Annotated in this window: 43 protein-coding genes (1 of these 43 running past the window's edge); 26 read left to right on the top strand and 17 right to left on the bottom strand. The window is 57.4% G+C overall.

All coding sequences use genetic code 11. The features are described from left to right. Window positions 1-2,026 carry the 3' portion of an ATP-dependent chaperone ClpB gene (clpB, locus tag FEM03_RS11650; RefSeq protein ID WP_138086444.1) on the top strand. It extends 539 nt beyond the left edge of the window, so the window shows 2,026 of its 2,565 coding nt (coding positions 540-2,565); the start codon falls outside the window, past its left edge; its stop codon occupies window positions 2,024-2,026. A gap of 22 nt (window positions 2,027-2,048) precedes the next feature. Here the strand turns inward: clpB and FEM03_RS11645 are convergent, their stop codons facing one another. After that, window positions 2,049-2,408: a type II toxin-antitoxin system VapC family toxin gene (locus FEM03_RS11645; RefSeq protein ID WP_138086443.1), complete on the bottom strand. Its 360-nt coding sequence runs from the start codon at window positions 2,406-2,408 to the stop codon at window positions 2,049-2,051. 5 nt (window positions 2,409-2,413) lie between these two features. Then, window positions 2,414-2,620 (bottom strand): AbrB/MazE/SpoVT family DNA-binding domain-containing protein, encoded by a 207-nt coding sequence (locus FEM03_RS11640; RefSeq protein WP_138086442.1) that lies wholly within the window; start codon window positions 2,618-2,620, stop codon window positions 2,414-2,416. A gap of 378 nt (window positions 2,621-2,998) precedes the next feature. Between FEM03_RS11640 and aspS the strand changes: the two genes are divergently transcribed. Then, window positions 2,999-4,822 carry an aspartate--tRNA ligase gene (gene aspS, locus FEM03_RS11635; RefSeq protein WP_138086441.1) on the top strand — a complete coding sequence of 608 codons (1,824 nt, stop codon included), beginning with the start codon at window positions 2,999-3,001 and terminating at the stop codon, window positions 4,820-4,822. Window positions 4,823-4,965: 143 nt separating this feature from the next. Here the strand turns inward: aspS and hpf are convergent, their stop codons facing one another. Further along, window positions 4,966-5,316 carry a ribosome hibernation-promoting factor, HPF/YfiA family gene (hpf, locus tag FEM03_RS11630; RefSeq protein ID WP_138086440.1) on the bottom strand — a complete coding sequence of 117 codons (351 nt, stop codon included), beginning with the start codon at window positions 5,314-5,316 and terminating at the stop codon, window positions 4,966-4,968. A 311-nt stretch (window positions 5,317-5,627) separates the two neighbouring features. On the opposite strand from hpf, the gene FEM03_RS11625 reads away from it, so the two are divergent. Further along, window positions 5,628-7,085, top strand: a complete 1,458-nt coding sequence (locus tag FEM03_RS11625; RefSeq protein WP_138086439.1) for a Gfo/Idh/MocA family protein — start codon at window positions 5,628-5,630, stop codon at window positions 7,083-7,085. 74 nt (window positions 7,086-7,159) lie between these two features. Here the strand turns inward: FEM03_RS11625 and FEM03_RS11620 are convergent, their stop codons facing one another. Both FEM03_RS11620 and FEM03_RS11615 read right to left on the bottom strand, forming a co-directional pair. Further along, window positions 7,160-8,866, bottom strand: a complete 1,707-nt coding sequence (locus FEM03_RS11620) for a DUF4407 domain-containing protein (RefSeq protein ID WP_138086438.1) — start codon at window positions 8,864-8,866, stop codon at window positions 7,160-7,162. A gap of 116 nt (window positions 8,867-8,982) precedes the next feature. Next, window positions 8,983-10,143, bottom strand: a complete 1,161-nt coding sequence (locus tag FEM03_RS11615) for a serine hydrolase domain-containing protein (RefSeq protein ID WP_138086437.1) — start codon at window positions 10,141-10,143, stop codon at window positions 8,983-8,985. 157 nt (window positions 10,144-10,300) lie between these two features. Between FEM03_RS11615 and FEM03_RS11610 the strand changes: the two genes are divergently transcribed. The 6 genes from FEM03_RS11610 (at window position 10,301) to FEM03_RS11590 (ending at window position 15,954) form a co-directional block, all read left to right on the top strand. Further along, window positions 10,301-11,701: a hypothetical protein gene (locus FEM03_RS11610; RefSeq protein WP_138086436.1), complete on the top strand. Its 1,401-nt coding sequence runs from the start codon at window positions 10,301-10,303 to the stop codon at window positions 11,699-11,701. Beyond that, a complete protein-coding gene (locus FEM03_RS11605; RefSeq protein WP_166442802.1) occupies window positions 11,698-12,537 on the top strand; it encodes a sugar phosphate isomerase/epimerase family protein in 840 nt (279 codons plus the stop codon). Before FEM03_RS11610 ends, FEM03_RS11605 begins: the two co-directional genes overlap by 4 nt. 39 nt (window positions 12,538-12,576) lie before the next feature. Further along, window positions 12,577-13,146 (top strand): type 1 glutamine amidotransferase domain-containing protein, encoded by a 570-nt coding sequence (locus FEM03_RS11600; RefSeq protein ID WP_138086434.1) that lies wholly within the window; start codon window positions 12,577-12,579, stop codon window positions 13,144-13,146. An 18-nt stretch (window positions 13,147-13,164) separates the two neighbouring features. Further along, window positions 13,165-14,289, top strand: coding sequence for a DNA topoisomerase IB (locus FEM03_RS11595; RefSeq protein WP_138086433.1), 1,125 nt, complete (start codon window positions 13,165-13,167; stop codon window positions 14,287-14,289). Between the two features lie 20 nt (window positions 14,290-14,309). Next, complete coding sequence (locus FEM03_RS25580) at window positions 14,310-14,438, top strand: hypothetical protein (protein ID WP_276609654.1); 129 nt, start codon at window positions 14,310-14,312, stop codon at window positions 14,436-14,438. Between the two features lie 85 nt (window positions 14,439-14,523). Then, a complete protein-coding gene (locus tag FEM03_RS11590; protein ID WP_138086432.1) occupies window positions 14,524-15,954 on the top strand; it encodes a GntP family permease in 1,431 nt (476 codons plus the stop codon). An 11-nt stretch (window positions 15,955-15,965) separates the two neighbouring features. Here FEM03_RS11590 and FEM03_RS11585 read toward each other — a convergent pair whose 3' ends face one another. The 6 genes from FEM03_RS11585 to FEM03_RS11560 form a co-directional block, all read right to left on the bottom strand. Then, window positions 15,966-17,219: a DUF1552 domain-containing protein gene (locus FEM03_RS11585; RefSeq protein WP_166442801.1), complete on the bottom strand. Its 1,254-nt coding sequence runs from the start codon at window positions 17,217-17,219 to the stop codon at window positions 15,966-15,968. Window positions 17,220-17,238: 19 nt separating this feature from the next. Next, window positions 17,239-19,713 carry a DUF1592 domain-containing protein gene (locus FEM03_RS11580; RefSeq protein ID WP_138086430.1) on the bottom strand — a complete coding sequence of 825 codons (2,475 nt, stop codon included), beginning with the start codon at window positions 19,711-19,713 and terminating at the stop codon, window positions 17,239-17,241. Between the two features lie 18 nt (window positions 19,714-19,731). Beyond that, window positions 19,732-20,868 carry a sialidase family protein gene (locus tag FEM03_RS11575; RefSeq protein ID WP_138086429.1) on the bottom strand — a complete coding sequence of 379 codons (1,137 nt, stop codon included), beginning with the start codon at window positions 20,866-20,868 and terminating at the stop codon, window positions 19,732-19,734. Window positions 20,869-21,359: 491 nt separating this feature from the next. Then, on the bottom strand, window positions 21,360-22,031 hold the full coding sequence (locus tag FEM03_RS11570) for a PEP-CTERM sorting domain-containing protein (protein WP_138086428.1): 672 nt from the start codon (window positions 22,029-22,031) through the stop codon (window positions 21,360-21,362). Between the two features lie 461 nt (window positions 22,032-22,492). Next, entirely contained in the window at window positions 22,493-25,630 is a 3,138-nt protein-coding gene (locus tag FEM03_RS11565; protein WP_138086427.1) for an efflux RND transporter permease subunit, read from the bottom strand. Beyond that, complete coding sequence (locus tag FEM03_RS11560; RefSeq protein WP_240772751.1) at window positions 25,627-26,724, bottom strand: efflux RND transporter periplasmic adaptor subunit; 1,098 nt, start codon at window positions 26,722-26,724, stop codon at window positions 25,627-25,629. The genes FEM03_RS11565 and FEM03_RS11560 overlap by 4 nt, the downstream gene beginning before the upstream one ends. 236 nt (window positions 26,725-26,960) lie before the next feature. On the opposite strand from FEM03_RS11560, the gene FEM03_RS11555 reads away from it, so the two are divergent. From FEM03_RS11555 to FEM03_RS11540, 4 genes are all read left to right on the top strand, one after another. Then, entirely contained in the window at window positions 26,961-27,683 is a 723-nt protein-coding gene (locus FEM03_RS11555) for a response regulator (RefSeq protein ID WP_138086670.1), read from the top strand. Beyond that, window positions 27,680-29,050 (top strand): ATP-binding protein, encoded by a 1,371-nt coding sequence (locus tag FEM03_RS11550; protein ID WP_138086425.1) that lies wholly within the window; start codon window positions 27,680-27,682, stop codon window positions 29,048-29,050. The genes FEM03_RS11555 and FEM03_RS11550 overlap by 4 nt, the downstream gene beginning before the upstream one ends. A gap of 580 nt (window positions 29,051-29,630) precedes the next feature. Then, window positions 29,631-30,326 (top strand): adenylate kinase family protein, encoded by a 696-nt coding sequence (locus FEM03_RS11545; protein ID WP_166442800.1) that lies wholly within the window; start codon window positions 29,631-29,633, stop codon window positions 30,324-30,326. A 25-nt stretch (window positions 30,327-30,351) separates the two neighbouring features. After that, window positions 30,352-31,431 (top strand): NAD(P)H-dependent glycerol-3-phosphate dehydrogenase, encoded by a 1,080-nt coding sequence (locus FEM03_RS11540; RefSeq protein WP_138086423.1) that lies wholly within the window; start codon window positions 30,352-30,354, stop codon window positions 31,429-31,431. Between the two features lie 15 nt (window positions 31,432-31,446). On the opposite strand, the gene FEM03_RS11535 is transcribed toward FEM03_RS11540, so the two are convergent. Next, the gene (locus tag FEM03_RS11535; protein WP_138086422.1) at window positions 31,447-32,943 is read right to left on the bottom strand and encodes an SMP-30/gluconolactonase/LRE family protein; all 1,497 of its coding nucleotides are present in this window, start codon (window positions 32,941-32,943) and stop codon (window positions 31,447-31,449) included. 143 nt (window positions 32,944-33,086) lie between these two features. On the opposite strand from FEM03_RS11535, the gene FEM03_RS11530 reads away from it, so the two are divergent. From FEM03_RS11530 to FEM03_RS11495, 8 genes are all read left to right on the top strand, one after another. Continuing rightward, window positions 33,087-33,494, top strand: a complete 408-nt coding sequence (locus tag FEM03_RS11530) for a hypothetical protein (protein ID WP_138086421.1) — start codon at window positions 33,087-33,089, stop codon at window positions 33,492-33,494. Between the two features lie 149 nt (window positions 33,495-33,643). Next, the gene (locus tag FEM03_RS11525; protein ID WP_138086420.1) at window positions 33,644-35,770 is read left to right on the top strand and encodes a multicopper oxidase domain-containing protein; all 2,127 of its coding nucleotides are present in this window, start codon (window positions 33,644-33,646) and stop codon (window positions 35,768-35,770) included. A gap of 46 nt (window positions 35,771-35,816) precedes the next feature. After that, window positions 35,817-36,065: an eL24 family ribosomal protein gene (locus FEM03_RS11520; RefSeq protein WP_138086419.1), complete on the top strand. Its 249-nt coding sequence runs from the start codon at window positions 35,817-35,819 to the stop codon at window positions 36,063-36,065. A 227-nt stretch (window positions 36,066-36,292) separates the two neighbouring features. After that, window positions 36,293-36,547, top strand: coding sequence for a hypothetical protein (locus tag FEM03_RS11515; protein ID WP_138086418.1), 255 nt, complete (start codon window positions 36,293-36,295; stop codon window positions 36,545-36,547). Window positions 36,548-36,642: 95 nt separating this feature from the next. Then, window positions 36,643-38,997, top strand: a complete 2,355-nt coding sequence (locus tag FEM03_RS11510) for a copper-transporting P-type ATPase (protein ID WP_138086417.1) — start codon at window positions 36,643-36,645, stop codon at window positions 38,995-38,997. Between the two features lie 83 nt (window positions 38,998-39,080). Continuing rightward, window positions 39,081-39,974 (top strand): TIM barrel protein, encoded by an 894-nt coding sequence (locus FEM03_RS11505; RefSeq protein ID WP_138086416.1) that lies wholly within the window; start codon window positions 39,081-39,083, stop codon window positions 39,972-39,974. A 35-nt stretch (window positions 39,975-40,009) separates the two neighbouring features. Then, complete coding sequence (locus FEM03_RS11500) at window positions 40,010-41,197, top strand: PQQ-dependent sugar dehydrogenase (protein WP_138086415.1); 1,188 nt, start codon at window positions 40,010-40,012, stop codon at window positions 41,195-41,197. A 90-nt stretch (window positions 41,198-41,287) separates the two neighbouring features. Further along, entirely contained in the window at window positions 41,288-42,445 is a 1,158-nt protein-coding gene (locus FEM03_RS11495; protein WP_138086414.1) for a pyridoxal phosphate-dependent aminotransferase, read from the top strand. 4 nt (window positions 42,446-42,449) lie between these two features. Here the strand turns inward: FEM03_RS11495 and FEM03_RS11490 are convergent, their stop codons facing one another. Next, window positions 42,450-45,920, bottom strand: coding sequence for a tetratricopeptide repeat protein (locus FEM03_RS11490; protein WP_138086413.1), 3,471 nt, complete (start codon window positions 45,918-45,920; stop codon window positions 42,450-42,452). Window positions 45,921-46,074: 154 nt separating this feature from the next. Here FEM03_RS11490 and FEM03_RS11485 point away from each other — a divergent pair, with 154 nt between their 5' ends. Next, a complete protein-coding gene (locus tag FEM03_RS11485) occupies window positions 46,075-47,214 on the top strand; it encodes a trans-sulfuration enzyme family protein (RefSeq protein WP_138086412.1) in 1,140 nt (379 codons plus the stop codon). A gap of 65 nt (window positions 47,215-47,279) precedes the next feature. Here the strand turns inward: FEM03_RS11485 and FEM03_RS11480 are convergent, their stop codons facing one another. After that, window positions 47,280-49,097, bottom strand: a complete 1,818-nt coding sequence (locus FEM03_RS11480) for an SLC13 family permease (protein ID WP_138086411.1) — start codon at window positions 49,095-49,097, stop codon at window positions 47,280-47,282. 126 nt (window positions 49,098-49,223) lie between these two features. Between FEM03_RS11480 and gpmI the strand changes: the two genes are divergently transcribed. After that, window positions 49,224-50,774 carry a 2,3-bisphosphoglycerate-independent phosphoglycerate mutase gene (gene gpmI / locus FEM03_RS11475; RefSeq protein ID WP_138086410.1) on the top strand — a complete coding sequence of 517 codons (1,551 nt, stop codon included), beginning with the start codon at window positions 49,224-49,226 and terminating at the stop codon, window positions 50,772-50,774. Window positions 50,775-50,924: 150 nt separating this feature from the next. Here gpmI and FEM03_RS11470 read toward each other — a convergent pair whose 3' ends face one another. Both FEM03_RS11470 and FEM03_RS11465 read right to left on the bottom strand, forming a co-directional pair. After that, the gene (locus FEM03_RS11470) at window positions 50,925-51,461 is read right to left on the bottom strand and encodes a hypothetical protein (RefSeq protein WP_138086409.1); all 537 of its coding nucleotides are present in this window, start codon (window positions 51,459-51,461) and stop codon (window positions 50,925-50,927) included. 109 nt (window positions 51,462-51,570) lie between these two features. Next, complete coding sequence (locus FEM03_RS11465; RefSeq protein WP_138086408.1) at window positions 51,571-52,029, bottom strand: plastocyanin/azurin family copper-binding protein; 459 nt, start codon at window positions 52,027-52,029, stop codon at window positions 51,571-51,573. A 237-nt stretch (window positions 52,030-52,266) separates the two neighbouring features. On the opposite strand from FEM03_RS11465, the gene FEM03_RS11460 reads away from it, so the two are divergent. Both FEM03_RS11460 and FEM03_RS11455 read left to right on the top strand, forming a co-directional pair. After that, window positions 52,267-53,601 (top strand): DUF1552 domain-containing protein, encoded by a 1,335-nt coding sequence (locus FEM03_RS11460; protein ID WP_138086407.1) that lies wholly within the window; start codon window positions 52,267-52,269, stop codon window positions 53,599-53,601. A 274-nt stretch (window positions 53,602-53,875) separates the two neighbouring features. Continuing rightward, window positions 53,876-55,768 carry a hypothetical protein gene (locus FEM03_RS11455; protein ID WP_138086406.1) on the top strand — a complete coding sequence of 631 codons (1,893 nt, stop codon included), beginning with the start codon at window positions 53,876-53,878 and terminating at the stop codon, window positions 55,766-55,768. Between the two features lie 34 nt (window positions 55,769-55,802). Here the strand turns inward: FEM03_RS11455 and FEM03_RS11450 are convergent, their stop codons facing one another. Next, on the bottom strand, window positions 55,803-56,468 hold the full coding sequence (locus FEM03_RS11450) for a response regulator (RefSeq protein WP_206170978.1): 666 nt from the start codon (window positions 56,466-56,468) through the stop codon (window positions 55,803-55,805). A 773-nt stretch (window positions 56,469-57,241) separates the two neighbouring features. Here FEM03_RS11450 and FEM03_RS11445 point away from each other — a divergent pair. Continuing rightward, a complete protein-coding gene (locus tag FEM03_RS11445) occupies window positions 57,242-57,517 on the top strand; it encodes a hypothetical protein (protein ID WP_138086405.1) in 276 nt (91 codons plus the stop codon). Window positions 57,518-57,671: the final 154 nt, after the last annotated feature.

Raw genomic sequence — 57,671 nt, 5'->3', positions numbered from 1 at the left:
GATTGGTCGCGATGAGGAGATTCGTCGCGTGATGCAGGTGCTGAGTCGACGGAGCAAAAACAATCCGGTGTTGATCGGGGAGCCTGGAGTGGGCAAGACGGCGATTGTCGAAGGTCTCGCGCGCCGAATTGTGGCGGGGGGTGTGCCGGGTTCTTTTAAGAACAAGCGGGGGGTGAGCATGGACCTGGGCGGGATGCTGGCGGGGGCGAAGTTCCGTGGGGAGTTTGAGGAGCGACTGAAGGCGTTTTTGAAGGAGGTGACTTCGAGTGAGGGGGAGATCATTTTGTTTATTGATGAGCTGCACACGATTGTGGGGGCGGGGGCGAGCGAGGGGGCGGTGGATGCGAGCAATTTGCTGAAACCGCAGTTGGCGCGGGGGGAGCTGCGTTGTGTAGGGGCGACGACGTTGGATGAATATCGGAAGTATATTGAGAAGGATGCGGCGTTGGAGCGTCGGTTTCAGCCGGTGACGGTGGATGAGCCAAGTGTGGAGGATACGGTCGCCATTTTGCGGGGGCTGAAGGAGCGGTATGAAGTGCATCATGGCGTGCGCATTCAGGATTCGGCGATTGTGGCGGCGGCGACGTTGAGTCATCGGTATATCAGCGACCGGTTTCTGCCGGACAAGGCGGTGGATTTGATGGATGAAGCGGCGAGCCGGCTCAAGATTGAGTTGGATTCGATGCCGACGGAGATTGATGTGATTGAGCGTCAGGTGATGCAGAACGAGATGGAGCGTCAGGTGCTCAAGAAGGAAAAGGATGCGGCGAGTTTGGCGCGGTTGGAGCGGCTCGAGAAGGAGATCGCGGATTTGCGTGAGAAGGGCGATGGGTTGAAGGCGCAGTGGTTGAAGGAGAAGGAGAGTGTGGCGGCGAGTCGCAAGGTGAAGGAGGACATTGATCGTCTGCGCACGGAGCAGGAGCAGGCGCAACGGCGTGGGGATTTTGGTCGGGCGGGGGAGATTCAGTATGGGTTGATTCCGGAATTGGAGAAGCAGTTGGCGGAGCAGTCGGCGAGTTTGACGTCGTCGCAGTTGCTGCGTGAGGAGGTGACGGAGGATGACATTGCGAAGGTGGTGGCGACCTGGACGGGGATTCCGGTGTCGAGGTTGAAGGAGGGGGAGCGGTCGAAGCTGACGCAGATGGAGGATCGTTTGGCGAACCGGGTGATCGGGCAGAAGAGTGCGATCCGTGCGGTGTCGAATGCGGTGAGGCGTGCCCGGGCGGGCTTGCAGGATGAAAACCGGCCGATTGGGAGCTTTTTGTTTCTTGGTCCGACGGGCGTTGGCAAGACGGAGCTGAGCAAGGCGCTGGCGGAGTTTTTGTTTGATGATGAGAATGCGATGACGCGCATCGACATGAGCGAATACATGGAGAAACATGCGGTGGCGCGGCTTTTGGGAGCGCCTCCGGGGTATGTGGGGTATGAGGAGGGCGGGCAGTTGACGGAGGCGGTGCGTCGCAAGCCGTATAGTGTGGTGTTGTTTGACGAGGTGGAGAAGGCGCATCCGGATGTGTTCAACACGCTCTTGCAGGTGTTGGATGATGGTCGGATCACGGATGGTCAGGGGCGGACGGTGGATTTCCGCAATACGGTGATCATCATGACGAGCAACATTGGCAGTCAGTTCATCATGGGTGAGGAGAATGCGGAACAGCGTGAGGCGTTGGTGCGGGAGTCGCTGAAGCAGTTTTTCCGGCCGGAGTTTTTGAACCGGATTGATGAGGTGATCATCTTTGACCGGCTGGATGCGAGCAATCTGGATGAGATTGTGAAGATCCAGATTGAGCGGGTGGTCGAGCGGCTGAGGAAGCTGAATGTGACCTTGAACTTCTCGGATGAGGCGGTGCGCAAGATTGCGGATGAGGGGTATGATCCGGTGTATGGGGCGCGTCCGTTGAAGCGGGCGATTCAGAAGCTGGTGCTGGATCCTTTGTCGCTGGACTTGCTGGATGGCAAGTTCGTCGACGGGGATGTGGTGGAGGCGAAGCTGGTGGAGGGACGGGTGGTTTTTGAGAAGGGGTGATGCGGGTAGGGGTCGAAGCAGCTCAAGCGGGGAAATAGTTCACTTCTGGAAGATGCTGGAAATGGGCATCTTGGGTCCAAAGAGTTGCTTTGTAACGCAAGGTTGTCGCGTAGATGATGCTTTCTGCGAAGGGGAGTTGATGTTTGGCAGCTTCGAGAGCGAGTAAGCTATCCAGATCTACGATCATCGAGTCTTGCATGATGGCTGCCACCTGTAGGGCCTCATTTTCTCCTCGTATGCGCAGGACTTTCTTGAACACTTTGTAAAGCACGACGACTGGCACAATGAGTGAATCCGTGTCCTCAATCGCAGGTGCGAATAAAGAAGCTTTCTCGGAGTCGATGAAGTATTCAAGCCATGCGGAGGAATCGACGACGTTCATAGAAGTCACAGACGATCTTCTTCGCGTTCAATGTGAGTGTCCATGCCGCGTAGAAACCCTCTCATCTCCTTAATGGGTCGCAAAGGAATGAACTCAATGCGGTTCTGGAAGCTTAATACTCGCATTTTTTCGCCTGCGGTAATATGTAATGCTTCTCGTATCGCTTGTGGGATGACGACTTGGAATTTTGGAGATACGGTAACGGTGCTCATATCGATGGGTGAATCGTAATACGGGCGGGTTGAAATTCAAGTGGTGTTTGAGTGTGAGAAGGGGCTGATTCTCAGGTGGGGAAGGAGATGTGAGGACGGAGCGTGGATTCCTCAAGTTGAGTGTGAGAGGGGCTGGGGTTTGAGCTGACATTAGGTCGACAGTGAGGAGGCTCGGGTTGGTCTGAAATGCGGAAGTGGGGATGTTCGGGATGATTTTCCGGGGGCAGGGAAGGTAGTAGGCTCGTCCCGAGCCTTGGCTGATGGAACAGCAAGGGCCGGGACGGCCCTTCTACTTTGCTCGGGCATTGCCATAATGGCACTTGCGCAAGAGCCAGTTCTGGGGCATCTCACCGCCCGCTTTTTTCGCCCTCCTTTGTCATGATCGCCAACGTCTACCGCACCCACCATTGCAACGAACTTCGCCCGGATCATATCGGGGAAACCGTCACGCTCACGGGCTGGATCAACACGGTGCGTGACCAGGGTGGGGTGATTTTTGTGGATTTGCGTGACCGTGAAGGGATTACGCAGGTGGTGTTCCGTTCGGAGGAGAGTCCTGAGGCGGCGGCGTTGAGCCACAAGCTGCGGGATGAAGATGTGTTGCGCGTTTCGGGCAAAGTGGTGCAGCGGCTTGAGGGCACGGCGAATGAAAAGCTGGCGACGGGCGCGATCGAGATCGTGGCGCAGGTAGCCGAGGTGCTGAACAAGGCGGCGGTGCTGCCATTTCAGTTGGACACGGAGCTGAGCAACGAGGATTTGCGCTTGAAGTATCGCTATCTGGATTTGCGTCGTCCGCGCATGAACAAGAACCTGCGCACGCGGCATCGCATTGTGAAGGCCACGCGGGATTATCTGGACGAGGCGGGGTTTGTGGAGGTGGAGACGCCGATTTTGTCGAAGTCGACGCCTGAGGGCGCGCGGGACTTTTTGGTGCCGGCGCGGTTGAACCCGGGGAAATTTTACGCGTTGCCGCAGGCGCCGCAGCAATACAAGCAGCTGTTGATGGTGGCCGGTTTGGAGAAGTATTTTCAAATTGCGCGTTGTTTCCGCGATGAAGATTTGCGGGCGGATCGTCAGCCGGAGTTTACGCAGGTGGACATCGAAGCTTCGTTTGTGACGGAGGAGGACATTTATGCGCTGGTCGAGGGATTGGTGGCGTCGATGTTCAAGGCGGGTCGCGGGGTGGACATCCCCACGCCGTTTTTGCGCATGACTTGGAAAGAGGCGATGGATCGGTTTGGCAGCGACAAGCCGGACACGCGTTTTGGGAATGAAATCGTGGATTTGGGCGATGTGTTCGCGAAGACAGAGTTCAAGATTTTCCGTGGCACTTTTGACAAGGGCGGCGTGGTGCGTGCGATCAACGCGAAGGGGTTTGCGTGTCTGACGACCGGACAGATGAACCGCTTGAACGAGATTGCCATTCAGGCCGGGTTGCCGGTGAAGACGCTGGCGTTCATCAAGTGCGAGAACGGCGAATACAAGTCGCCGTTGTGGAAGTTCTTCACCGAGGAAGAGAAGGCGGGTTTGGTGGCGAAGATGGCGATCGAGGAAGGTGACATCGTGTTTTTTGTGGCCGGTGAGTGGGAGAGCACGTCGACGATTTTGGGTCGGGTGCGCCTTGAGATTGCGGACATGCAGGGGATCACGAAAGACACGGAGAAGTTGAACTTCTTGTGGGTGATTGATTTTCCGTTGCTGGGTTACAGTGAAGAAGACGGCAAGTGGAACGCGGTGCATCATCCGTTCACGCGTCCGAAGGCGGAAGATATTCCGCTGCTTGAGGCTGGGGAGTATGCGAAGGTGCGGGCGGTGGCGTATGACGTGGTGTTGAACGGCACTGAGCTGGGTGGGGGGTCATTGCGAATTCACGAGAGTGATTTGCAGGCGAAAATGTTTGAGGTGCTGGGGGTGACGGGTGAGGAGCAGCACGAAATGTTTGGCCACATTTTGGAAGCGTTTCAATATGGCGCGCCGCCGCATGGTGGACTGGCGCTCGGGTTGGATCGGATCATCATGCTGGCGGCTGGCGAGGACAGCATCCGTGAGGTGATTGCGTTTCCGAAGAACAACCGGGGTCAGGAGTTGATGACGATGAGTCCGGGGTCGGTGGACTTCAAGCAGTTGAGGGATTTGTATGTGCAGAGCACGTTCAAGCCGAAGGAGAAGGTGGCTGAGACGGGTGTCGAAGGGGTGAAGTGATCGAGTGATGACTCGAGATCGACGGAACGTCGGTGGTCCGATGGGATTTCTTAGCCGATGACACATCGGCGCTCCATGGGCAATAAAAAACCCGGGCAAGGGTGGCTTGCACGGGGTGGTGTTTGAGTCTTGATTCGGAAGTATTATGCGCCGAGACGTTTTTCTTGTTCGACGGTGCGCTGCACTTTTTGGCGGCGTTTGTCGATCAGTGCGGTATGGCGTTTGCGCAGCTGGCGGGCCAGCTGGCTGCTGACTTTGTTGAGGGTGCTGTAGACATCTCCGCCGGTTTGTTTGGCGTGAATGTCGGGACCCGGAACGGCGAGGTGGGCTTTGATGGTGTATTGCTTTTCCGGATTCTCGGACGGGTTGTGGGAGAGCACCACGTGGGCGGCTAAAATGTCGGCGAGATCGCCGAGAGACTCCATTTTCTGCGAGACATACTGGCGGATGGGAGTGGTAAACCGGAAGTTCCTTGGGTCTAAATGAATTTGCATGGTTCTTCAGTTGGTTGGTTGTGTTTTCTGTCTGCACCGTTGGTTCCAAAACAGAGGTCTGATTTGGTTGGCGCTTAGTGATTTAGACAACAGATGGGTGACCTTGTTGGAAAATTTGAACCCCCGATACAGGTTTCAGGCACGAATTTTATGACGGTGAAGATGAGGCCGGGGAATTTTGCGTGCGAAATAAGAAATTTTCCCGAACCACCCGTAAAAAGAGATCGCCATGCACGTTTGAATCACCTAGCCTTTTAGCCCACGCTGGGCTTTGCGCCGCACGTTTTCCAATTCACAATACCAACTCAAATATGGCCAAAACATCCTTTAATCGCCGTCGTTTCCTCACCTCTTCCGCTGCGGTCGCGGGGGGTGCATTCAGTTTCCCCAACCTCCTGCTGCACGGTCAAAATACGGCCGGCAAAAAGCTCAATCTGGCCATTATCGGTGCGTTTGGCAAAGGACAGTCGGATACCCAGGCCATTGCGCTGGATCACAATGTGGTGGCGCTTTGCGACGTGGACAAGGGTCGGCTCGAACAGGCTGCCGCACGTCATGCGAAGACTTTTGTGGATGCTGGTCTGACCGCTCCTGCGACGGCTCCGAAGCTGTATCAGGACTTCCGCAAGATGCTGGATGAGAATCACAAGGAAATTGATGGCGTGATCATCAGCACTCCTGACCACACCCATTTCCCTGCAGCGATGTGGGCTCTCGGTTACGGCAAACATATCTGTGTGCAGAAGCCGCTTTGTAACTACATCTGGGAAGTGCGCGAATTGCACAAGGCCGCGAAAGCAGCTGGTGTGGTTACGCAGATGGGCAACCAGGGGCGGACGATGGAAGGTCAGCGTCTTGCCAAGGAATGGATCGAGCAGGGTGCGATTGGCACGTTGAAGTCGATCAATTTGTGGACCAACCGTCCCATCTGGCCACAAGGGCCGCTGAAAAAGTTGGCGGCTGAAGTGCCGTCGGAATTGGATTGGGATTTGTGGCTGGCGCAGGAGGCAATGGAGCCTTATTTCGAGTTCGAAATTCCTGAGGGTCAGAGCACCAAGTGGGGCAACAAGGTTCATCCGTTCAACTGGCGTGGTTGGTGGCAGTTCGGTTCCGGTGCGTTGGGCGACATGGGTTGCCACATCATGGATGCGACGTTCAGCATTCTTGGTCAGGCGATTCCCACGAAAATTGAAGTGGTGTCCGGTGAGACGACGGATCTTTGCGCGCCTACCTGGGCATCGTTGAAGTATCACTTTGCGGTGGGTCCGAACAATCCAGAGCCTTTGGTGGTGAGCTGGCAGGATGGTTCGAAAGATGGCAAACCGAACAAGCCTGAAAAGCCTGAGATGATGTCGGCCATGACCGATGAAGGCTGGGCGAAGGCGTCGAGCGGGATGATTTTCCAAGGCACGGATGCTTTGGTTTATGAAGGCGAAGCGTATTGCGCAAGCCCGGCGGTTTATCCTGACGCGAAGTTTACGGAAACGAAAATCGCGATGCGCGATGGCAAGATCAAAAAAACCGAGGCTCGCAGTCCGAAGCCGAACAACCCGCAGGGTGAGTGGGCGCATTGCATCGTCAATGGTGGCACGCCGAGCTCGAACTTCGATTACAGCTGCCCGCTGACCGAGTTCGTGTTGCTGGGCAACCTGGCGATCCGTTCCGGTGAGACGATTGTTTGGGACAAGGACGCTGGCAAGGTGACCAATGTGGAGTCGGCCAACAAGTTCATCAAACGCGCGGCTTATCGCGAGGGTTGGATGAAGTAAGTGAGTGGTCTTGATTGATTTGGAAACCTCTCCTGGCTTTGGTCGGGAGAGGTTTTTTAGTGGGGGGATCTGCGCTACGCGCGGAAGTCGGCGGAGCGGTGGTTTTGGGAGAAGAACTGGGTCATGCGAAGTTGCATGTCATCATAAAACTGCTTTTTGATGGCTTCGAGGATGGCCTGTTTTTCGGGGGCGGCTTCTTGGGCGGCGAGTTCTTCGAGGCGGAGTTTTTCGTGGAAGGATTTTTCGAGTTCGATGATGGAATCAAGGAATTCGCGGGCGGCGCGGGTGTGTTCGACACCGTCGACGAGGGCGTGTTCGAGGGGTTTGTTGCGGGTCACGGCGACAAGGTTGCCGGCGGTGAGCTGGTCCATGTAGCGGGCGTTGCTTTTGAGGAAGGATTGGTGTTCGGAGGAGAAGCGGACTTCGTCGCGGTCGAGAAGCGTGTCATACGGGCCTGGGCGGCAGAAGAATTTGACGATGAGGGGGATGGTGTCGACCAGCATGAAAAGCAGGGTGAGAATGAGGTAGGTGTAGAAGGCGAACTGGCCACCTTCGCTGCCAGCACCAAAAAGGCCGTGGAGGGCAAGGGTTTGGGTGAGGATGTCGCGGCGGGGTTCGGCTTTGAGGGCGGCGAGGCGTTCGGCTTCTTCGTTGGCGACGCTGGCGAGTTCGCCTTGCATACGCTCGAGTTCGGTGAGGCGGGCGTCGATTTGTTGTTTGATGGTGCCGCGAAGCTGGGACTGCTGATCGGCGAACTGGGAGGCCTGGTCGGATTCGACTTTTTGGCGAAGGGCGGTCACGCGGGCTTCTTCGGCCTGCTGTTTGGCAGCGAGGCTGGCGAGCTTGCCTTCAAAGGTGGCAATGGCAGCCTGTTCGGCCTGACGGCTTTGGGTTTCGAGACTGCTTTTTTCACTGCTGAGGTGTTCGAGGAGAGCGCCGAGGCGGCGGGTTTCTTCGCGACGCCAGGCGAGCTGGTCTTCCTGGATGGACTTGGCGCGCGGGCCGAGTCCGACGATGCCGGAGCGCTGACCGTTGACTTCGCGTTCAAATTCGGCCTGCCAGCTGGCGAGTTCACCCTGGATTTTGGTATAAGCGGGGGTGAGTTCGGCGGCTTGATTGGCGTTGGCAGTGAGGCGGGCGCGAACGGGGGCGGTGGATTCCTCGATGGCGGCTTTGAGCTCGGTGTTTTGCTCAGGGGTCAGGCCAGCAATGGGGGCGTCGTCTGTGACTTCCTGTTTGACGACGAATTCGGCCTGGAAGGTTTTGTCCCAGAGTTCGCGCTGGCCGGCGATGCCTTGTTCGATGGAGGCGAGTTCGGTGCGGGCTTTGGTTTTTTCGACGTCAAATCGGGAGCGAACCTCGGCCATTTCGACTTCCCGCTCTTTTTCAATGACGGTGTGGATCGTGTCACTGAAGAGAAGAAGGACGAGCGGGTGGGCGATGGTGAGGCCCATGAGCATGGCGACGACGAAGCGCAGGGTGAACTGGCTCATTTTGCGGAAGAAACCGAGGTAGGGTCGGTAGGAGGCGAGCAGGGCGCGGTCGATGGTGAGAATGATGAAGGCCCAGACGGCGGCGACGGGGTAGATGACGCCGGGGTTTTCGGTGAGGGTGGAGAGGGCGTAGGCGCAGGCGATGAAGGCGAAAACGGAGGGGACGAGGACGGTGGCTCCAAAGGCGACGTATTTGCGTTGTTCCCAGTCGGGGCACTGGTCGAGGGTCTCGGTGCCTGCGGAGGAGAGCCAGAAGAACAGGCGTTTGATGGGATTGGAGGAGCTCATGAGGAGAGTCGGGGTGGCTGGGAAAGAGTCGCCGTCACCGCAGAGATACTGTGGAACGGGAGGTTTCCATACAGGAAAACTCTGGCGTGGGTGATTTGGCGGGGGAAATCGGCGGACTACGGTCGCAAGGGGCCGTAGAGATTGAGGGCGGTGCTGATGAAAGCGCCTCCGGCGGTTTTGCCCTGGCCCGGAAAGCCTTCATGCTGGACGAGGTAGATGGAGATGAAGTTCATGGAGGGGATGATGGTCATGTTGGTCGAGAGGGCACCGCCATGGCCGACGCCGTGGTCGCTGACGGTGAAGCCATAACCGTAGCTTTCCTTGAGGGTTTCGGGGGTTTGGCGGGTGATCATCTGGCTGACGCTTTCTTCGCTGAGGAGCCGCTGGCCTCGGAAAGTGCCGTTGTTGAGGATCATTTGGCAGAAGTGCGCGACATCTTCGGCGGTGGAGAAGAGGCCGCCGCCAGGCATGGGCTGGCGGGCGGGATCGCTGAGCGGAAACCGCAGATAACCGGTGCGGGTTTCTTCGAGCGCGGATTTGCTGCCGGGTTTGGGTTTGTAGGTTTTGACGAGGCGTTTGAGTTGTTCTTCGCTGGGGAAGAAGGTGGTGTCTTTCATGGAAAGGGGCTCGAGCAGGCGTTTCTGCATGAACTCTTGATAGGACATGCCGGAGATGATCTCGATGATGCGGCCGAGGGTGTTGATGCCTTCGTTGCTGTAGAGGTAGGTGGTGCCGGGTTCGCTGAGCAGCGGGGCGGCGGCGTAGCTGCGCACGGCGGTTTCGAGGCGCAGCATGTCGAGGGTGGGAATTTCCAGGGCAGAGGTGAAGGGGAGACCGCTGGTGTGATTGAGGAGATGGCGGATGAGGATGGGTTGTTTGGGTTTTTTGAGCAAGATTTGATCGTCGTCTTTTTTCGCGATAACCATTTGTTCACGAAACTCTGGAAGGTGTTTGGTGACACGATCGCCCAGCTTTACCTTACCTTCGTCGACGAGCATCATGAACGCGGCGGCGGTCATGGGTTTGGTCATGGAGGCGATCCAGAACAAGTCGTCTTTCGCCATGGGCCGGTCGGCGGCAATGTCTGCCCTGCCGACGGTTTCGATGGTGATGATCCTGCTCTTGTTGGCGACCAGCATGACCGCGCCCGCGAGTTCGTTCTTGTCGACAAACGGTAGCAGGGCGGAGGTGAGCGAAACGGGCTTTTTGGTTTCCGCTTGAAGCAGGGAGCCAGTGAGCAGGACGAGCAGGAGAAACAATCGCGCGGAGGATTTCATGGGGGTTAAGGGGTAAATTTGGTGCAACCTACCTTGAATCGGTTCGGAGGCAAATGGCGGCGACGCACAACCATGAAGTTTGGCTGAAGCGAATTACTGGGGATGCCGCCGATGATGGAATGACACCGAATGCAACCATGATCTCCCGAATAATTTGATGGACCATTTTTATGCTGATGCTGCCGTGCGAGAACGGTTGATGGAATTTTTGGGAGGCGACTCGCTTGAGAAGGCGAGTGCGATCTACATCACGAAAGCGGACGGGCAGTCCTTTGATCCGCGGGCGTTGCATTTGCCGACGGAATTGAACCGGTTGTTGGATCAGCAGACGGATGTGTCGAGGTCGCTGGCGGATGAGGAGTCGCTGTTGCTGCATCTCGATTTGGAGTATGTGAATTTTGATTCGCCGTTGGAGGCTTATCGGGATCCGTTGTGGGCGTTTGAACTGCAGGAGCCGGTGGTGCGGGTGATTGAGGCGTTGTTGTTGAAGTGGGGGATTCGTCCATTGCATGTGATCACGGGTCAGGGGCATCATTTTGTGTGGCGTGTGCGGCGGGAGGGGGAGGTGGCGGAATCGATCCGAAAATTGGGACCTGCGCCGGAGCTGGCGGAGTTGTGTCAGCTGCGGGTGCCGGCGATGTTTCAGAGCAGGATTGATCTGGCGATGCAGGAGGCTTTTGGTGGACTGGGGCTGTTGCTGGAGCATGTGGCGCAGGAGGTGAAGGTAGCGGCTTCGAAGGTTTGCGCGGTGCCGGTGGAAATCACGGCGGTGCATGTGGGGCCGGGGGCGACGGGGGCGAGGGAGATGATCTCGATCGACATTTCGGAATACGGTGATCCGCTGCACACGCGCATGGTGAGGATGCCATTTACGAATTACCTGAAGCCGGGGTTGAGCGGCATGGAAAAGCATCTGGGGCTGGAGGGGAACTCGCCGGCGTTGCGGGCGATTCCGTTGCACGAGATGGATTATCGGGGTGCCCTGGAGGTGAGGAAGGTGGAGGACAGCGTGCATGAGCTGGCGCGCCGGGCTTGTGTGCGCATTCCGGAACAGAGCGAGGGCACGAGGCGTTTGCTGGATGACTATCTGGCTTCGCGGTTGAGGCGTTTTCATGAGCATTTTTATTCGACGCGGCATGATCCGCCGGAGAGGTGGTCGCAGACTTATGGGCAGCTTCCGATGGCAATGTTGCCGCCGTGTGTGCGGAGGGTGCTGGAGGATCCTAATGACCGGTTGTTGAAGCCTGCGGGAATGCAACTGGTGACGCGCACCTTGATGGCGCAGGGCTGGCATCCGCGTCATGTGGCGGGGTATATCCGTTCGATCTTTGAGAATTCCGCGTATGGCTGGCCGTTGGGATGGGCGGATTATGAGGCGGGGACGCGGGCGGATTTTTATGTGCGGGCGTTTGCCGGATTGTATGCGACCGGGGTGGATCGGTTGGTGGATTTTAATTGTGTTTCCACTTTTGAAAAAGGGTTTTGCGGAAAACCTGAGGATGCGGGTGCGTGCCTGGATCCATTGAGAGAGCAACTTCTAAAGGATCAATGTTTATGAAAACGTGGCCGATTGGTTTGTCGACAGGATGTTTTTATCAGCGCGGTTTTGTGGACGTGCTGGAGCAGATCAGGAACAGCGGATTTCGGGTGATTGAGATCTGTTCGTTTCCGAAACATCTGGATTATCACCGGGAGGATGAGGTGGAGCGGGCGGCGATGAAAATTCGCGAATTGGACATGCTGCCGTTTTCGTTTCATGCGCCGTTTGCGGATCACATTGATATCACTTCGTTCGACTCGGGAGTGAGGGAGGCGGCGGTGCAGGAGTTGTTGACGGCGTGTCGGGCGGCGGCGGTGCTGGGGGTGCGACATGTGGTGTTGCATCCGGGGCCGGAGCGGTCAGGGCGGCCGCCTTCGCATGAGTTTCTTGAGCACATGAAACATGCGGCGGTGTCGCTGGATCGGGTGGCGCGGGTGTGTTGTGATTTGGGGATTGAGTTACTTTTGGAGAACATGCTGCCGCATCTGTTGTTTGGGCATGTGAGCGACATGATGTATCTGCTGGGTGAGATCCGTGAGTGCAATGTGGGGGCTTGTCTGGACACGGGGCACGCGAATCTGGCGGGGGAATTGGGCACGACGATTCACACGCTTTCCGGGCATTTGAAGATGCTGCATGTGAATGACAATCGGCGCGATACGGACGCGCATTTGCCGCCGGGCGAAGGGCTGATTGACTGGCCGTGGCTGGTGGGGGAATTGGACAAGTATCATTTTGCGGGTTCGCTGATTTTGGAACTGTCGGGTGGGGCGAATGAACCGGTTGAGGTGGTCCTGGAGAGGGCGACGAGGGCGCGGAGTTATCTGGAGGGGTTGACCCTGAGTCTGGCATAGGAGTCCATCCGGAATGACTTGCTGGTTCGATCCGCCTTTATGAACACATCGTTGAAGAACAAAAGGGTGGCCATTCTCGCGGCAGACGGATTTGAGCAGATCGAACTGACTTCGCCGTTGGAAGCTTTGAGAAATGAAGGGGCAGAGGTGAGCATTGTGTCGCTGAAAACGGGGCGTATTCAGGGCATGAATCATTTGGACAAGGGTGACGAATTTGAGGTGGATCTGGCGCTGAGCGAGGCTTCGGCGGATGACTTTGATGCGCTGGTGATTCCGGGTGGTTTGGTGAATCCAGATACTTTGAGGGCGGATCAAGACGCCATCGATTTTGTGCGGGAGTTCGCGGAAGAGGGGAAACCCATTGCGGCAATTTGTCATGGGCCGTGGGTGTTGATCGAAGCGGGTTTGGTCGAAGGGCGAAGGATGACCTCATGGCCAGCGATTCAATCAGACATTCGAAACGCGGGCGGGGTATGGGTGGATGAGGAGGTGGTGGTGGATGAGGGACTGGTGACGAGTCGCAAGCCGGACGATTTGAAGGCGTTCAACGCGAAATTGATTGAGGAGGTTGGCGAAGGGTATCACGCGGGAATGGCACGCTCGGTGTGAGTGAGGAGAAGGGTTTGTATGTCAACCACGACGTCCAGGTCTGAGGTGGGCAAGGATGTCGCTGAAGAAGCGCGGGCGGCGGGGTTGAGATATATAAATGATGAGCGCCCGGGGATAAGTCGGTTGGGGGAGGTTGGAAAGTTCCGGTATGTGGATGCGAAGGGGAAAGTGGTGAAGGACGCGGAGACGCTGGGGCGGATCAGAGGTCTGGTGATTCCGCCAGCGTGGAAGGATGTGTGGATTTCGCCGGTGGCGAATGGGCATATTCAGGCGACGGGCAGGGACGCGCGGGGGAGGAAACAATATCGCTATCATCCCGATTGGCGGTCCCGTCGTGACGAGGCGAAGTTTCAGCACATGCTGGCGTTTGCGCGGGCGTTGCCGAAGATTCGGCGGCGGGTGAAGCGGGATTTAAGGAAGGACAATGCGCCGCGTTTAAAGGTCCTGGCAACAGTCGTTCGGTTGTTGGAGGTGACCTTGATCAGGGTGGGCAATGATGAGTATGCGAAGAAGAATGGCTCTTATGGATTGACGACGATGCGGAAGAAGCACGTGAAGGTGAAGGGGATGCGCGTGTCGTTTTCATTTCGTGGCAAGAGTGGCAAACGTCATGAGATTGGGCTGGAGGACAAACAAATGGCGAAGATGGTGAAGCGGTGTCAGGATTTGCCGGGCCAGGAGTTGTTTGGATATGTGGATGAGAATGGGGCGATGCGGGACATAGGCTCGCAGGATGTGAATGCCTATCTGCGTGAGATTGCTGGAGCTGATTTTACGGCGAAGGACTTTCGCACTTGGTCGGGGACGGTGTTGGCGGCGATGGCGTTGAAGGAATTTGAGCAGGTGACCTCGCAGAATGAGGCGCGAAAAAACATTGTGGCGGCGATTGAGGCAGTGGCCAAGATGTTGGGCAATACGCCAACGGTCTGTCGGAAATGTTATGTGCATCCAGAGATTTTGAATTCGTATCTGGAAGGGGCGACGACGGAGATGATTCAGCAGCGCATCTCGCCGAAGATGCCGCACTTGCGTCAGCTGAAGCCGGATGAGGCGGCGGTGTTTGTGCTCCTGCAACGGCGGCTCAAGGATGGGGATCGGAAAAGTCGGGTGAAGGTGGGTCGGAAGGTCCGACCGAACAGATGATGGAGAACGATTTCAACATTATGAAAACGCACGTTCAAAACCTACGTCGGAAGCTGGAGAGCGGCAAAATTGGGTGGATCTTTTTGTGGTTGATCGGAATTCCGATTCCGGTGTTGCTGATTCTCTTTTTGCTGCGCGGTTGCACCTAGAATGACGTGGTTGGGGAGTGGCATTCTTTGAGGGGCAATCATTTCGCAGTTGTGCTTTTGAGCGGGATTGCCCAGAGTGGCGGACATGTTGAATTTTCCATTGATGGCGTTGATCGAGGTGTCGCAGATGCGGCTGGTGGGGGTGTTGGTGGCGGCGGTTTTACTGATCTTGCTGTTGGTGATGAAGCTGCGGGTGCAGGCGTTTGTGGCGCTGTTGCTGGCGAGTGTGTTTGTGGGGGTGGCATCGGGGACGATGGGGATCACGGAAGTGGGAGAGGCGATGGTGCGTGGGGCGGGCAAGGAGATTGGGTTTATTGCGTTGATCATTGGGTTGGGGTCGATTTTTGGGGCGTTCATTGAGCACAGTGGTGGGGCGCAGAGTTTGGCGAACGGGTTGCTGGCGCGGTTTGGGGAGAAGCGGGCGACCTGGGCGATGATGTTGACGGGGTTCTTGATTTCAATCCCGGTGTTTCTGGATGTGGCGATTGTGATCTTGGCGCCGATCGTTTACACGCTCGCGCGCAGGAGCGGGAAGTCGCTGCTGTATTATGGATTGCCGCTGGGGGCGGGGTTGGCGGTGACGCATGCCTTTGTGCCTCCGACTCCAGGTCCGACTTGGGTGGCGTATGCGCTAAATGTGCCGCTTTCGCAGGCGATTTTGTATGGGCTGCTCGTTGGGTTGCCGGTGGCGGTGCTGACGGGGCCGTTGTTTTCGGTGTGGCTCGCCAAGCGGGTTTATGTGGCGCCTCCGCCATTGGTGGCGGGTGAGGAGAAGGGCCAGTTGCCGCCTTTTGGATTGATCGCGTGTGTGTTGTTGTTGCCAGTGGTGATGATCTTTGCGGGAGCGTTGGTGGAGCAGTCGGTGGCGGGATCTTTGCCAGCGGGAATGGAGCGTGCGGAGCTGACGGCAGCAAAGGCGGAGCTGTTGGCGGTGGCACCCTGGTGGCAGCAGACCGTTTCATTTTTAGGGCATCCGGTGGTGGCGCTGTTGGTGTGCGCGATGGTGGCGATGTATGTGTTGGGGACGATGCGCGGGGTCGGTCGGGATGATTTGATGGACATTGCGACGAAGTCGTTGAGTCCGGCAGGGGTGATCATTTTGATCACGGGTGCGGGCGGGGTTTTTAAGCAGATGTTGATTGAAACGCGGGTGGGGGAGGCGCTGGCGGAGACGTTGGTGAGTTTGGGGGCGGCACCATTGTTCATGGCGTGGTTGTTCAGCACGATCATTCGCGTGGCGCAGGGATCGGCGACCGTGGCGATGGTGGCATCGGCGGCGTTGATGGGGCCGATCTTGGCGTTAACGGAAATTTCGACCGGCCAGACGGCGTTGATCGTGGTGGCGATTGCGGCGGGAGCGACGGGGTTTTCGCACGTGAACGACAGTGGGTTTTGGGTGGTGGGTCGTTATTTTTGCATGACCGAGAAACAGACGCTGCAGACGTGGTTCTGGGTTGGGACAAGCATTTCGGTGCTGTCGCTGGTGTTCTGCGGGTTGTTGTGGTTTTTGGTGTAAGAGTTTATTGATCAGATGAGTTTGAGTCCGGTGAGGGTGCCGGTGCTGGTGCCGAAGGTTTTGTCATTGAGACCAAGCTGATGGAGGACGCTGAGGTAGAGGTTGCTGAGCGGCACGGTGCCGGGCTGGATGGCGAGGTGCTGGCCGTGTTGGTAGCGACCGCCGGCGAGGATGACGGGGAGGTCTTTGTTGCTGTGACTGGAACCGTTGCCGAGGTTGGAGGTGATCAGGATGGTGGTGCGGTCGAGCAGGTTGGAGTTGCCTTCTTTGGCGTTTTTGAGATTGGAAAGGAGGGCTTTGAGTTCGTCGAAGAAGGCGCGCTCGACGCGCTTGAGCTGGGCGATGTTTCCTTCGTCCTGGCCGTGGTGGGAGAGGTTGTGATAGCCGACATTAACTCCGGGAACTGCGACGGTGTCCTGGCGGAAGTAGCCGAAGGTGATGACGCGGGTGGAGTCGGTCTTGAAGGCGAGGTAGGTGAGGTCGCAGACGTTGCGCATGTTGGTGACGAGTTCATCCGGCGCGAAGGGTTCGGGGGCTTTGCCGGCGACCTTGGGTTTGGGGGTGTGCATCCATTCCTCGGATTTGACGAGGCGTTTCTCGGTGGCGCGGACGGATTCGAAATATTCTTCCAGCTTCTCCTGGTCCCGTTTGGAGAGGCGGGGTTGGAGGTCGTGGGCTTCGTCGAGCACGAAGTCGAGGATGCTTTTGCCACGTGCGATTTCTCGCAGCACTTTGGCCTGGTTGGTGCCGCCTGCTTCGGCGAACAGTTTGGCGTAGGCATCGGCGACGCTTTTCTCAGCCGGAACCATGCTGCCGCTGTCGGTCCAGCTGAAGTCGTTGGCTCCGGCGCTCAGCGTGAGGGTGTCGAAGCGCGTGTGCTGGCCAAGGGTGGCGGCGACGTGTTGGTCGAGCGAGCGTCGGTTGCGTTCAGTGGAGGGCTGACCGGTGAAGATGCGGGGCTGGGCGGCGTGACCTCCGCTGACACCGGGATGGTCGAGTCCAGAGATCACGGTGAACTGGTCGCGGAAGTCGGCGAGCGTGGAAAGATATTCGGTGGGCTGATAGCCGGGGCCAGTTTGTTTGGGGAGGATGGCGTCGCGATAGATGCCGAGGGGCAGGCAGATGAGGAGGAGTCGGCGTGGTTCTTTGTCAACGTCGGCGGCGTGCAGGATGCCGCCCATCGATTCCAACCAGGGAAGACCGAGCGAGATGCCGACGCCACGGAGGAAGTGACGGCGCGTGGAGAGGGCAAGAGGTGGATTCATGAGCGGTCGGGGTGGATGGTCAGGGTTCGGTGAAAACGGGGCTGGTGATGAGGTCGAGGACGAGGGTGCGCATGCCGCTTTGGCTCTGGCGCGACTTGTTGGCGATAGCATGGAGCGGTTCGCGGTCGGCAAAGCCGGGGCGTTGACCGAGCGCGAAGGTGGCGAGCTGGTGGGTGAGGTTTTGGGCGACGAGGTCTTCGCGTTTTTTGACGAGTTCGCGGAATTCCTGGAAGCTGGAAAATTTGCCCGTGCCCAACCATTCGTCGGCGCTGTGAACGGGTGGGCCGTCGATGAGTTTGGCGCGTCGCCCGGCATTGGAGTCGCTGAGGGCGCGGTAGTTGTCACGCCAGTTGCCGATGACATCGAAGTTCTCCATCGCGAAGCCGAGCGGGTCGATTTTTTTGTGGCAGGAGGCGCAGGTGGCGATGTCGCGATGTTTGGAGAGCTGGTCTTTGATGGTGGTGGCACCGCGAATGTCGGGCTCGATGGCCGGGACGTCGGGGGGTGGTGGGGGAGAGGGGGTGCCGAGGAACTTTTCCAACAGCCAGACGCCACGTGCGACGGGCGAGGTGGTGCTGCCGTTCGAGGTAAGGGCGTGGATGCTGGCGTGGGTGAGCAGGCCGCCACGGACGGTTTTGGTTTTGTCGAGGCTCACACGACGGACGTCGGGACCGACCACGTCGGGGATGCCGTAGTGGCGCGCGAGGCGTTCGTTGAGCATGGTCCAGTCGGAGTCGATGAGCTGGTGGAGCGGCAGGTCGCGGCGGAACATTTCGGCAATGAATTGTTCGGTTTCGAGGCGCATGGCGGCTTCGAGTTCGAGATCGTATTCGGGATAGAGATTGGCATCGGCGCGCATGATCCCGACTTCGCGGACTCGCAGCCACTGACCGGTGAAGTCTTTGAGGAATCGCTCGGAGCGGGCATCGGCGATCATGCGTTGGGCTTGGGCGCGGCGTTTGGCTGGGTCGAGGAGACTGCCGTCGGCGGCGGCGGCCAGAAGAGTTTCATCGGGAGTGGAGCGCCACAGGAAATAGGACAGGCGTGAGGCGATGGCGTGGGCGTCGAGTCGGTTGGGTGGTTCTTCGTGGTAGAGGAATCGCGGTGAGACCATCATGGTGGCGAGGGTGCTTCGCAGGGCTTCATCGGGGGTCATGGTTTGCGCGAACGCCTCGAAAAGCACTCGGTATTTGTCGATGGCGGCGGACTCGACGGGACGACGAAAGAGCTTCGGTGCAAGGTGGGCGACGATGGCGGCGACTTTTTCGGGAGTGGGATTGGAGGGATCGATGTCGCCAAACAGAGTGCGATGGCCGTGCGGGGGCCAGGTTTCGTAGATGGGTCCTTCGATGCTGAAGGCGCGGATCGCGATGAAAGGGCCGGGCTGGTCGATCATGGTGCGATTCTGGCTGTGGGGGGCGCCGTCCATGAGAGTGAACTCGACGCGGTCGCCGGGTTCAAGGTAGAAGCGGGTTTCGACTTCGCGGGGTTGTTCGTTGGTGAAGGTGAAGATGCTTTGGGCTTTTGGAAGGACGCCTGAAGCGGGTCTGCCTGCCTTAAATTTTAGGCGCGTGGGTTTGCCGTCGTTTTTTAACGCGTAGGCGACGGCTTTCACCTGATACCAGCCGGGCTGACGCACTTGGAAGAAGCGGTTGGTTTGGGGTTCGCCGCTGAAGTATTGTTGGACGGTGAGGACGGCGTCGAGATGGAGGCCGTCGCCGGGCTGCGGGGGGCGCAGGGTGCCGTTGTCGCGCACGGGGAATCGATAGCCGTGGGCGGGGTCATCTTTTGCTTTTTCCTGCGCCTCAAGGGTGCGTTTTTGCTCGGCAGGAGTGAGTTGATCGAACTTCGCCAGACGATTGGTGAGGTCCCTCTTCGCGTTGTCGATGGAGAGTCGGTTGAAGTCGTGAAGGGTGAAGGTTTTGCTGGCTGTGGCGGGTCGCTTGGCCGGGGCGATGGCGCGGGCGAGAATGAAGTCGGCTGCCTTCATGTATTCCTGCATTTGGACGGCGGAAAGCATGAGTGCGGAGCCGTTGTTGTCGAATCCGTGGTCGAGCATGTCTTCGGGAAATCCGGCGGTGAAGTCACCATGCACATCGAACAGATCGGCGATGGTGTTTTGGTATTCCACGCGGTTCAATCGGCGCAGCACGACTTCGCCGCCGGTGCCTTTGAGGGCGATGGCCGCTCGCGCGAGCTCGGATTGGATCCATGTGGTGACGGCTTCGACTTCAGCGGGCAGGGGTTGGGTTTCGTCTTCTGGCGGCATCTCGGCAAGGTGGAGGTTGTCGAGCACGAGTTGCCAGTTTTCGGCATCGGCGGTGGTGGCGGATATTTTGAGTTCATCGACACGAAAATCGCCTTTGGGTTTCTTCGATCCGTGGCAGTCGATGCAGTAGTTTTGTAGAAAGACAGAAACATTAGGATCGAGATGGGGCGGCGATGCGGCGGAGATGGACGCGGCAAAGAGGAAGGTGAGGGCGATGATTTTCATCCGTTGAGACGTTCTTGATCAGGGTGACACAAGGCCGAAGGCACCATCGCGCAGGCCCTGGGCGCCGCCCTTGATGTCGGGTGGGGTATAGGTGTGGACTTCATTCCAGCTTTTGCCGCCATCGGTGCTGCGAAGGATGTTGAAGCGTTGTGGGGCGATGCTGATGAGGGTGCCGGTGTCGCTGGCGATGACTTGACCGGGCGAGACGGCGGCGGGGAGATCGGTCCACGTTTTGCCGTCGGAGCTTGAGCGGGAAGGTTTGCCACAGAGCCAGAAGTCGCCGCGCACGACGCTGAGCACCGCCCGTTTTGTGCCGGTGGGATGCGGACCGTCCCAGGTCTCACCGCCATCGCTGCTGGTCCAGGTGTTGGCGGAGTCGGCATCGGTCATCACCAGCAGATGGCCATTGCAAAGGAGGGTGCCGCGACCGGTGGAGGCGTCGAGACCTTTTGGTGCGAGCCATTGCCATGTTTTGCCAAGATCGTCGCTGGAGAAGAGGTGGCCGAACTTTGGTCCGTCTTTGCCGCGATTGGTGCCGAGCGCGAGAAAACGTCCGCTGGCCTCGCTGACAAACACGGGATCGACGTGGTGCGTGACCAGCTTGAAGCCGCGCGTATCGTCCTTGAAGGCTCCCCACATGGAGAACGTGTCAAAGGTCTCGCCAAGGTTGGCGGTGGTCGTCATAGTCATGTAGCCAGCCGCCACCAATGCGCCCTTTCCCGCCGCGAGTCCCCAGGTGCCGGGCATTACCCGTGGATCGCCTTTCGACTCCGGCAGTTTCGCATTGCCATGGGTGAGGTGCTGCCACTTGATGGCGTCATTCGAGGCAAGGTAAATGGTGGGTCCACCCCAGCCGGCGGCGACGAAAAAGACGCCATCATCATAGGTCACCGTTTTAGTGGCCCACGGGCCATGATCCGCTCCTGGCGCGGAGAAGAAGGTTTGCTGCCAGGTCTTGCCGTCGTCTTTGGATACGAGGATGCGTGCGCCGTGGCCAACCACGACAAAGGTCGGCACCTTGGGGTTGGGCTTCAAGTTGCCGCCGAGTGGGATGTCGGTGCGGAGTTTGGTGTCTGCGGGAGATTCTTCGGCAGCCCAACCGGCGTGGGTGAGAAGAAAGGTGAGCGTGAGGAGAAGAGCGGCGAGAAATTTCATGGGTGCGTGCGGAGGTCAAAAAAATGAGAGACGATGAGATGTGGAGATCTTTGCCCAAGAGAGCAGCACTCCTTCATGCTCGAACGACACATCCCAGGCGATGAACCATGCCGCCGCCTTCAATCGCTGCCGCGCGGCAAAAAGTTGTCTGAGAACCGTTTGATGATCGAGGGGCATGGTTGGCTTTGCACCTGCAACGATTCATCGCGATCAGTTCTGACAAATTGGTCAAAAATCGACAGAGTGAGTCATCCGCCGGACCAAGGGAAGATAGAAAATGCAATCTGGAAGCGCGGTATTGTCCTGTTCCAGGCAATCCTGTGGAGGGTCAATATCGATGAATCCACGATTGCTGGAACTCAATGTTGGTCGAGAACCAGCGAGCTTTGGCACTCGCTGACGCCTTGTCGGCCAGGGTGTTTTCGACGCAGACCGCCTTTTATTTATCCTCGTTGAAGGAAAAGAAAAGGCCCTCTCCAGATGTGTCGGAACTAGCGGCGGCGTCGAAAGAGCAGGATCATGCCGCTCAATCCAACGAAGAGTGCGCTGGTCGGCTCGGGAACAGCGACGAGGCTTACTCCATCAAGGACAGTCCACGTGTTTTGACCGGTGGTGCCTCTTGGTAGGAAGATGAGCGCCTGGCTGCTGGCGGTCGGCGTGAACAACATGGATTGGTTGACCCAAGGGAGAGCAACGCCTGGAGCAGGGGTGGTCATAATGTCCGAAATGAAGGTTTCAGACCCGAAGCTGACCTCCCACCAGGCGTCCTCAGAGGCAAATCGGCGGCTCACCGTTTGTTCGAAGGTCAGTAGATATTGTTGGCCAATCGTCAATCCATTGATCGTTTGTTGGATACCTTCACCAAGACTACCGGGAAAAGTGAGACCGCTGACGAAGGTTCCGCCATCTGAACTGCTCACGAAGGTGGAGAACGCACTCCCACCGTTTTGGAAGTTGGTTCCGATATGAAATAGATCCGTGCTGCCAAATGCCGATGACCAGCCGGTGGGCATGATGCCATTGTGACTGTTTGGCGGGTCGGGAGGAAGGGGGTAGCTGGGGTGCGACATGCTTCCATTGGTGACCAGATTTTGGGCCTGAACGGTTGCAACTGATGCAATCGCCAAAAGGGTGAAAGCAGCGAGGGTTTGTGTAATTTTCATGGGGTTTGATGCATTGATATGCTTTTGATTTTGCTGGTTAGATGACGGTGGGGATTCGCTGAGACATCGCTTGGGATCTTCGGACTCTGGGTCGCTCAAGGTAATGGGGGGGCTTTTTTGGCAGTGCTGCGTGAGGATGCAGTTCAGATGAGCATTCTGACTAAGGCTAATTATGGAAAACACTACATTTTTCTGAATTAGAATAACTAATCCACGGAAAATTTGGCCGACTGTTCATGGACTTGCCGACATCGAAGATTGACTTGCAGAACAAGGCCTATGCCGCCGTCCATTTTGACGAACCAAAGCGGTTTGGGGCGAATAGCGAAACCCGCCCTCACGCAGATGAAGGGGAGATCAGCGACGTGGCCGAACGACGTGGCGAAATCAGTGTCGGGTATTCAAGTGCGCCGAGTTATGCCAACCACCCAGGGCCCCATGGATTGGGTGTAATGCGTTGATCATGCAGACGCAGGGAGGGCGGTCGGCTGGGAAGTTTGTTCTTTGGCTTTGACGGGGTGTTTCTTTTTGCCGAAGCGGTCGAAGAAGATGTAGACGACGGGGGTGGTGAAGAGGGTGAGGGCCTGGCTGAGGATGAGGCCGCCGACGATGGCGTAACCGAGGGGTTGGCGGAGTTCGGAACCGTCGCCATGGCCGAGGGCCAGTGGGATGCCGCCGATCATGGCGGCGAGGGTGGTCATGGTGATGGGGCGGAAACGTTTGATGCTGGCTTCGAAGATGGCGTCGTGGGCGCTGAGGTTGCGGTCGCGCTCGGCTTCGATGGCGAAGTCGATCATCATGATGGCGTTCTTTTTGACGATGCCGATCAGCAAGAGAATGCCGATGATGGCAATGACGCCGATGTCATAACCGGAGACCCATAGGGTGAGGAGGGCACCGAGGCCGGCGGAAGGCAGAGTGGAGAGGATGGTGAGGGGGTGGATGAAACTCTCATACAACATGCCGAGGATGATGTAGATGGCGATGATGGCGGCGAGGATAAGCCAGGGTTGGGATTTGAGGGAGGATTGAAAGGCTTGCGCAGCGCCTTGGAAAGTGCCGGTGATGCTGGCGGGGATTTGCATTTCGTTGGTGGCGGCTTCGATGGCAGTGACGGCGTCGCCGAGGGCGAAGTTGGGTCCGAGGTTAAACGAGATGGTGACGGCCGGGTATTGGCCGAGGTGATTGACGGAGAGGGATTTGGTGCTGGCGGTGTCGAAGTTGATGAGCGAGGACAGGGGCACCTGGCCGCCGGTGAGGGGGGATTTGAGGAACAGTTTGTCGAAGGTGGTGGGGTCCGATTGAAGTTCGGGCGGGACTTCGATGATGACCTTGTATTGGCTGACCTGGGTGTAGAACTGGGTGACCTGACGTTCGCCGAACGCGTTGTAGAGCATGGCGTTGATGTCCTCGGTCTGAATGCCGAAGCGGGAGGCGGCCTGGCGGTCGATGGCAATATTGAGGGCGGGGGCGGTGGATTCCTGATCGGAGGTGACGTCGCGAAGTTGTGGCAACGTGCGCAGTTTTTCGAGGATGCGGGGAGCCCAGTGGTTGAGTTCGTCGACCTCGACATTGCGCAGGGTGTATTGATATTGGGTTTTGGAAGAGAGGCCGCCGACGTTGAGGTCCTGCTGGGCTTGGAAGAAGACGTTGACGCCCGGGATGTTGGCGGTGGCTTTTTTGAGTCGGGCGATGACGACGTCGGCAGGTTCGCGTTCGTCGCGTTCTTTGAGGGTGACCCAGTAGCGGCTGCTGTTGGAGCCGCCGGGGCCGCGTCCGCCGCCGCCGATGCGGTTAACGAAGCCGGAGATGGCGGGGTCGGCGACGAGGATGGCACCGATTTTTTCGGCGTGCTGATACATGGCCTGGTAGGAGATGTCGGGGGCGGCTTCGGCGGTGACGCTGATCATGCCGGTGTCCTGGAGGGGGAAGAATCCTTTGGGCATTTTGACGAAGACCCAGCCGGTGAGGGCGAGGGTGGCGACGAGGGAAAGGAGGGTGAGGGGTTGGTGACGGAGGACGAATTTGAGGGCGGTTTCGTAGAGGCTTTCGATGCGGCGGAAGAAGTTTTCGAGCAGGGTGTCGAACTTGCCGCGCAGGGTTTTGGCGTCGGGGGTTTTATGTGGATGGAGGAACTGGGCGCACATCATGGGCACGAAGGTGAGCGAGACAAAACCGGAGACGAGCGTGGCGATGGAGACGGTGACGGCAAACTCGCGGAACAGTCGGCCAACGATACCGCCCATGAGGAGGACGGGGATGAAGACGGCAATGAGGGAGAGGGTGATGGAGATGATGGTGAAGCCGATTTCGCCAGCGCCTTTGAAGGCGGCATCGCGTGGGGACATGCCTTCCTCCATGTGGCGGTAGATGTTCTCGAGCATGACGATGGCATCGTCGATGACGAATCCGACGGAGATGGTGAGGGCCATCAACGAGAGGTTGTTGAGGCTGAAGCCAAGCACCTTCATGATGGCGAAGGTGGCGATGATGGAGATGGGAACGACGGCGCTGGCGATGAGGGTGGCGCGGAGGTTGCGGAGGAAAAGGAACACGACCAGGGTGACCAGCACCATGGTGAGGACGAGGTGGAATTGGACTTCTTCGACGGAGGAACGGATGGTGCGGCTGCGGTCGCTGAGGATTTCGAGGTTGAGGGCGGGGGGGATCGAAGCTTGCAGTTCGGGGAGTTTTTCGCGGATGCTGGCGATGGTGTCGATGACGTTGGCATCGGCCTGTTTGCGGATCATGATGCCGACGCCGCGCTGGTTGTTGATGAGGGCGGCGGAGCGGGCTTGTTCGGGTCCTTCAATCGCACGGCCGACATCGCGGACACGGATGGGAGCGCCGTTGCGATAGGCGAGGATGAGATCGTTGTAGGGTTCGGCTTCGAGGAGCTGGTCGTTGGCGTAGATGGAGAGGCTTTGGCGCGGGCCGTTGAGGCTGCCTTTGGGGGTGTTGACGGTGGAGCTGGCGATGACGCCGCGCACGTCGTCGAGGGTGAGGCCGAGGGCGGCGAGTTTGGTGGGGTCGACCTGAACGCGGATGGCGGGTTTGCGTTCGCCCATGATGTCGACCTGGGCGACGCCGGGGAGCTGCGAGAGTTGTTGGGCGATGACGTTGTTGCCGTAGTCGCTGACTTCGGTGAGGGGGAGGACGTCGGAGATGAGGCTGAGGGTGAAGATGGGGGAGTCGGCGGGGTTGACCTTGCGATAACTGGGCGGGCTGGGGAGGTCGACGGGGAGTTGACCGGCGGCGGCGCTGATGGCGGATTGGACTTCCTGGGCGGCTCCGTCGATGTTGATGTCGAGGTCAAACTGGATGGTGATGGAGACGCTGCCGAGTCCGCTACTGGAGGTCATCTGGGTGATGCCGGGAATTTTGGCAAGCTGGTTCTCCAAAGGCGTGGCGACCGATGAGGACATGGTTTCCGGGCTGCCGCCGGGAAGGCTGGCGGAGACCTGGATGGTGGGGAATTCCACCTGGGGAAGGGGGGCGACCGGGAGGAGGGGGAAGGCAACGAGGCCGACGAGAAAGATGCCGATGGTGAGCAGCGCGGTGGCGATGGGGCGGCGGATGAAGGGGGCGGAGATGCTCATGATTGGACTTCCTTGTGGCTGACGAGCGAACCGGGTTTGAGTTTGTTTTGTCCGTCGCGGACCACGCGGTCGCCGGGGTTGAGGCCTTTTTCGATGATGGTCCAGCCGTCGAGATTGAGGCCGGTTTGAAGGGGGCGGGCTTCGACGGTGTTGTCGGGTTTGATGAGGTAGGCAAAAGGTCCGTCGAGTCCGGGCTGGATGACTTCGGGGGGAACGACGGTGGCGTCTTTGCGGGTGTCGACGAGCACGCGGGAGGTGATGAACTGACCGGGCCAGAGGGCGAGTTTTTCGTTGGAGAAGACGGCCTTGAGTTTGAGGGTGCCGGTGGTCATGTCGATCTGGTTGTCGACGAGTTCCAGTTTGCCTTCGTCGAGGAGGGTGCCGTCTTCGCCGATGGCCTGGACGGTGAGTGGAGCGGCACCGGGCTGCATGTGGGCGCGCAGAGCGGGGAGGTGTTGTTGGGGAAGGGTGAAGAGGACGGTGATGGGTTGCAGCTGGGTGAGCATCACGAGACCGGCGGGCTGGTTGGCGGTGACGACGTTGCCAGCGTCGAGCTGGCGGATGCCGGTGCGACCGGAGATGGGGGCGCGGACGGTGGTGAAGTCGAGATCGAGCTGGGCGGCGGCGATGGCGGCGGTATCGGCCTGGGCAACGGCTTCGAACTGGGCGACGGTGGCCTGGGCTTGATCGAGGTTTTGTTCGCTGACGGCGCGTTCTTTGATGAGAGTTTCGACACGGGCGAGTTCCTGGCGGGCGTTGCGGAGCTGGGCGGCGTTTTGGGCCTGTCGGGCGAGGGCCTGGTCGAGGGTGGACTGGTAGGGGCGGGGGTCGATGTGGGCGAGGATGTCGCCTTCCTTGACCATGCTGCCTTCGGTGAAGTTGACTTTTTCAAGCGCACCGCTGACCCGGGGGCGGACGGTGACGGTGTTGAAAGCCTGCACGGTGCCGATGCCGGTGAGCCAGATGGGGACATCGCGGGTGGTGACCTGGGTGGCGAGGACGGCGATGGCGGCGGGGGCTGGGGGTGGGCCGTTGGTTTTGCTGCTGGCGGCGTCTTTGCGCCAGATGAAAACGGCGACTATGGCCGCGAGCATCAGCAGAACGAAAATCCATCGTGATTTGTTTTTCATAAGTCGTCGATTCGAAAGGGTGTTGCATGCGTTCGGGCCGGGCCAGAGCTCACGCACCAAGCACAGATACGGCAGAAAAGGTGTTTTGCGGGGTGGGGAAATTGTCGCAAATTGTCGCAGGAGGCGATGAAGTTGAGCGCATTCTGCGACAATTTTTTTCGCGCCGTGGGAGTGGGTGGCTGCTAGGATTGGTGTTGATGATGGAGAAACAGCCGCACATTGCCGTGGTCGATGATCATGAGGAGATCCGCGAGCTGGTGGGAAGGTATCTGGGTCAGCATGGGTTTGCGGTGAGTGCGGCGGCGGATGCGGGAGAGTTTCGGGAACTGCTGACCAAGGAGCGGTTTGATCTGGTGATTCTCGACATCATGATGCCGGGTGAGGACGGGCTTTCTTTGTGTCGGCATCTGCGGGCGACGACCTCCATTCCGATGATTTTTTTGACGGCGATGGCGGAGGACACTGACCGAATTGTAGGGCTGGAGATTGGGGCGGATGATTACCTGCCAAAGCCGTTTAATCCGCGCGAGTTGCTGGCGAGAATTCGCGCGGTGTTGCGGCGTGCGGGTGGCTCGATGGTTTCGGGCGAAGCAGAGGAAGGGGCGAAGCAGTTGCGGTTTGGGGATCAGGTATTGGATTTGGTGCGTCAGGAGGTGACGGGTGAGGACGGGGTGGCGGTGCCGCTAAGTTCGGCGGAGTTTCGATTGTTGAGTGTGTTTCTTGAGCATGCGGGGAAGGTGATCAATCGCGAGACGTTGATTGATTTGACCAGTGGTCGTGATCCGGGCGCGTGGGATCGCAGCATTGACAATCAGGTGAGCCGTTTGCGGCGGAAGATCGAGGTGGATCCGAAGAATCCGGTGCTGATCAAAACGCATTGGGGCGATGGATATTGTTTCACGGGGAAGGTGGTGCCTGGATGAGCAGGGTGTGGACATGGATGCGCAGCCTGACCGGACAGTGGATCATGCTGATGCTGCTGGCGTTGCTGGTATCGCAGATGGTGTTTTATTTCATCTACCGGGCGGAGCAGGCGCGGGCGGTGCTGGAGTTGCGTCGGGATGAGGTGGTGGCGCGGGCGGTTTCGGTGGCGTCTTTGGTGGAGACGGTGCAGCCGGAGTTGTATCCTGAAATTCTGCGGGCGACGAATACGGGAGTGGTGCGTTTTTGGCTGGAGGGGGATGATTTGTCTGAAGAGACGGAATCGTGGCAGCAAAAGGCGCGGGAACAATTGCTGAAATCTTCGCGTCCTCCGGCGGCATCGGAGTTGGTGACGGATTCGAAGGCAAGGTGGCAGACGATGACGGTGGAAAACGGGGTGGTGGTGCGGATGTTGAACTTGAAGGAGTGGAATGGGTTTGGACTGGTGATTCCGGTGAACGAGCGGCTTTGGCTGCACACGGTCTATGCGAAGCCGCAGTCGGTGGCACGGCCGCCGTGGTCTTATTATCTTTCGCTTGGGATCACGGCGTTGTTGCTGACCTTGGTGTCGGTGTTGGTGGCGCGGAGGGTGGGGAGACCGTTGCAGAAATTGACGGCTTCAGCGGAGAGTTTGGGTCGTGGGGAAGAGGTGGAGCCATTGCCGGAGGTAGGAGCGGATGACCTTCGGCGCACGGCGGCGGCATTTAACCGGATGCAGTTGCGGCTGCGTCGGTTTGTGGAAGATCGAACGCGGATGATGGCGGCGATCAGTCATGATTTAAGAACGCCGATCACGTCGATGCGGTTGAGGGCGGAGTTTTTGGAGGATGCGGAGACGCGCGAGAAGTTCATTGCTTCGCTGGATGAGATGAAGGCGATGACGGAATCGACGCTGGCCTTTGCCCGGGATGAATCGGCAACGGAATCAACTCGAATGGTGGATCTCAACGCGTTGATTGAGAGTCTGTGCGAGGATTTGGGAGCCATGGGATGGGAGGTAAGTTTTACTCCGGGACCAGAGCGGGTGCCATGGCGATGCCGGCCGAATGCGTTGCGACGGGCATTGCGCAATGTGATCGAAAACGCGGTGCGTTATGGGGGGCGGGCGATGGTGAGTTTGGAAATGCAGATTGATGGGCTGGACATCGTGGTAGAAGATGAGGGACCGGGCATATCGGCAGAAGATCGAGAACGGGTGTTTGATCCGTTTGTGAGATTGGAGGAGTCACGCAATCGGCATACCGGTGGTGTGGGTCTGGGGCTTTCCATCGCGCGGTCCATTTTGCGCAGTCATGGTGGTGATGTTCGGCTGGATGAGGGGGCAAGTGGACTGCGGGTGTGTCTGCACTTGCCGGGAGTGGAGAGTTAGCGCTGGCTTCATTGCAGGTTTTTTTGGAGGATTCGATTGGGGCGGAGGGCGCATGACCTTGACGAGAATGAGTGCCGGGGGTGGATCTATCGGAGAAAAATTGCCAGACGGCGGCCGATCGCCCTGTTTGGCGATTTCAAATGGCGATCCGGTTCGGCTGGCGGGATTCGTCACAAATAAATGGGCGTGAAGGAGTGCTGTATGACGAACTGTCCCTTCAAGAGAAAAAAAGTGGCTGAAGTTCTTGCATCCAGACGCTTGGTCTGCGACGTTACGAAACGCTTCTGATCGTTGCGGCACTTCTGGTTTTCGGGGGTTTATCCGTCGCGCCATGTCATCGATCAGAGGCGTCTTTTTTTGCCCGGGCGTGGTTTTAGAGTGGTCACGGGAACAGTCAGTCCGTTGCGAACGGAGAAGTCGGAATGGCTTGAGTGCGTGCTGGCCTTTGTGCTCTGAGGCTGTAGTTTGTGGCGGTGCGCCCCGTGCCTGGGCATTTTGGTTTTCGAGCCGGGGCGGGGAGCCTTGTGGTTCCCGTCGTTTGTGGTTAAACCTCCTACCCTTCCCGTTCCTGCCAATTCTCATGTCTCAAGCCATTCTGCAGCAACACTCATCCGAAAAGCCCGTCGTGGTTTTACTGGGAGGCCCTGGGTCCGGTAAAGGAACGCACGGTCAGGCCTTGGCGAAGTCGCTGGGGTATCGACATCTGTCGACGGGCACCCATTTTCGCGATCACATTCTACGGGAAACCTCCTTGGGTCGACAGGCCAAGGAATTCATCAAGGCGGGTCAGCTGGTTCCGGATGAGGTGACGAATAAACTGGTGCAGACGATGCTCGGCGATGGCGGGAGTGCGTCTGGATTCGTTCTTGATGGGTATCCGCGTTCGGTTGACCAGGCCGAGGCTTTGGATGTCATGGTGCCATTACTGGAGTGTGTGGTTACGCAGAGCCTTTATCTGGTGGTGAGCGAGGAAGAGATGGTGCGTCGGTTGTCGGGTCGCCTGACCTGCCGCGCCTGCGGACAGAGTTTTCACGAGACCTCCAGACCCCCGGTGCTGGAAGGGGTTTGCGATGCCTGTGGCGGAGAGCTGTTTCGGCGTGCCGATGATGAACCGGCCACCATTCGGCAACGGGTCGCCGTGTTTCAACAAGTGATCCGGCCACTGCTGGAGTTTTATCGTGGCACCGGCCGACTGCTGGAGGTCGCTGCGGAGGGGCCGGTGGAAGAGGTGACTGCCCGTGTGATTAAAGCGGCGGCGATGGTTCATAACCGTTGAGCGATTTGATTCACGGAGAAGAACCATGGCAACATTTTCCCACGAAAACAGGGGGTCGTCGATCTCGTCAGAACGGATCAAAGTCGCGGTGCTGGGTGCAGGCAACATGGGAACTGCGCTGGCGCATGCGCTGGCGGGCAATGGACATGAGGTGGTGCTGTGGGACTTTTTCCCCGAGGTCGTTGAGGACATTCAGAACCGGCGAGAGAACCGGCGGTTTTTGCCTGATGTCCGGTTGCATGAAATGGTTCGAGCCACGATGAGCGCGGTCGAGTGTGTCATGGGTGCCAGGCTCGTGGTGGTCAGCGTGCCTTCGCCTTTCGTGGCATCGACGCTGGGACCCATCATGTTGGGGCTGGAGAACCATGCGGTGCTGCTGAACGTCGCCAAGGGATTCGCGCCGGGCACGCGGCACTCGTTGCTGTCCATGCTGGAACGGCTGGCACCGACCCATGCCTGCGTTCAAATGGCGGGGCCGGCCATTGCCAATGAGTTTGCAAGGGGAACTCCCGCGTCGGTCGTATTGGCGACGGCGGATGAGTTAGTGGCGAGGCGTGTTGCTGACTGGCTGTCCGGACCATGCTTCATAACAGAGACGACAACGGACGTGACGGGCGCATCGCTTGGCGGGATTCTCAAAAATGTCTATGCCATCCTTCTGGGCTGTCTTGACGTGTTGGGAAAAGATTCCCGCAATGTAGAAGCCGCAGCGCTCACGGCTTCGGTGCGCGAGATGGCGCGGATTGCTGAAGCGTGCGGAGGCCAGGCATTGACGCTCTATGGCCTGGCTGGAATGGGAGATTTGGTGGCCACCGGACTTTCCCAAGACAGCCACAATCGGAAGTTCGGAAAAGCACTGGCTTCAGGGAAATTGACCTCCGCGATTGAAGCGGAGATCAAGCTGCTTCCTGAGGGTGCGCGGGCTGTCGCTGCGGTCTGTGCGCTTGCTCACGAAGCCGATGTGCCCGCACCGCTTGCCGGGTGGGTGCGCCGAACGGTTGAGGGAACGCCGCCTTCGTGGGAGGGGTTGCTGAATGAGCTGCGCGCCGCCACGAGGGCGGCGAGTGGGACACCCCCACAGCCCGTTGGCGACGACTTTCGGTGAGAGGGGTGAAGCGGTTTAAAGCTTCGGCGCGGCGGGTTTGATGGGGGGCATTTGACCGCTGACGATGCCACGGACCTTGGTGGGGCGTTTGTAGATTTTGTCTCCACAGGCAATGAAGAGTTCGCTAAGGTCTTTGCCGCCGAAGCAGACGTCAGTGGGCAGGGAGGGGGTGGAGATGATGAAGTTGACGCGACCGGCCTGGTCGAAGACCTGGATGCCGAGAGCGGTGGCGACGTAAAGGCGGCCATCGGTGTCGACGCAGAGACCGGCGGCTTCATAGATCCCACCGGTTGTGCCATTGTCGAGTGAGTGGAGATAGAAGTAGGGTTGTTGGTTTGCGAACGAACCGTCAGCAGTAATTTGGAAGGAATGGATATAGGCGTCGTGAGGACGGGTAACGAAAAGTTGGGTCTGGTCGGGCGACAGGGTGGTCGCGCTGGTTTCGAACTCAGATTTGGGAAGGTCGCCCAGGGCTTTGCCGCCATGCAGAACCGTGCGGTTGTTGGGGTGTGAGGCGGCGGTGACTTTGCCGTTTACATCGACGATGAGCGCGGAGGCTTTGAGGTCAGAAACTGCGTTCCACTGGGAGCTGGGTTGAAAGATCTCATAACCCTTCCACTGGGACTTACCGTCTTTGTTGGCTTGGATTTCTTTGCTGGTCTGCCAGTCTTTCCAGAGCCAGCGCAGGGCTTCGGGCATGACCTGGGTGGCGTGTTTGCCATTGTGACCGCCTTCGCCCCAGGCGTGGTAAACTTCGTATCCGGCCCAGATCAGGGCGCGTTCCATGGTCTGGTTGGCCATCCACCAGTCGCCAGCATAGATGTTGAGGTCGTTGGATCCGTCCTGAAGGAAAATTTTGACGGGTTTGGGCTCGGTTTTACGAACGAGGGTGCTGAGTTGATCGCCGCCGCGCAGGCCGACGTAGGTGCCGACGCCGGTGAAGACGCGACGGATGCGGTCGGGACGATGCCAGGCAGCGACGTAAGCGGCGATGCCTCCGCTGCTGCTGCCGACGATGCCGCCTTCGTTGGGATCTTTGCTGAATTGGATCTGATGTCTGGCTTCGAGGGCGGGGATGAGTTCTTCGAGGAGGAACTTGGAGTAGTTGGCGGAGACGCTGTCGTATTCGTAGCTGCGGTTGAAGCGGGGCAGGGCGTTTTCGTTGGCGGCGGGCACAACGCCGGGTTTGACGAACAGGCCGAGCATGGGTGGGATGGACTTGTCGGCGATGAGGTTGTCAAAAACCACGGGGCCTTGATAGATGACGCCGTCCTGGAAGATGGTGAAATGGAGGGGCTTCGTGCGGTCGGTGCCTGCAGGGAGGTAAAGGGTGTATTCGCGTTCGGTGCCGGGGAAGACGCTGCCGGGTGCGGCTATGTAGACGTCTTTGATGAGTTCGCCCTTGGGAATGTTGGGTTGAGGTTTGGAGTCTTCGGTAAGGGGGAAGTCCGGCTCTGGTTCGGCGGCATGGAGCAGCGAAGCAAAGAGGAAAAGGGCGAGGAGCGTGCGCATGGTGGCATTCTCGCGTGGGGGATTGGGCTGGCAAGGTGGATTGTGGGCGGTAAACGATGAAAAGTTGGTTGAGATGGGCGGCGGGGTTCGTAGATAGGTAAGAGTTTGAATAGAGAAATTAGTGTGCTAACTTGGGTTTGATCATGACTCACCGTCTTTTGGCTTTCATGCTTGCCTGCGTCATCGGGGTTCCGATGTGCTGGTGTTGTGATGCCCGGGCTGAGGCAGCGGTTGTCGAGGCGGAGGAGGTGCTTTGTTGCCATGCGGCGGCCAACGCGGATGAGGGTGCTTCGGCTCCGGTATCTTCTTCGTCTTCGGATTCTGAGAAGGAATGTCCTTGTGAAGACAGTTTGCGTGCCCGCGACAAGGTGGCCCATGAAGTTCTGGCTCCGCTGGGTGGGTGGGTTTTGGCGGTGGTCGAGAGCTGGAAGTTTGGAGACGATGAGTGGGTTAATTCATCGAGACCATCGGCCGAGTATAGCCGCGAAACAAGGGTGCGGCCTGATGGGGAGAGGCCGATTTATCAGCGTCATTGCAGGATGCTGATTTGATGGGGTTGAGGAATCCGTGTGGTGACGCGGATCTTCTGATGAGCGTCCCGAACAGTGAGGGCGCTTCGCGTCCGGGTTTTCGGCGGGACGCCAAAAACGACACGCAAGATGCGTGTGCTCCCCAAATGCGTTTCTGTTTTTAATGCGATATGATTGCGAATTTAATGTTACAGCTTTGTTTGGTCTGTTCGACGGCGGTTGAATCGAGCGTTCAACCGACGGGTCGAGTGGTGGAATATGATCTGGTGATTGAAGAAAAGATCATGAGTCCAGCCGGAAAAGCGGTTCGGGCTTTGACGGTGAACGGGGGGATACCGGGGCCGGTGTTGCGTTTTACGGAAGGGGACACGGCAAGGATCCGGGTGCACAATCGCTTGAAGAATGAGACGACTTCGACGCACTGGCATGGGTTGCTTTTGCCGCCGATTCAGGATGGGGTGCCGGAGGTGACGACGCCGCTGATTCATCCGGGGACGACACGCACGTTTGAGTTTCTGATCCGTCAGTCGGGGACCTATTGGTATCATTCGCACACCCATTTGCAGGAGCAGTTGGGGGTGTATGGATCGATCGTGATCACGCCGCAAAAGGGTGAGGTCCATCGGGCGGATCGGGATTACGTGTTGCAGTTGTCGGACTGGACCAATGAAGATCCGCATGAGGTGCAGCGGAATCTTTTGAGAGGCAGCGAAGGGTATGCGGTGAGAAAGGGCAACCGGCAGTCGCTGGTGGGGGCGGCGCGGGCGGGGGCTTTGAAGGAATACCTGGGCAACGAATGGGATCGGATGATGCCCATGGACGTCTCGGATGTGGCTTATGATGCATTTTTGATCAATGGCAAACCGCGTTCGGAGTTGGTGGCCAGGGCGGGCGAGACGGTCCGGCTGAGGCTGATCAATTCAGGTGCGTCAACTTACTTTTATGCGGAGTCGGCGACCGGGATGATGACCATTGTGGCGGCGGATGGGATGCCGGTGCAGCCGGTGAAGGTGAAGCGGTTGTTTATTGGCATGGCGGAGACTTATGATGTGCTGATCAAAGTGCCTTCGAGCGGACATTGGGAGTTTCGCACGACGGCGCAGGATGGTTCCGGGCATGCTTCGGTGATGATTGGAGAAGGGGGTGGGAAAACCCATCTGGCCCCGGAAGTTCCCAAGCCGGAGCTTTATCGCATGGAGCACATGATGGATGCAGCGTTAAACGATGATCATGATTCGCTGCATGATGCGGAGCGTCCGGGTGCGCCGTATGAGTTGTTGAAGTCGCCAGGGTCCACGAAGTTACCGAAGCAACTTCCGGTTCGCACGGTGCCCCTGAGGCTGACGGGTGACATGGAAAGGTATCAGTGGGGATTTAATGGCAAGACGATGGCCGAGGAAGCGCTGATCCCGGTGAAGAAGGGGGAGGTGCTGCGCTTTGAGTTGGTGAATGATACGATGATGCATCATCCGCTGCATTTGCATGGGCATTTCTTCCGCGTGGTGAACCGGCATGGGGATCATTCACCGTTGAAGCATACGGTGGATCTTCCGCCGATGGGCAAGGCGACGATTGAATTTGAGGCGAATGAGGTGGGTGACTGGGTTTTCCACTGCCATCTGTTGTATCACATGATGGCGGGGATGACGCGCATTGTGACTTATCAAGATCCGCTGCCGGAAGATCAGGTTCCGTCGCTTCACTCCAGTGGCGCACATGGAGCGGTGAAGGGGCACCATGATCATGGAGGTGGCGCGAAGGAATGGAATGGATCGCGCTGGGTGAACCTGGGCGAGCATGGGCACGAGATGTGGTCGTTTTGGGGGGAGGCCAGTGCTCAGTCCCACATGTCTGAGGGCTCGTTGAACTTGCGTCGCAGGCATGATGATTTTTATATCAATTGGGAGGCGGGCTGGCAGGAGGTGGAGGATTTTGAATATGAGGTGGATGTGCTGTATGAGCGATATCTTGGACCGAATGTGCGTGCGTTTGGCGGGGTCCGATTGACGAATGAAGATGAGGCGGAGAATCGTGGGGTGGCAGGGCTTCGCTATCGATTGCCGATGTTTGTGTGGAGCAGTGTGCTGGTGGACACGGAGGGCGATGTGGAACTGTCGCTGTCCAAGGAATTTGCAGTAACCAACCGCTTGAGTGTGTTTGGAGAGGTCGCTTATGACACCAACACCGAATGGGAGTGGAGTGCGGGGGCGAGTTATTGGATCAACCAGCCGGTGTCGCTGGTGGTTCAATATCATTCAGAATTTGGAATCGGCGGCGGAGTTGTGGTCCGGTTCTAATCACCAATCAGAAAATAAATAACAAACAAATAAACCAACTAAGATCATGAAATCGATAACTATTCTGGGATTCAGTGCGATCGCATTGCTTTTTTCCTCCTGTGCCAGCACGGGCGGGAGCACGGCAGGAGTAAAACCCTACACCAGTGACACTTGTGTGATGACGGACAACAAGCTGGGCTCCATGGGCCCGGTCATTACCAAGGTGTATGACGGAAAAGAGGTGAAATTTTGCTGCAAACCGTGTGTGACAAAACTGGAAAAAGATCCGCAAAAATACCTGGCCAATTTGTAATTCACAATGTCGCGAATTTTTAGCTACGAAGGTGCGTGCGTGGAGCGGGCTTTCAGCCCTATGCTAACTCATGCCAATCAACCTTGGGCGTTGCCCAAGGCTGTCATGAAGCCGCGCCTTCAGCGCTATGAGTAAACGCGGCCAACCTCGTCTCTTGGGAAGAAGTAATCTATTGTCGCTAACCCGTATCACTTGTTATTAATCAAATAAACGAAATCCATATCTATATGAAAACACTGTCATTTATCGCTCTTGTCGTTTCGGCTTTTGGAATGCCCAGCCTTGTTCAGGCGGCGGATGCCAAACCTTATCCGCTTAAAACTTGCATTGTCTCTGGCGAAGAATTGGGGAGCATGGGGAAACCGGTTGAGTTGACCAAGGATGGTCAGGAAGTGAAACTTTGCTGCAAAGGTTGTCTGAAAGACTTCAACAAGGACTCGGAGAAGTATTTGAAGGAGATTGCAGAGAAGTCGAAGAAGTAGCCGGTCTTTTTTGTTGAAGGGAATGCCCGGTGACCGTTGCTGTCCGGGCATTCCTGGTCGACAGCAGCAGCAGACCATTGGTGCCACTTTTTTTCATGAATTCGTCAGAACCTTCCCCTTCCCATTCCTGTTGTTCGAAAGAGAAGCCGGACGCTGCGCCAGTGGAGTCTTGTTGTAGTGGTGGTGGTCAGGATAAGGTGAAACCTTCGGCAGGGGCGAAATATTTTTGTCCGATGTGTGAAGGGGTGGAATCGGACAAGCCCGGTGATTGTCCAAAGTGCGGGATGGCTTTGGAGCGCAATCCGGCTTGGAAGGGCGAGGCGCAGAAGACGATTTATACTTGTCCGATGCATCCGGAAGTGGAGCGGGAGGTGGCGGGGGATTGTCCCATTTGCGGGATGGCGCTCGAGCCGAAAGTGATGGCTGGTGTGGAGGAGGACGGTGAGGATCAGGGAGAGTTGAGGGACATGACGCGGAAGTTTTGGGTGAGCGCGATTTTAACGTTTCCGGTTTTTGTGGTGGCGATGGCGCATTTGATTCCGTCGATGGCGCATGGTTGGGTGGACGGGACAGTATCGCGCTGGATGCAGGCGGTTTTGTCGGCGCCGGTAGTGGTTTGGGCGGGGGCACCGTTTTTCAGGCGTGGGTGGAGGTCATTGGTGTCGCGGCATTTTAACATGTGGACATTGATCAGTTTGGGCGTGGGAGCGGCTTTTGGATTTAGTTGGGTGGCGTTGTTGTGGCCTCAGGTGTTTCCTGTTCTGGGTGACAACGGGCATGGCGGTGCGCCGGTCTATTTTGAAGCGGCGGCAGTGATCGTGGTGCTGGTGCTGCTGGGTCAAGTGTTGGAGTTGCGGGCAAGGGCGAAAACGGGAAGTGCGATTCGTGCGTTGCTGGATCTGGCTCCTGCGCGGGCGCTGTTGGTGAAGGATGGTGGCGATAAGGAGGTGGCGCTGGAAGTGGTTAAGGTGGGCGACTTGTTGCGGGTAAGACCGGGGGAGAAGGTGCCGGTGGATGGGGTGGTCGTTGAGGGGAGGTCGGCGGTGGATGAGTCGATGATCACGGGAGAACCGGTGCCTGTGGAGAAGGTGAAGGACGATGCGGTGGTGGGAGGCACGGTGAATGGAACGGGCGGATTGGTGATCCGTGCCGAGAAGGTGGGGGATGACACGATGTTGTCGCGCATTGTGCAGATGGTGGGCGAGGCGCAACGGAGCAGGGCTCCGATTCAAGGGTTGGCGGACCAGGTGGCGGGCTATTTTGTGCCGGCGGTGCTGGGGGTTGCGGTAGTGACTTTTGTTTTGTGGTGGTGGTTGGGACCGGAGCCGGCGTTGGTGCATGGATTGATCAATGCGGTGGCGGTGTTGATCATTGCGTGTCCATGCGCGTTGGGATTGGCGACGCCAATGTCGATCATGGTGGCGGTGGGGCGTGGGGCGCGGGCGGGGGTGCTGGTGAAGGATGCGGGGGCGTTGGAGGGATTGGAGAAGGTGGATACTTTGGTGGTGGACAAAACGGGGACGCTGACCGAAGGGCGGCCGAAGTTGATGGAGGTATTGGTGACGGGGGACTGGCAGCGAGATGATCTATTGAAGTTGGTGGCGAGTCTGGAACGGGGCAGTGAACATCCCTTGGCGGCGGCGATGGTGAAAGGGGCGGAGGAGAAGGGAGTGGTGCTGGAGAAGGCGGACGATTTTGACTCGATCACAGGCGGCGGGGTGGTGGGCAAGGTGGGTGGTCGGGAGGTCCTGGTGGGCAAGATGGAGTTGATGAAGGATCGCCAAGTCATGGGATGGGGTGAGATGTTGCCTCAGGTGGAGAAGCTGCAGGCAAAGGGGCAGACGGTGGTGTTTGCGGCGGTTGATGGCGTGGCGGCGGGTGCGGTGGCGGTGGAGGATCCGATCAAGGAATCGGCGAAAGCGGCGATTGATGAATTGCATGCGATGGGGTTGAAGATTCACATGCTGACCGGAGATCATGCGGCAACGGCGGGGGTAGTGGCGAAGGCCTTGGGGATTGATTCGGTGGAGGCGGGGGCGACACCGGATTCGAAGATGGAGCGGGTGAAGGCGTTGCGGGCGGAGGGTCGCGTGGTGGCGATGGCGGGCGATGGGATCAATGATGCGCCGGCGTTGGCGGCGGCAAACGTGGGTTTGGCGATGGGCAGCGGGACGGATGTGGCGATGCAGAGCGCAGGGGTGACTTTGGTGAAGGGGGACTTGCGCGGACTGGTGCGTGCGGTCCATTTGAGTCGGGCGACGATGCGGAACATCCGGCAGAATTTGTGGTTCGCATTTTTGTATAACGCGCTGGGGATTCCGGTGGCGGCGGGTTTGTTGTATCCGGTGTTTGGATGGGTGTTGAGCCCGATGATTGCAGGGGCGGCGATGAGTTTGAGTTCGGTGTCGGTGATTGGCAATGCGCTGAGGTTGCGGAAAGTGGAGCTGTGATTCAGGGAAAACGGATTGAAAGGCCCGGGACGGACCTTCTACTTTGTGATTGAGTGTGTGAAATGGTTCCGTTAGAAAGGGATATGCTTTCTCGTCGTTCTGCTTTGCGTTGGATGGCCGCTCCGGCGGTTTTGTCGGCGGTGTCTTCAGCCCGTGGGGTGGAGACATTGGTAAAACATGGAAAGATCAAGCAGTCGATTGTTCACTGGTGTTTTGCGAAGGGGGCGAAGTGGAAGATTGAGGACACCATCAAGGCAGCGAAGGAGCTGGGTTGTGTGAGTGTGGAGGGGGTGGGTCCGGAGCACTGGGATCTGTTGAAGGAGAACGGGTTAAAGTGTGCCTATACCGGGGCGCATGGATTTGTGAAGGGGATGAACAATCCAGCCTTTTGGGATGAAAATTTGCAGAAGATGCATGAGCGGATCGACCAGTGTGCGGCTTATGGGAATCCGAATGTGCTGAGTTTTACCGGGTTTGCCGACACGACGAAGGAGGGCGGCAGCGTGGTGGATTTGGCGACGGGGAAGAAAAATTGCATCGAGGCGTATAAAAAGGTGATCGGGTATGCGGAGAAGAAAGGGGTGACGGTCATCATGGAGCATCTGAATTCACGGGTGGATGAGGAGATGAAGGGGCATCCAGGCTATCAGGGGGATGATGTGGATTATTGTTCGGAAATTGTGCGGGCGGTGGATTCGCCGAACATGAAACTGCTTTTTGATTTTTATCATGTGCAGATCATGCACGGGGATTTGGTGAGGCGGGTGGAGTCCTGCAAGGATGTCATTGGTCACATTCACACGGCGGGAAATCCGGGTCGTTGTGAGATAGGATCGGATCAGGAGATGAATTATCCGCCGTTAATGAGGAAGTTGCTGGAGATTGGTTACACCGGGTATGTGGGGCATGAGTTCATTCCAACCAAGGACCCGATGGTGGGATTGCGTGAGGCGGTCAGTCTTTGTGATGTGGCGTGAGGTTAAGTGAATTTAGTTTTATCTTTATAGTTTTTATGAAATACGATGTCTTGTGCAGTGTTGTTCTGGCGGTTGGTTTGATGGCTTCGCCTTCTTTGGTTGAAGCGCAGAGTTATAAAGTGGAACCGGCGTTTCCTAACTTGGTGTTGGAGCGGCCCGTGTCACTGGTGGTGGCACCGGACGGCAGCGGGCGTCAGTTTTTGGTGCAGCAGCGTGGCAAGATTCTTATTTTGCCGAAGGATGAGGCGGGCTCGGAGGCGAAGGTGTTTTTGGATTTCACAGATCGCAAAATGGAGGCGAAGGACGGGTTGTTTGAAGAGGGGTTGCTGGGGCTGGCGTTTCATCCCAAGTTTAAAGAAAATGGGAAGTTTTATGTTTATTACTCGCAGCAGGATTTGAAGCGCAGTGTGATCAGTGAGCTGCAGGTTTCGAAGGAGGATGCTGACAAGGTGGATGCTTCGAGTGAGCGTATCTTGATGGAGATTCCTCAGCCGTTTTGGAATCATAACTCAGGCAATTTGACGTTTGGTCCGGATGGCTATTTGTATATTGGATCGGGCGATGGCGGGAAGCGCGATGACATCACCCGCGCGGCGCAGAATGCGTTTTCATTGCTGGGCAAGGTGTTGAGAATTGATGTGAACGGCAAACAAGGGAGCCGGCAGTATGCGATTCCGAAAGACAATCCGTATGCAGGTCAGGTGGGGGCACGTGAAGAGGTGTTCGCTTTGGGGATTCGCAATCCTTGGGGGATGAGTTTTGATGAGGCGGGGAACTTGTGGGTGGCGGATGTGGGACAGGATATCTGGGAGGAAATCAACATTGTGGAAAAGGGTGGCAATTATGGCTGGAGTTTCCGTGAGGGGGCGAGGCCGTTTGCCTTGCGGACGGATGCGCCGCCGCAGGGGGCGCAGTTTATTGATCCCATTCATGAGTATTCGCATGCGGAAGGGATCAGCATCACGGGTGGATTTGTTTATCGGGGCAAAAAGCTGTCGAAGCTGGTGGGGAGCTATGTGTATGGAGACTGGGGCAGTGGACGGATTTGGGCGTTAAAATATGATGTGGCAGCGAAAAAGAAGGTGGGAAATGAAAAACTATTTGAGTCGGAACTGGATGCGAAGGGCAAAGGACGGGTGCAGCCGACAGCGTTTTGTGAGGATGTGAATGGCGAACTGCTGATTTTGGATTGGAACGGGAAGTTGTTCAGGCTGGTGGAGTAGCGAAGTGGTGTGGACTTGGGTAGATGGGCGGTCTGGAGACCGCCACTCCTTGTCTTGATTTTTTGGTGGAGTGTGGGATGGGCGACGGCCATGCCTTCCACTGCTGCACGTCTTGAGGTTTTTACGGAGTCCGTCATTCGCGGAATGACGCGACTGGCGAATCAACATGGCGCGATCAATTTGTCGCAGGGATTTCCGGATTTTGATCCGCCTGAGGAGTTGCTGGCGGCTTTGGAGAGGGCGACGCGTGGGCCATTTCATCAGTATGCAGTGACCTGGGGGGCGCCGAGGTTTCGGGAGGCGCTGGCGGCAAAGATTCGACGGTTCAGCGGATTGCCGATTGATGCAGATCAGCATCTGGTGGTGACCTGCGGGAGCACCGAAGCGATGATGGTGGCGATGATGACGGCGTGCAATCCGGGCGACAAGGTGGTGGTTTTTTCGCCGTTCTATGAGAACTACGCGGCGGATGCGATTTTGTCGGGAGCCGAGCCGATCTTTGTGCCGTTGAGGCCGCCGCTTTTTGGGTTTGATGAGGCGGAATTAAGGGCGGCTTTCGCGCAGAAGCCGAAGGCGATCATTGTGTGCAATCCGTCGAATCCGACAGGAAAGGTGTTCACGCGCGAGGAGTTGTTGTTCATCCTAAGTTTGGCGGAAGAGCATGATGCGTTTGTGATCACTGATGAGCCTTATGAGCACATCGTTTATGAGGGGCACGAGCATGTGCATGCGGCGGCTTTGCCGGGGGCTTTTGAGCGGACGATTGTTTGCAATTCATTGTCGAAGACTTATTCGATCACGGGCTGGCGGTTGGGGTATGTGCAGGCGGCTCCGAAGGTGATTGCGCAGGCCCGCAAGGTGCATGACTTTCTAACGGTAGGGGCGGCGGCACCTTTGCAAGAGGCGGCGGTGGCAGGTCTGGAGTTGCCGGATAGTTATTATGTCGGACTGCGGGATTTGTATGCGCGGAAGAAGGAGGTTTTTGTTGAGGGATTGCGGTCGACGGGGTTGCCGTTCACGGATCCGCAGGGGGCCTATTATGTGATGGTGGACATTTCGGCGCTGGGATTTGCAGATGACGTGGAGGCATCGAACTGGCTGGTGAAAGAGGTGGGGGTGGCAGGGGTGCCGGGATCGAGTTTTTTCCGGGAGCCGGTGAAGCATTTGATCCGCTTTCATTTTGCGAAGAAAGAGGAGACGTTGAGAGCGGCTTGTGAGAGGTTGGCGCGAGTGAGGGAGTTGAGGTGACGTATCAGGGCAGGATATAGCGTCCCGAGTTGCGGGATTTACTGCGGCGACGGGCGGCAATGATAAGCAGGCAAAGACAGGGCACGGTGGCGGGGGAGGTTGCCATCAGGAGATTTGCTAACATGGGGAACATTTCTATGTAGATTGAGCGGTCACGCCAAGGGAACATGCGGTAGGCTTGGATGCTTGAAACGGTGGCCTCGAAGAAGTTGAGACTTCTCAACTGGATGTCGGAGACTTGTATCCAGTCGGCATAATGATCGGGTCTCAGTTCCAAGGCTTTGGTGTAGGCCATCTGACTGAGGGGATATTGTTTTAAATGGTGATGGATGGCCCCGACAAAGCTCCAGTTGTCTGCGCCGACTTGTTCAGGGGTGAGCACGGAGGCGATGGCTTCGACCCGTTCGATCGACTGACGCAGTTGCTCTGAAGGCCAAGCATGCTTGTTCTTGAGGGCTTGATAAAGATAGAGCTCAAGGATGGTATATTGGACGGAGGCAACGCTGGCTGCGTTGAAGTTCATGGGGGCAGCTATGGATACGAGAGTTTCCAGGTTACCGATGGCCAGATCGGGCTCGCCCAGGGCGTCGATGGTGTAGGCGAGGTTGATGTCCCAGCGAAGTGGACGGAAGGGTGATTGGACAGCTTTTTCGAGCTGGGTGCGGATGCTTTGTAATTGGTGGCGAGGGGCGCTTTCAAGTCCGGTTTCTGAGGTCTCCCAAAAGAGGAGCGAGCCGGTCAGACCTGCAAAATTGGGGTTCGTTTCGGCAAAAGACGGGTCGGACTTTCGGACCTTGTTGAGGTAGGTATCGATCTGGCTTTTCCATTCGGGATAGGCTGAGAGGGAGGAGTAGCTGGTTGCCTCCTTAGCCCAGGCGTAGTGTTTTCTTTCGTGGTCGGTGGCAAACTCTGCGGCCTCTGCATAGAGTTGCGTGATGCGGGCCAAGGTTTGTTTGACCGGTTCGATTTCCGTGAAGGTGTGGATGGCCTTTTCCTTTAGATCTGCCGACATGCGAAGCAGCATGAACATGATGTTTCTGTCCTGGGATGTGAGTGGTTGAGTTTGGGTGGAGAGGTATTGGCGAAAGAGGTCGATGCCTTCGTCGGGTTTGTTAACTTTGCCGAGGGTGATGCAGAGGTTGACGACGAGAGAGCTGTCTTCGGGGCTAAGTTTCAGGGCGTCGCGATAGGCCTGTTCTGCTTCTTCAAGACGGTTGGCTTCGAAGAGGGAGCTTGCGTAGAGAGGAAGGACGGTTTTACGCAATTTTTGGTTGTGTTTGATGGCCGCTGCAAACGCCTGGTTGGCTTCTTCGTATTGATCGAGCTGGTAGTGGGCGAATCCGATGTAAAATTGGGCCAATTCAAAGATGAATCCTTCGGTGTGCTTGAGGGCGCAGGATTTCGATAGGATGAGGAGGTCGTTCCATTTTTCGGCGAGAAGCAATCGTTGGCCGTCGCGGACCAGGCTAAAAAAGGCACTAAGTCCTTCGGTGCTGGCGTTTTCCTTTTGGAACTGGGGGTTGAAGAAGGTCTCGGTGAGGAGGTTGACGCGGTTTTGTATTTCTGTTGCAGAGAGGTTTTCATTGTTGAGGGCGGCAATCTCAAGACCGTATTGGTTAGATTCCGCAACGATGATGGCACCTTTTGACCGAGGGTAGTATTCCGATGCGGGTGGGATCTGGGCGGCGTAGGTTTTAGCCTTTTTGATGTTGCCGAGAATGCTGTGGTAGTGGGTGGCGAGAAACCATGGGTAGGCGTTGGTGGACTTGTCGGTGGACTTGATGGCGGACTCGATGAGCGGCCAGGTGGAGAGGATATCGGGGTCTTCGGCGACGGTGTGGTTGGGGTTCAGTTGCTTGTTAAGAGTGGCTTTGAGGAGGATGGTTTCGACGGTTTCCAGCGGGTGGCTGGCCAGTTGAACGGCTTTTTCCAAGGTGCCTTGTGCTTGATCGAATTGATCCAAGGATAAGTGCAGATGAAATTTGGTGACGAGGGTGCCAAAGTTGGGCGTTTCGATGCGCATGATCTCGTCGAGGAGGGTCAGGCTTTCTTGATGGTGGAGGTTGGAGTAATTTCGATTGTAGTCGGGAGTTAACTCGCTGAGGAGCCGTTCACGGATTCGGGGATGGTCTGGGTTTTTGGCGAATGCTTCGCGGAGAAGGGCGAGTTGTTGAGGTTTTCCGGTCGTGCCTTTCTGGCCATAGACATGGTCGAGGTTGAGCCAGGCATCAATGTGATGGGGTTCCAGTTCGACGGCGCGGCGCAGCACGGTTTCGGCCTCAGTGAGTTCGCCGAGTTCACTGCGGGCGCTGCCGAGATTGCTGAGGGAGGATGCGAGGAAGTCTTGGTATTGCTTGGTGGTTTCGATGAGTTCGACGGCGCGGAGGGCGGAGCGCTCGGACTGTTGCATGAGAGAAGTGGCCTGAGGGCCGACCGTGTGTTCTTTGGAAAGTTGGAATGCGGCATACCCGTGGAGGAACCAGGCTCTGGCATTGCGGGGGGCAAGGTGGATGAGGTCGTCGGCGGCTTTTTTGAGTCCATCGAAGTCATGGAGTTGGTCAAGCGTTTCAAAGTTGTCGAAGGCGGCCTGCACAGGTGGCGGAAGGTCGGGTTGATTTTGGGCGGGGTTGTGGTTGGCTGGCGTCGGGAAAGGGGTTGGGGATGGGGGGACGAGGTTTGGGGACGGAGGAGGCAGCGGGTAGACCGGCCCCATTTTCAGTTCGCCGAGACCTGGGCGGTCGATGGGGATTGCGAGCGCGGCTTGTTTGAGTTCGAATTGATGGAGTTTGACGAGGACAAAACCGAGGATGGCCACGATCACCAGGGTCATCAGGATGGTGACAGTCGATTTGCTGGAGAGGGTGCGGGAGTTTGTCAGCAGGGTTTGCTGGCCGCGGTGGAGATCGGTTAGCTGTGTTTTGATTTCTCCGATGAGGGAGGCAAGATTTTGTCGGCATTTGTCCGGCAAATTGGGGTCTTGAATGAGGCGGAGCAGTGCTTCCTGGTTGGAGGCGATGATCGCTGCGGCGTCGAAGGTGGCGGCGGTTTGAATTTCGCTGGCCCTGGCAACCAAGTGATTTAGGGAGAGGGCGAGGTCAGGCTCTTTTTCGAGCAGGCATTGGAGTGGTTGAAAGGCTTCGCGGGGAGCGGTTTTGGTTTCGATGAGCTGTTTGATCTCATCGAGGGTTGTCAGGCTGAGGGCGGCGATGTTTGCCTGGGTCCGCTGATGGGACAGCATTTTGTCGAGACTGTCCTTGATAGAGCCGAGCTCTCTGCCCTGGCTGACATCAAGATAGAGGTCGGCGATGGCGATGCCTGCGGCACCAAGGGCGGCGACGAGGCTGAGTCCTCCTGTGGCGGGGGCGGCGACGGTGCCGACGACGAGGGCGGGACTGACTTCGTTGAAGATCTTAACGCAGTTGGCGGCAAATTTTCCGAAGGCTGTCGCTGAGCCGAGGTTGAGCAGGTTGGACACGGGGGCGAAAGGGGTTTTGCTTGGTGTAGGCTAACGGAATGTGGTGATTTTGTCGATCAAAAAATTGTTGTCTGGTGTGTGGAAATGGAGACGGAGCGGGGAAGCGGTATTTTTTGTTGGGACGGAGGAGCGGTTCGATTATGGTGGATGATTGATGAGCGCAGACTTTTCTATACTTGATCCGGAGACCTTGGCGGCGCAGGCGTTGGGGTTTGTGGACGTGGGGACGGGGGGGATCGTGCCGCCGGTTTTTCCTTCAACGACTTATGTGCGGGATGAGGCTTATGAGTTGGTGAGCGGTCGGTTGTATTCGCGGGCGGACAATCCCAATTATGATCTGGTGGAAGAGGTGGTGGCGCGGTTGGAAGCAGGGGCGGATGCGGCGGTGTTTGCTTCAGGCAATGCAGCGGGGGCGGCGATTTTTCAGGCGTTGAGGCCGGGGGACCGGGTGTTGATTCCGGCGGTGATGTATTGGGCGTTGAGGGGATGGATCATGAACTGGGCGGTGCCTTGGGGATTGAAGGTGGAGGAGGTGGACATGACGGATCTGGAGGCGGTGAGGATTGCTTTGGCCAATGAAAAGACGGCGCTGGTTTGGATTGAGACGCCGGCGAATCCGAGTTTGGAAGTGACAGATATTGCCGCGGTAGTGGAGTTAGCACGTGAGGTGGGAGCGCGGGTGGCGGTGGATTCAACGTTTGCAACGCCAGTGCACACGCAACCGTTGGTGCTGGGGGCGGATTTGGTGATGCATTCGGCGACGAAGTATTTGAATGGTCACTCGGATGTGGTGGCGGGGATTGTGGTGACGCGGGAGAAGGATGCGTTTTGGGATGGGCTGAAGAAGGGCCGGTTTCAGGCCGGACATGTGCTGGGCCCGTTTGAGGCGTGGCTGTTGTTGAGGGGATTGCGCACGTTGTTTGTGCGGGTGCGGGCGCAGAGTGCGGCGGCGATGCGGATTGCGGAGAGGTTTGAGGGGGACTTGCGCGTGGAGAAGGTGTTGTATCCAGGGTTGCCGGGGTTTTTAGGGCATGAGGTGGCGCGAAAGCAGATGAAGGAGGGGTTTGGGGGGATGATGTCGATTTGTGTGAACGGCGATGCGCTGAAGGTGGCGGGTCGGTTGCAGCTATTCAAACGGGCGACTTCGCTGGGCGGAGTGGAGAGTTTGGTGGAGCACCGCGCGACGGTGGAGGGGGCGGAGTCTTCGGTGGCGAAGAATCTGTTGAGACTCTCGGTGGGGATTGAGTCGGTGGAGGATTTGATCGCGGATTTGGATCAGGCGCTGGGCCGGTGAACAACGGACAGGCTGTAAGCCTATGTTACGACTGCCGCCCGAGGACGGCGGCGCTCCCGGCTGTGTTACAAAGGCCAGAACAAGGGGATGCAGATCGAGCCGAGGACCCACATGATGAGGTCGAGGGGGATGCCGGCGCGGCAGAAGTCGGAAAATCGATAACCGCCGGGGCCGAAGACGAGCATGTGGGTTTGGTAGCCGGCGGGGATGGCGAAGCCGATGCTGGCCCCGGCCATGACGGCGATGATGAAAGGTTCCCAGTTGCATCCGAGGTCGCCGGCAAGGCCGAAGGCGAGAGGGGTGACGAGGGCGGCGACGGCGGTGTTGCTGAGAACTTCGGTAAGGATGATGGAGAGCAGCAGCAGGGCGGAGAGGATGAGGCGCGGGTCCCAGTCGCCGATGACGGACATCATGCCGTGGACGATGGTGGTGGCGGCTCCGGTGGTGTCCATGGCGATGCCGAGCGCGAGGGTGCCGAGGATCATGGTGATCACGTTCCAGTCGATGGAACGATAGGCTTCGTCGGTTTTGAGGCAGCCGGTGGCGGTGACGAGGAGGGCGGCGGACATGGCGACCCATTCGAAGGGGATAAAGTTGCCGAAGCATCCGAGCACGATGACCATGAGGAGGGCGAGCATGGCGATCCAGGCGCGGCTGCGGCGGTAGGTCTGGGCTTTGGGCTGGGTGAGGTTGATGAGGTCGCGTTCTTCGAAGAGCTGGCGCATGCGTTCGGCTGAGCCTTCGAGGAGGAGGGTGTCGCCAATTTCCAGTTTTTCGTCTTCGAAGTTTTCGCGCAGGTTCACGCCCTGGCGGTGGACGGCGAGGATGATGACGCCGTATTGCTGGCGGAGGTTTTGTTCGGTGAGGCTGTGCCCGACGAGTTTGGACTGGCGCCCAAGCATGCCTTCCATGAGGAGGGCCTGTTCGGTTTGGACGTAGCTGAGACCCATTTCGGCTTTGGAGGCCATTTCGATGCCTTTGAGGGCGTTGATGTCGACGACCCCGGAGAGGTGGCTTTTGAAAATGATGCGGTCGCCGGCTTCGAAGCGCACCTGTTTGAGGGGGGTGGTGATGCGGTTGCCGCTGCGGCGCATCTCGATGATGTGGGAGTCGCGCATTTTGGCGAGCGGCGTTTCGCCAATGGTTTTGCCGAGAAGGGGTGAGTCGGCGCTGACGAGGGCGGCGGTGAGGAACTCGCGGCTGTCGTCGACATTGATGAGGGCGGCGAGGCTAGGGCGGTCGGGCAGCAGTTTGCGGCCGAAGAAGAGCAGGAAGGTGATGGTGGCGATGGAAAAAACGATGCCGAGGGGGGCGATGTCGAAGATGGCGAAGGGTTCGAGGCCGCGCTGGCGGACGATGCCGTTGACGACGAGGTTGGTGCTGGTGCCGATGATGGTGCACATGCCGCCGCAGATGGCGAAGAAGGAGAGGGGGATGAGGTAGCGGGAGGGGGGGAGGTTGATGCGTTTGCAGAGGCCGATCAGCATGGGAATGAAGACGACGACGACGGTGGTGTTGTTGAGAAAGGCGGAGGAGACGATGGTGAGCACCCCGAGGGAGAGGAGAATGCGGCGTTCGCCGCGGCCGGCGAGGCGTTCAAACCAGTGTCCGAGGTCTTCGACCAGGCCGGTGCGTTCGACGGCGGCACCGACGATGAACATGAAGGAGACGACGAGGACGGCGTTGTTGCCAAAGATGCTGCCGAGGATGGTTATCTGCTCGGTTTTGTTCTCGGGCATGAGGATGGGGTGACCGTCGAAAGGGACGATCATGAGCAGCAGCAGGGCACCGAGGGAGACGATTTCCATCGGGAGTTTTTCCCAGATGAAGAGTCCCATGACGGTGAGAGTGAGTGCGCAGACGAAGAGTTGATCAGGAGGCATTGAGATGGGGCGAGCCTTCTTTTGTGTCACACGCTGGGGCCTGAGGCAAGACCCACGTGGATTTCAGCGAGGTTTTTTGCAGGCTGTGACTTGCAAGGGCGTGGAATTTGCCGCATCTAGGGGCACATGGCCAAACAACCTGTAGTTCTCATCATTCGCGACGGCTGGGGCATCAACCCGGGTGGCAAAGAAAAAGCAGTGGAAAATGGCGACGCCACGCTGCTCGCCAAGACGCCGTTTCATGACGAACTGTATGCGACCTATCCTTGGGCGACGGTGAGCGGAAGCGGTGAGGACGTGGGATTGCCGGATGGTCAGATGGGCAACAGTGAGGTGGGTCACCTCAATTTGGGCGCGGGGCGGATTGTTTATCAAGATCTGACTCGGATCAACAAGACGATCCGTGATGGCGAATTGGCGGGAAATCCGGTGTTGAAGGAGGCATTTGCGAAGGCACGAGGGAAGCGCCTGCACTTTTTGGGGTTGATCAGTGATGGCGGGGTGCATTCGCATCAGGATCATTTGGTGGCGCTTTGTGATGCGGCGAAGGCGGCAGGCGTGGATGATCTGATGGTGCATGCGATCACGGATGGTCGCGATACTTCACCGACGGGTGGGGTGGCCTATTTGGAAAAATTGCAGGCGGGACTGGCATCGAGCGGGGCGAACATTGCGACGGTGATCGGACGTTATTTTGCGATGGACCGGGACAAACGCTGGGACCGCAACAAGCTGGCGTGGGATGCCATTGTTTTGGGTCGGGGAGAGGCGAGTTTGCTGACGCCAGCGGAGGCGGTGAAGGACAAGTATGCCATCGAACCGCGCGGGGACGAGTTCATGCCGCCGATGTTGTTTAGTCATGTGGGCGAGCTGCGGGTGCGGGATGATGATGTGATTTTGTGGTTCAATTTTCGGGCTGACCGGGCGCGGCAGTTGAGTCAGGCATTTCTTGATCCGACGTTTGATGGTTTTGAGCGGGAGGCGACGCCGCATGTGGGGTATTACACGTTGACGGAGTATGATGCGACCTATGAGAAGCTGGGCGCTCGCGTGGTTTTTGGGCCGACGAGCATGGAGAATATTTTAGGGGAGGTGGTGTCGAAGGCGGGGTTGCGGCAGCTGCGTGCGGCGGAATCGGAGAAGTATCCACATGTGACGTTCTTTTTTAATGGGGGTCGGGAGATTCCGTTTGAGGGGGAGGAGCGGTATTTGGCGGTGAGTCCTGCGGAGGTGGCGACGTATGATCAGAAGCCGCAGATGAGTGCGCCGGATCTGGCATTTGAGCTGGTGCGTCGATTGGAGAATTATGATCTGGCGATCATCAATTTTGCAAATCCGGACATGGTGGGTCACACCGGGGTGGTGGAGGCCGGGGTGCATGCGGTGGAGACGATTGATTTTGCAGTGCGTCTGGTGGTGGAGAAGGTGCTGGCTCTCGGCGGCAAGTTGTTCATCACGGCGGATCACGGCAATTGTGAGACGATGCGCAATCCGGATGGCTCACCGAACACGGCGCACACGACGAATCTGGTGCATGGGATTTATGTGGCGGGCGATGCGGATGGCTATGTGGTGAAGGACGGGGTTCTAGCGGATGTGGCCCCGACGTTGCTGGCGATGTTGGGAGTGGCACAACCGGAGGAGATGACGGGGGGGAGTTTGTTGGTGAAGAAGTGAGAGACGAGGGGGTGGACGTGGGTTGAAGCGAATGGAATGGAGACCGACGGAGCGTCAGTGGTCCGGGCTGCTCGTCGTCGCAAAATGAAAACACCCTGCCGCAGTTGCGGACAGGGTGTCGATAATTCGGATTGAGAAAGAACGGCAGGCTTACTTCTCGAAGGGACTGACGGTCAGCTTTTTGAAGGCGTCGTGGATGCTTTCGGTGGAAGCTTTTGGGCCGGTGAGTTTGATGAAGACCGGGGCGTCTTTGCCGACGAGGATGGAGGCGAGCATCTGGTAATCGGGACGTGGCGTTTTGTTGCCACCCATGGGAGGGCCATCGAGATAGGTTCCGGTGGCAGTGAGGATCACGACCTGGACGCCGTCGATGGTTTGTTCGTCGCGTTTGACCTCTGGGGTGCCCTCAAACTGGCCGATCCAGCGATTGATGTTGGCTTCAACGGCTCCGCCCTGACCGCTACCGAAGTGGTAGAACATGGCTTTGAGTGCGACCGCGTCCTTGATGGGGTGCTCGATGATGGCCTTGGTCATCATGCCGGTGTTCTCCGCTTCCTGCCAGGGGGCGGCGAGGGTAAAGTTGAATTCACCGACGGTGATTTTCTTGGCCGGTTCCTCCGCTTGGGAAGCGGTGAATGGCAGGAGGACGGCGCAAAGCGCGAGAAGGGGAAGGGCGATGGTTTTCATGGTGTTGTTGGGTGTTGGATGAGAGGTTGTTTCTGGAAAAAACGAACCCCGAAAGTCGAAACTTCGGGGCTGTTGAATTTTACTTGGGACGATTTGACGGGGTGGGAAATTATTTCTCCACTTTCAAGGTGCCCTGCATCATCATCCAGTGGCCTGGGAAGGTGCAGATGTAAGGATAGTCGCCGGCTTCGGCTGGAGCAGTGAATTCGAGAGTGCCGGTCTGTCCTGGTTGAATGAGCTTGGTGTGGTGCAGGATGTCGTCGGACTCAGGGATGTAGTCTTTGGCCATGGCCTGTGGGTCGGCGAGCATGCCATTCGCGAGGGCGCCGACTTTTTGCAAGGTGCCTGGCTTGAGGATCAGGACGTTGTGTGGCTGGGGGATGGACCCTTTGTTCTCAAATGTCAGCTTCACTTTTTCTCCCGCTTTGACGGTGAGGACCTTGAGGTCAAACATCAACGGGTTGGCGGTGTCAGGTTTGAGGGTGAGCTCTTTGGCTGCCGCATCCTGGGCTGGAAGGGCGGTGGAAAGCGAGCAAACGGCGGCGGCGGCAATGAATAAACGTCTCATTTCTTGAATTTACGAATGAAGTGCTCTGAGGGGCACTGGTGGTTTCAGATGGAGGATAACGGACTCTTTGGCGAAGATTTTGCAAACGAAAATCGTGAGCGTCGATGGACGACGATTTTTGTGCAACCTTCAAGCGCCAGGGACCGAATTTCGATAGAGGTTCCCTCGCCGACGCGTAGTATTCTTGTGCAGAATACGCACGGTGATTTAATTCACATCAAATAAATTAAAGCATTCATGGCCACTACATCTTCACCGTATTCCCGCCGGGCATTTTTGCGTGGTGCGGGCGCTTTGTTCTCCCTCCCTGCTTTGGAATCGTTTGGGTTCAAGGCTTTTGCTGCTGAGGCGAAGGTGGTGAGTCCGACGCGGATGGCGTTTCTCTACATTCCCAATGGCGTGAATGTGCCTCAATGGCAGGTGAAGGGGGAAGGCAAGGATTATGAGCTGTCACCGACCTTGCAGGTGTTGAAAGATTTGAAGAATGACTTCTCGGTGTTCTCCAAGCTGGCACATGACAAGGCGCGTTCCAATGGCGATGGTGCCGGGGACCATGCCCGGGCGACAGCGACGTTCCTGACCGGTTGTCAGGCGAAGAAAACGGCGGGGTCGGACATTCGCATCGGTCAGAGTGTTGACCAGATTGCGGCGGATCATCTGGGGCATTTGACACCTCTGGCGTCTCTCGAGTTGAGCACCGATGGGGATCGTTCGTCAGGTCGTTGTGATTCGGGTTACAGCTGCGCCTACCAGTTCAACATGTCGTGGAAGAACGAATCGATGCCGATGGCACCTGAAATGGACCCACGGCTGGTTTTCGAGCGGCTTTTTGGCATTCGTGGTGGTGGCAAGGATGGGGAGCGTCGCAAGCGTTACCAGAAGAGCATTTTGGATTTTGTCATGGATGATGCGAAGAGTTTGCAGCGTCGGGTGTCTTCCTCAGACAATCGCAAGATCGACGAATACATGGCTTCCGTCCGTGACATTGAAACGCGCATTGAAAAAGCGGAGCGCATGACGCCCAACCTTCCCCCTGGCGTGGTGCCCCCAGCTGAGATGCCGTCCGATACGCAGGATCACATCCGGGTGATGTTTGATTTGCTGTTGCTGGCCTTCCAGACGGATGCCACACGTGTTTCGACCTTTTTGCTGGCGCATGATGGCAGCAATCGCAGCTTTCCGCAGATTGGAGTGCCGGATGCGCATCACCATCTTTCTCACCACCAGAACAATGCGGAGAAGCTGGAGAAAATCGCAAAGATTGACCGTTTCTACATGGAGCAGTTCGCTTATTTCCTGAAGCGGATGAAGGACACGAAAGAAGGGGGGCAGTCGTTGCTCGACAGTTCGATGATTGTTTATGGCGGCGGCATCGCCGATGGCAACCGTCACAACCACGATGAATTGCCTGTCATTCTGGCGGGACGTGGCAATGGATCGCTGAATCCAGGTCGGCACATCATGCTGCCGGGGGAAACCCCGATGACCAATCTTTATTTGGCAATGCTTGAACGCATGGGAGCCAAGGCGGAGCGGATTGGTGACAGCACGGGGGTCTTGCAAGGCATTTGATTTGACCGGCCCAAATTTCTAGGGCTGGCGGTGGCAGGTCGATCAGTTTTTGATTGACCTGAACGGTCACCCTGGGTTGTGAATGGACAACCACCATCTGAACCAGCTGCTTGTGAGTCCAATGCTAATCCCTTCATCGTCTTGCCGTTGTTGCGAAACTCGTTGGGATTTGGCTCTTGGGTGATCCTTCCGCGCCAGCTTAAGTTTTTTAACTGGTCTCCGACACTCCAAGGTATTAAACTTTAAGAAAAATTAACTAATCGATCGGTCAATCATGTGGCGCACGAATATTCATCGCTTTGCCGGCTATGGTTTCATGGTAGGCTGCATCACGATGGGTGGATGGACAGCGGCACAATCGGTTGAAAATCCGGGCGCCGGTCTGGGACAGAGCTTGGCTGGTTCGCCTCCTGCGGTGGTGGAATTGCCGGCGCCGGAGCCGCGGCGGGTGAGGCAGCCGGTGCAGGAGTATGTGACGGTGATGGATCCCGTTGATGGTGGGGTTCAGCGCCTGGAGCAGGCGATGAACCCGTTCGTGTCCTACACACATTTGGGGACCGATTTCGGTTTCATTGGTCAATCGAATGAAGGGGTGGGCTGGCAGGTCGGGACGGTAAGGGTGGACATGCCGCAAGGGCGCTGGGGAGGGATGTGGCATGCGCTGGCCGGGTTGGGGGCGGATCGAGGGCAAACGCTGGACTTTTCCGCCAGCTTCCCGTCGTTCATTACGGCAAAATTCCAGCCCAAGATCGTTGGAGTAGAATTTCGCGCCAAGGGCCGGGGACAGTTCAAACTGGAGATCAAGGGGGTCGATGAAGAACTGCTGTGGTCGAAGAGCATGGATCTGGATTCCCCGGATTTGCGCACCTTTGTGGAGAACCTCGAGCCGGAAAAAATCGGAAAGGCGAAGTTTCTGAACTGGGTGGCGGAAGCTGGGGCGCAGGCGGAGCTGGATTCGCTGGCATTCATCGTGGAAGCACCGGCGATTGCTTATGATGAATACGTGTTTCTGTCGAGTTATGCCAAGCTGGCGCGCTGTTACAGTTCCAAGCACGGCTTCGTGAGGGACCGGGCGCACACGCGTGAGGGACTTTTTGACAATGTGCCGGCCTCCGGTTTGTTCGCCTTGGCGACCGCACTGGCGAGCCGTCAGGGGATGGTTGAGGAGGCATTTGCGCGGGAGGTGTTGATGCGCATTCATCAAAATGTGGCGGGCATGGCGTCGGCGAACGGCTGGCTGCCTCATTTTGTAAGGTTGGATGGTGGGGGCCGGTATGAGATTGTGCCGGGCACGGAGTTCAGCACCGTGGATTCGAGCCTTTATTTCCACTCCATGTTGCTGGCCTCAGAGATCTTGGGCGACGGGGCCATCAAATCGCAGGTGGCCAAGATGATTCAGTCAATGACGCTGGAGAATCTGGTGGATGCCCAGGGTTACATCGGCCATGGATTTCGGGATGGCGGGGTGAAAGATCCATTGCCATCGGTCTGGAGGGATTGGGGAGGAGAGACGGCCTTGGTGTTGGGGTTGGTAAAGATGATTGACGGTGCTCTCCCACCCCGCATGCTGGAAACCGGACGCGTCCACGATGGCGTGGGCTTCATCGTGGAGATTCAGAGTCTTTTTTATCCAGATTTTGACACGGAGGTTTTGGACGCCGTATCGAGGCAGAACTGGCTGGGAGCACGACGTGAGATGTTGAAGCGTCAGCGCGAATACTTTTCCATTCACTGGCCTGAAAGCCGTGCGGCCAAGCTGGGTTTTTACGGATTGTCGGCGGGGGAGGCGCGTTTGGGCTTGGGTTACATGGTCAGTGGCGTGGATCTGCCGAAACAAAGCTTTTTGCATCCGCATTATGTGCTGATGTCGGCCAGCACGGATGAACGTCCGGAGAACGTCTATGACGTGTTGCGGCGGATGGAGAGCGAGCAGCTTTTTCCGCCATGGGGCATGGTGGAAAATTTTGACCGTGATGTGCAGCAGTCTTTGCCGATGCAAAGCGCGCTTAATGGCGGATTTGAGAGCATTGGCGCTTACCATTTGCTGGTGCGTCATCGTCGTCAGTCGAATGCCGTGCATGAGGCATCGCTTCGTAACGAGGACCTGCGCAAAGCGGGCGAGATGTTTTTCCCATTGGTGCCGACATCGTTCAAGGGTGGCAAGTGACGCCATCGACCATGACAGCCCACCTCTGAGCCCATCAGACAATGCCCAAGTCCCTGGCTAGCAACGCGGCCGATGTCCGGTCCGGTAGCTTCAGTTTGCTCAAGATGCTGGTCATGTGATTTTTTACCGTGCCTTCCGTCAATTGAAGGGCGAGGGAGACCTCTTTGTTGCTGTGCCCTTTTGCCACCAGCCGCAAGATGTCCAGTTCACGATCTGACAAACCCCTAACTCGTTCCCGCTGCTCGTCCGTTGCATCTCTCCAACCGGAACGCTGTCTGCGAAACGCCTCTACTACTTTTGTCACCATGTTCTGCGGCAGGTAAACTTCCCCGCTGGCCACCACGCGCACCGCCTCTACCAACAATTGGTAGGACGCCGTCTTCAAGAAATAGCCGGAAGCCCCTGCCCTCAGCGCGTCGAACAATTCAGCATCGTCCTCCAGCACGGTCAGCATCAGCACACGCACGCTGGGATTTTCTGAGTGGATCCTCCGGGCCGCCTCAATGCCCGAAATTCCCGGCATGCATAGATCCATGATCACCACATCTGGTAGAAGTCCACGCACGATCTCGACCGCCCGTTCACCATTTTCGACGTCAGCAATGACTTCGAGATCTGTCGCTTTTGCCAGCAACGAGCACATCGCCTCGCGGAACAAAGCCTGGTCATCCACAAGAACAACTTTAATCGGATTGATCATGAAAGAGATTCCCCTAAAAAGTCACATTTTTTGTCAGCACCTGACCCTTCAAAAACACACATGGTAAATAGTTTACCGCCCAAGCCCAAAGCACAAGTCTCGATGGTCAATCATGACCAAGGGCATAACGGAACAATAAACGGCATGACCTTGGAGCATGACCAAAGATTGACCAAATCTGCTGGGATTCGGCTGATTGCCCGATTAAGATCGGCTAATCGCAGTCCGTTGCGACCTTTCCCGCATGTGCCCTGCGTTTAACCTACTCAAACCAGCAAGGCAGCTAATCCCGCCAGAAAAACTGCAATCACTTCTCCTCGATTCCATTTCGTCCGTAGTAAGCAGGCAGCGCCGATTCTTTCTTTCAATTTCCCCCGATCAGGACCAGACCGCAACCAATACCCGACGTCACTCCCCATTCAGAAATTCAGACCGCCTCCGAACGGCGCCCCGGTGGATTCTGAAGCGGAGTGGCGATCGGCTACGTTTCATCTCCCGTGCGGCGAGCCGTGGTTCGATGGTGTCAAACGTCTTCCTTGCAGAATAGGTGAGCAGGCATGCTAATAACTTATTAATTAGAACATCTAAACTTACTGCATTCGATTTGATCGAGAAATGAAGTAAAACGAATTCATTTGTCTGAATTCGAAAAGCTGTTCGGATGGCGAGATGATCGCTGGGGGCTTATATCGACAAAGCTTTTATCAACGGGGTTGGGTTTAAGGCTCTTGGATCATTTGGATTGAGCGCGCCATGATGGAATGGGTTGATGGATGAAACTCTGTGGACGTTCGAATTTGGATTGGATTGAGCGGTGGGTTTGGCATGTTTCCTGGCATTTGCGAGGAGAGAGCTATAACGTGGTTGACGGCTGCGGTCAGCACCTGGGAGCGAAAGCAGAAGTTCAAAGCTTGGGCAAAATTGTCGGGTTAAGCACAGAAGCTGTCGCTGAAGATGGTCCGACGACGGTTGCGGATATGGTTCGTGGGCTTGCGAATGGCAATGCCAAACCGGGCCGCAGCAAGAAGGGCGAGGAGAGTCTGATTTGATTTAATTGGATTTGAATGATGCCATGGCTTGTTGCCTCAAAAGTAAATGACACCGGGGAGGTGTAGGAAAGAGGGTGTCGTTGACTCATTAGGTGTGACACCGTGGTTAGGGGGTCATCATTGCTTCGGCGGGCTCGGAATGCAAGGAGCCCGT

Source organism: Phragmitibacter flavus (genome assembly GCF_005780165.1).
In the GTDB taxonomy this organism is placed as follows: domain Bacteria; phylum Verrucomicrobiota; class Verrucomicrobiia; order Verrucomicrobiales; family Verrucomicrobiaceae; genus Phragmitibacter; species Phragmitibacter flavus.
Note: the sequence above shows the minus strand (reverse complement) of the source record. Positions and strands in the feature narration are given on the sequence as shown.

What these genes read in the sequence shown, in the direction of transcription:
- FEM03_RS11455 (WP_138086406.1), top strand. Translation starts at nt 53,876, where the DNA reads ATGTGGCGCACGAATATTCATCGCTTTGCCGGCTATGGTTTCATGGTA.
- FEM03_RS11560 (WP_240772751.1), bottom strand. Translation starts at nt 26,724, where the DNA reads ATGCTCGCGGCCATAGTCGCCGTTTTCATCTGGCGCAAAGACGCCGCC.
- hpf (WP_138086440.1), bottom strand. Translation starts at nt 5,316, where the DNA reads ATGCAAATTCATTTAGACCCAAGGAACTTCCGGTTTACCACTCCCATC.
- FEM03_RS11460 (WP_138086407.1), top strand. Translation starts at nt 52,267, where the DNA reads ATGGCCACTACATCTTCACCGTATTCCCGCCGGGCATTTTTGCGTGGT.
- FEM03_RS11480 (WP_138086411.1), bottom strand. Translation starts at nt 49,097, where the DNA reads ATGCCTCCTGATCAACTCTTCGTCTGCGCACTCACTCTCACCGTCATG.
- FEM03_RS11615 (WP_138086437.1), bottom strand. Translation starts at nt 10,143, where the DNA reads ATGAAATCCTCCGCGCGATTGTTTCTCCTGCTCGTCCTGCTCACTGGC.
- FEM03_RS11620 (WP_138086438.1), bottom strand. Translation starts at nt 8,866, where the DNA reads ATGAGCTCCTCCAATCCCATCAAACGCCTGTTCTTCTGGCTCTCCTCC.
- FEM03_RS11500 (WP_138086415.1), top strand. Translation starts at nt 40,010, where the DNA reads ATGAAATACGATGTCTTGTGCAGTGTTGTTCTGGCGGTTGGTTTGATG.
- FEM03_RS11640 (WP_138086442.1), bottom strand. Translation starts at nt 2,620, where the DNA reads ATGAGCACCGTTACCGTATCTCCAAAATTCCAAGTCGTCATCCCACAA.
- FEM03_RS11595 (WP_138086433.1), top strand. Translation starts at nt 13,165, where the DNA reads ATGTCAACCACGACGTCCAGGTCTGAGGTGGGCAAGGATGTCGCTGAA.
- FEM03_RS11505 (WP_138086416.1), top strand. Translation starts at nt 39,081, where the DNA reads ATGCTTTCTCGTCGTTCTGCTTTGCGTTGGATGGCCGCTCCGGCGGTT.
- FEM03_RS11530 (WP_138086421.1), top strand. Translation starts at nt 33,087, where the DNA reads ATGACTCACCGTCTTTTGGCTTTCATGCTTGCCTGCGTCATCGGGGTT.
- FEM03_RS25580 (WP_276609654.1), top strand. Translation starts at nt 14,310, where the DNA reads ATGAAAACGCACGTTCAAAACCTACGTCGGAAGCTGGAGAGCGGCAAA.
- FEM03_RS11495 (WP_138086414.1), top strand. Translation starts at nt 41,288, where the DNA reads ATGCCTTCCACTGCTGCACGTCTTGAGGTTTTTACGGAGTCCGTCATT.
- FEM03_RS11580 (WP_138086430.1), bottom strand. Translation starts at nt 19,713, where the DNA reads ATGAAAATCATCGCCCTCACCTTCCTCTTTGCCGCGTCCATCTCCGCC.
- FEM03_RS11645 (WP_138086443.1), bottom strand. Translation starts at nt 2,408, where the DNA reads ATGAACGTCGTCGATTCCTCCGCATGGCTTGAATACTTCATCGACTCC.
- FEM03_RS11600 (WP_138086434.1), top strand. Translation starts at nt 12,577, where the DNA reads ATGAACACATCGTTGAAGAACAAAAGGGTGGCCATTCTCGCGGCAGAC.
- FEM03_RS11535 (WP_138086422.1), bottom strand. Translation starts at nt 32,943, where the DNA reads ATGCGCACGCTCCTCGCCCTTTTCCTCTTTGCTTCGCTGCTCCATGCC.
- FEM03_RS11450 (WP_206170978.1), bottom strand. Translation starts at nt 56,468, where the DNA reads ATGATCAATCCGATTAAAGTTGTTCTTGTGGATGACCAGGCTTTGTTC.
- FEM03_RS11510 (WP_138086417.1), top strand. Translation starts at nt 36,643, where the DNA reads ATGAATTCGTCAGAACCTTCCCCTTCCCATTCCTGTTGTTCGAAAGAG.
- FEM03_RS11515 (WP_138086418.1), top strand. Translation starts at nt 36,293, where the DNA reads ATGAAAACACTGTCATTTATCGCTCTTGTCGTTTCGGCTTTTGGAATG.
- FEM03_RS11445 (WP_138086405.1), top strand. Translation starts at nt 57,242, where the DNA reads ATGAAACTCTGTGGACGTTCGAATTTGGATTGGATTGAGCGGTGGGTT.
- FEM03_RS11565 (WP_138086427.1), bottom strand. Translation starts at nt 25,630, where the DNA reads ATGAGCATCTCCGCCCCCTTCATCCGCCGCCCCATCGCCACCGCGCTG.
- FEM03_RS11625 (WP_138086439.1), top strand. Translation starts at nt 5,628, where the DNA reads ATGGCCAAAACATCCTTTAATCGCCGTCGTTTCCTCACCTCTTCCGCT.
- FEM03_RS11610 (WP_138086436.1), top strand. Translation starts at nt 10,301, where the DNA reads ATGGACCATTTTTATGCTGATGCTGCCGTGCGAGAACGGTTGATGGAA.
- FEM03_RS11485 (WP_138086412.1), top strand. Translation starts at nt 46,075, where the DNA reads ATGAGCGCAGACTTTTCTATACTTGATCCGGAGACCTTGGCGGCGCAG.
- FEM03_RS11545 (WP_166442800.1), top strand. Translation starts at nt 29,631, where the DNA reads ATGTCTCAAGCCATTCTGCAGCAACACTCATCCGAAAAGCCCGTCGTG.
- FEM03_RS11470 (WP_138086409.1), bottom strand. Translation starts at nt 51,461, where the DNA reads ATGAAAACCATCGCCCTTCCCCTTCTCGCGCTTTGCGCCGTCCTCCTG.
- FEM03_RS11555 (WP_138086670.1), top strand. Translation starts at nt 26,961, where the DNA reads ATGGAGAAACAGCCGCACATTGCCGTGGTCGATGATCATGAGGAGATC.
- aspS (WP_138086441.1), top strand. Translation starts at nt 2,999, where the DNA reads ATGATCGCCAACGTCTACCGCACCCACCATTGCAACGAACTTCGCCCG.
- FEM03_RS11585 (WP_166442801.1), bottom strand. Translation starts at nt 17,219, where the DNA reads ATGAATCCACCTCTTGCCCTCTCCACGCGCCGTCACTTCCTCCGTGGC.
- FEM03_RS11575 (WP_138086429.1), bottom strand. Translation starts at nt 20,868, where the DNA reads ATGAAATTTCTCGCCGCTCTTCTCCTCACGCTCACCTTTCTTCTCACC.
- FEM03_RS11540 (WP_138086423.1), top strand. Translation starts at nt 30,352, where the DNA reads ATGGCAACATTTTCCCACGAAAACAGGGGGTCGTCGATCTCGTCAGAA.
- FEM03_RS11570 (WP_138086428.1), bottom strand. Translation starts at nt 22,031, where the DNA reads ATGAAAATTACACAAACCCTCGCTGCTTTCACCCTTTTGGCGATTGCA.
- FEM03_RS11520 (WP_138086419.1), top strand. Translation starts at nt 35,817, where the DNA reads ATGAAATCGATAACTATTCTGGGATTCAGTGCGATCGCATTGCTTTTT.
- FEM03_RS11465 (WP_138086408.1), bottom strand. Translation starts at nt 52,029, where the DNA reads ATGAGACGTTTATTCATTGCCGCCGCCGCCGTTTGCTCGCTTTCCACC.
- FEM03_RS11550 (WP_138086425.1), top strand. Translation starts at nt 27,680, where the DNA reads ATGAGCAGGGTGTGGACATGGATGCGCAGCCTGACCGGACAGTGGATC.
- FEM03_RS11525 (WP_138086420.1), top strand. Translation starts at nt 33,644, where the DNA reads ATGATTGCGAATTTAATGTTACAGCTTTGTTTGGTCTGTTCGACGGCG.
- gpmI (WP_138086410.1), top strand. Translation starts at nt 49,224, where the DNA reads ATGGCCAAACAACCTGTAGTTCTCATCATTCGCGACGGCTGGGGCATC.
- FEM03_RS11590 (WP_138086432.1), top strand. Translation starts at nt 14,524, where the DNA reads ATGTTGAATTTTCCATTGATGGCGTTGATCGAGGTGTCGCAGATGCGG.
- FEM03_RS11605 (WP_166442802.1), top strand. Translation starts at nt 11,698, where the DNA reads ATGAAAACGTGGCCGATTGGTTTGTCGACAGGATGTTTTTATCAGCGC.